Origin of the sequence: Streptomyces tailanensis (assembly GCF_008386495.1) — a bacterium.
GTDB classification, from domain to species: domain Bacteria; phylum Actinomycetota; class Actinomycetes; order Streptomycetales; family Streptomycetaceae; genus Streptomyces; species Streptomyces tailanensis.
Genome location: NZ_VTHJ01000027.1, coordinates 41616 through 97933, shown reverse-complemented (window position 1 = coordinate 97933; position 56318 = coordinate 41616). Strand labels below are relative to the sequence as shown.

At 69.6% G+C, this 56318-nt stretch carries 56 protein-coding genes and 2 pseudogenes (1 of these 58 only partly in view); 16 read left to right on the top strand and 42 right to left on the bottom strand.

Annotation, left to right across the window (positions count from 1 at the left end):
• On the top strand, window positions 1–1973 hold the 3' portion of the coding sequence (locus tag F3T56_RS22525; protein WP_216372992.1) for an NACHT domain-containing protein. The gene continues 262 nt to the left of window position 1, outside the view; the window shows 1973 of its 2235 coding nt (coding positions 263–2235); its start codon lies off the left edge, out of view; the stop codon is at window positions 1971–1973.
• 74 nt (window positions 1974–2047) lie between these two features.
• Here F3T56_RS22525 and F3T56_RS22520 read toward each other — a convergent pair whose 3' ends face one another.
• From F3T56_RS22520 to F3T56_RS22510, 4 genes are all read right to left on the bottom strand, one after another.
• Window positions 2048–3010, bottom strand: coding sequence for a hypothetical protein (locus tag F3T56_RS22520; protein WP_149827172.1), 963 nt, complete (start codon window positions 3008–3010; stop codon window positions 2048–2050).
• Between the two features lie 195 nt (window positions 3011–3205).
• Complete coding sequence (locus F3T56_RS47040; RefSeq protein ID WP_216372991.1) at window positions 3206–3616, bottom strand: DUF6417 family protein; 411 nt, start codon at window positions 3614–3616, stop codon at window positions 3206–3208.
• Complete coding sequence (locus F3T56_RS49350) at window positions 3592–3924, bottom strand: DUF6417 family protein (RefSeq protein ID WP_216372990.1); 333 nt, start codon at window positions 3922–3924, stop codon at window positions 3592–3594. Before F3T56_RS49350 ends, F3T56_RS47040 begins: the two co-directional genes overlap by 25 nt.
• Window positions 3925–4749: 825 nt before the next feature.
• Entirely contained in the window at window positions 4750–5190 is a 441-nt protein-coding gene (locus tag F3T56_RS22510; RefSeq protein WP_149827171.1) for a pyridoxamine 5'-phosphate oxidase family protein, read from the bottom strand.
• 770 nt (window positions 5191–5960) lie between these two features.
• Between F3T56_RS22510 and F3T56_RS22505 the strand changes: the two genes are divergently transcribed.
• Genes F3T56_RS22505 through F3T56_RS22495 form a run of 3 tightly spaced genes read left to right on the top strand, consistent with a single transcriptional unit; the run spans window position 5961 to window position 8777 of the window.
• A complete protein-coding gene (locus tag F3T56_RS22505) occupies window positions 5961–6431 on the top strand; it encodes a hypothetical protein (protein ID WP_246203762.1) in 471 nt (156 codons plus the stop codon).
• 3 nt (window positions 6432–6434) lie between these two features.
• Window positions 6435–7550 carry an MAB_1171c family putative transporter gene (locus F3T56_RS22500; RefSeq protein ID WP_149827170.1) on the top strand — a complete coding sequence of 372 codons (1116 nt, stop codon included), beginning with the start codon at window positions 6435–6437 and terminating at the stop codon, window positions 7548–7550.
• A 30-nt stretch (window positions 7551–7580) separates the two neighbouring features.
• Window positions 7581–8777, top strand: a complete 1197-nt coding sequence (locus F3T56_RS22495; protein WP_149827169.1) for an amidohydrolase family protein — start codon at window positions 7581–7583, stop codon at window positions 8775–8777.
• Window positions 8778–8819: 42 nt separating this feature from the next.
• Here the strand turns inward: F3T56_RS22495 and F3T56_RS22490 are convergent, their stop codons facing one another.
• Window positions 8820–9719, bottom strand: coding sequence for a helix-turn-helix domain-containing protein (locus tag F3T56_RS22490; protein ID WP_149827168.1), 900 nt, complete (start codon window positions 9717–9719; stop codon window positions 8820–8822).
• Between the two features lie 555 nt (window positions 9720–10274).
• On the opposite strand from F3T56_RS22490, the gene F3T56_RS22485 reads away from it, so the two are divergent.
• From F3T56_RS22485 to F3T56_RS22440, 10 genes are all read left to right on the top strand, one after another.
• The gene (locus F3T56_RS22485) at window positions 10275–10604 is read left to right on the top strand and encodes a transcriptional regulator (RefSeq protein ID WP_149827166.1); all 330 of its coding nucleotides are present in this window, start codon (window positions 10275–10277) and stop codon (window positions 10602–10604) included.
• 1 nt (window position 10605) lies between these two features.
• Window positions 10606–11649: a hypothetical protein gene (locus tag F3T56_RS22480; protein ID WP_149827164.1), complete on the top strand. Its 1044-nt coding sequence runs from the start codon at window positions 10606–10608 to the stop codon at window positions 11647–11649.
• Window positions 11649–12350: an ATP-binding protein gene (locus F3T56_RS22475; RefSeq protein ID WP_149827162.1), complete on the top strand. Its 702-nt coding sequence runs from the start codon at window positions 11649–11651 to the stop codon at window positions 12348–12350. Before F3T56_RS22480 ends, F3T56_RS22475 begins: the two co-directional genes overlap by 1 nt.
• A gap of 113 nt (window positions 12351–12463) precedes the next feature.
• Entirely contained in the window at window positions 12464–13030 is a 567-nt protein-coding gene (locus tag F3T56_RS22470) for a WhiB family transcriptional regulator (protein ID WP_149827160.1), read from the top strand.
• On the top strand, window positions 13027–14115 hold the full coding sequence (locus tag F3T56_RS22465) for a DUF2637 domain-containing protein (RefSeq protein ID WP_149827158.1): 1089 nt from the start codon (window positions 13027–13029) through the stop codon (window positions 14113–14115). Before F3T56_RS22470 ends, F3T56_RS22465 begins: the two co-directional genes overlap by 4 nt.
• A 102-nt stretch (window positions 14116–14217) precedes the next feature.
• The gene (locus F3T56_RS22460) at window positions 14218–14442 is read left to right on the top strand and encodes a hypothetical protein (protein ID WP_149827156.1); all 225 of its coding nucleotides are present in this window, start codon (window positions 14218–14220) and stop codon (window positions 14440–14442) included.
• Between the two features lie 317 nt (window positions 14443–14759).
• Complete coding sequence (locus tag F3T56_RS48050) at window positions 14760–15107, top strand: plasmid mobilization protein (protein ID WP_246203761.1); 348 nt, start codon at window positions 14760–14762, stop codon at window positions 15105–15107.
• Window positions 15108–16892, top strand: a complete 1785-nt coding sequence (locus F3T56_RS22450) for a relaxase/mobilization nuclease domain-containing protein (RefSeq protein WP_149827152.1) — start codon at window positions 15108–15110, stop codon at window positions 16890–16892.
• Window positions 16893–16949: 57 nt separating this feature from the next.
• Window positions 16950–17360: a hypothetical protein gene (locus F3T56_RS22445; protein WP_246203760.1), complete on the top strand. Its 411-nt coding sequence runs from the start codon at window positions 16950–16952 to the stop codon at window positions 17358–17360.
• A gap of 260 nt (window positions 17361–17620) precedes the next feature.
• Complete coding sequence (locus tag F3T56_RS22440; protein ID WP_149827148.1) at window positions 17621–20053, top strand: tetratricopeptide repeat protein; 2433 nt, start codon at window positions 17621–17623, stop codon at window positions 20051–20053.
• On the opposite strand, the gene F3T56_RS22435 is transcribed toward F3T56_RS22440, so the two are convergent.
• Window positions 20030–21796, bottom strand: a complete 1767-nt coding sequence (locus F3T56_RS22435; protein WP_172639075.1) for a hypothetical protein — start codon at window positions 21794–21796, stop codon at window positions 20030–20032. The two genes, F3T56_RS22440 and F3T56_RS22435, sit on opposite strands and share 24 nt — an antisense overlap.
• A 554-nt stretch (window positions 21797–22350) precedes the next feature.
• A complete protein-coding gene (locus F3T56_RS22430) occupies window positions 22351–22977 on the bottom strand; it encodes a hypothetical protein (RefSeq protein WP_149827144.1) in 627 nt (208 codons plus the stop codon).
• Between the two features lie 870 nt (window positions 22978–23847).
• On the opposite strand from F3T56_RS22430, the gene F3T56_RS22425 reads away from it, so the two are divergent.
• Window positions 23848–25263: a hypothetical protein gene (locus tag F3T56_RS22425; RefSeq protein ID WP_149827143.1), complete on the top strand. Its 1416-nt coding sequence runs from the start codon at window positions 23848–23850 to the stop codon at window positions 25261–25263.
• A 16-nt stretch (window positions 25264–25279) separates the two neighbouring features.
• Here F3T56_RS22425 and F3T56_RS22420 read toward each other — a convergent pair whose 3' ends face one another.
• From F3T56_RS22420 to F3T56_RS22405, 4 genes are all read right to left on the bottom strand, one after another.
• Window positions 25280–25618 (bottom strand): hypothetical protein, encoded by a 339-nt coding sequence (locus F3T56_RS22420; RefSeq protein ID WP_149827141.1) that lies wholly within the window; start codon window positions 25616–25618, stop codon window positions 25280–25282.
• 150 nt (window positions 25619–25768) lie between these two features.
• On the bottom strand, window positions 25769–26317 hold the full coding sequence (locus F3T56_RS46300; RefSeq protein ID WP_172639074.1) for a DUF317 domain-containing protein: 549 nt from the start codon (window positions 26315–26317) through the stop codon (window positions 25769–25771).
• 53 nt (window positions 26318–26370) lie between these two features.
• Window positions 26371–26649 carry a hypothetical protein gene (locus tag F3T56_RS22410; protein WP_149827139.1) on the bottom strand — a complete coding sequence of 93 codons (279 nt, stop codon included), beginning with the start codon at window positions 26647–26649 and terminating at the stop codon, window positions 26371–26373.
• A gap of 83 nt (window positions 26650–26732) precedes the next feature.
• Window positions 26733–27494 (bottom strand): SPDY domain-containing protein, encoded by a 762-nt coding sequence (locus tag F3T56_RS22405; protein ID WP_149827137.1) that lies wholly within the window; start codon window positions 27492–27494, stop codon window positions 26733–26735.
• Window positions 27495–27805: 311 nt separating this feature from the next.
• Between F3T56_RS22405 and F3T56_RS22400 the strand changes: the two genes are divergently transcribed.
• Window positions 27806–28435, top strand: a complete 630-nt coding sequence (locus F3T56_RS22400; RefSeq protein WP_149827136.1) for a DEAD/DEAH box helicase family protein — start codon at window positions 27806–27808, stop codon at window positions 28433–28435.
• Window positions 28436–28472: 37 nt separating this feature from the next.
• Here F3T56_RS22400 and F3T56_RS22395 read toward each other — a convergent pair whose 3' ends face one another.
• The 31 genes and pseudogenes from F3T56_RS22395 to F3T56_RS22255 all read right to left on the bottom strand — a co-directional run bounded on the left by F3T56_RS22395 (window position 28473) and on the right by F3T56_RS22255 (window position 56290).
• Window positions 28473–29765, bottom strand: coding sequence for an MFS transporter (locus tag F3T56_RS22395; protein WP_149827134.1), 1293 nt, complete (start codon window positions 29763–29765; stop codon window positions 28473–28475).
• Between the two features lie 57 nt (window positions 29766–29822).
• On the bottom strand, window positions 29823–30749 hold the full coding sequence (locus F3T56_RS22390) for an SPDY domain-containing protein (protein WP_149827132.1): 927 nt from the start codon (window positions 30747–30749) through the stop codon (window positions 29823–29825).
• A 33-nt stretch (window positions 30750–30782) separates the two neighbouring features.
• Window positions 30783–31631, bottom strand: a complete 849-nt coding sequence (locus tag F3T56_RS22385) for an SPDY domain-containing protein (protein WP_149827130.1) — start codon at window positions 31629–31631, stop codon at window positions 30783–30785.
• A gap of 109 nt (window positions 31632–31740) precedes the next feature.
• The gene (locus F3T56_RS22380; protein ID WP_149827128.1) at window positions 31741–32514 is read right to left on the bottom strand and encodes a winged helix-turn-helix transcriptional regulator; all 774 of its coding nucleotides are present in this window, start codon (window positions 32512–32514) and stop codon (window positions 31741–31743) included.
• 28 nt (window positions 32515–32542) lie between these two features.
• Window positions 32543–33103, bottom strand: coding sequence for a hypothetical protein (locus F3T56_RS22375; RefSeq protein WP_149827126.1), 561 nt, complete (start codon window positions 33101–33103; stop codon window positions 32543–32545).
• 37 nt (window positions 33104–33140) lie between these two features.
• On the bottom strand, window positions 33141–33962 hold the full coding sequence (locus F3T56_RS22370; protein WP_149827124.1) for a hypothetical protein: 822 nt from the start codon (window positions 33960–33962) through the stop codon (window positions 33141–33143).
• Window positions 33959–34612 (bottom strand): hypothetical protein, encoded by a 654-nt coding sequence (locus F3T56_RS22365; protein WP_149827122.1) that lies wholly within the window; start codon window positions 34610–34612, stop codon window positions 33959–33961. Before F3T56_RS22365 ends, F3T56_RS22370 begins: the two co-directional genes overlap by 4 nt.
• Window positions 34609–35100, bottom strand: a complete 492-nt coding sequence (locus tag F3T56_RS22360; protein ID WP_149827120.1) for a hypothetical protein — start codon at window positions 35098–35100, stop codon at window positions 34609–34611. The genes F3T56_RS22365 and F3T56_RS22360 overlap by 4 nt, the downstream gene beginning before the upstream one ends.
• A complete protein-coding gene (locus F3T56_RS22355) occupies window positions 35097–35876 on the bottom strand; it encodes a glycosyl hydrolase (RefSeq protein WP_149827118.1) in 780 nt (259 codons plus the stop codon). The genes F3T56_RS22360 and F3T56_RS22355 overlap by 4 nt, the downstream gene beginning before the upstream one ends.
• Before the next feature lie 2 nt (window positions 35877–35878).
• Window positions 35879–36514, bottom strand: coding sequence for a DUF4913 domain-containing protein (locus tag F3T56_RS22350; RefSeq protein WP_149827117.1), 636 nt, complete (start codon window positions 36512–36514; stop codon window positions 35879–35881).
• A 383-nt stretch (window positions 36515–36897) separates the two neighbouring features.
• Window positions 36898–37383, bottom strand: coding sequence for a hypothetical protein (locus tag F3T56_RS48045; RefSeq protein ID WP_246203767.1), 486 nt, complete (start codon window positions 37381–37383; stop codon window positions 36898–36900).
• Window positions 37376–37609 (bottom strand): annotated as a pseudogene (locus tag F3T56_RS49345) (DNA cytosine methyltransferase); the annotation flags it as partial. The pseudogene F3T56_RS49345 and the gene F3T56_RS48045, both read right to left, overlap by 8 nt.
• A gap of 121 nt (window positions 37610–37730) precedes the next feature.
• A pseudogene (locus F3T56_RS49340) lies at window positions 37731–37898 on the bottom strand (DNA cytosine methyltransferase); the annotation flags it as partial.
• A 1-nt stretch (window position 37899) separates the two neighbouring features.
• Window positions 37900–38514 (bottom strand): hypothetical protein, encoded by a 615-nt coding sequence (locus tag F3T56_RS22340; RefSeq protein WP_149827115.1) that lies wholly within the window; start codon window positions 38512–38514, stop codon window positions 37900–37902.
• A complete protein-coding gene (locus tag F3T56_RS22335; RefSeq protein ID WP_149827113.1) occupies window positions 38511–39764 on the bottom strand; it encodes a DnaB-like helicase N-terminal domain-containing protein in 1254 nt (417 codons plus the stop codon). The genes F3T56_RS22340 and F3T56_RS22335 overlap by 4 nt, the downstream gene beginning before the upstream one ends.
• Window positions 39761–39997 (bottom strand): hypothetical protein, encoded by a 237-nt coding sequence (locus tag F3T56_RS22330; protein ID WP_149827111.1) that lies wholly within the window; start codon window positions 39995–39997, stop codon window positions 39761–39763. The genes F3T56_RS22335 and F3T56_RS22330 overlap by 4 nt, the downstream gene beginning before the upstream one ends.
• Before the next feature lie 49 nt (window positions 39998–40046).
• On the bottom strand, window positions 40047–40919 hold the full coding sequence (locus tag F3T56_RS22325) for an adenine nucleotide alpha hydrolase family protein (protein ID WP_149827196.1): 873 nt from the start codon (window positions 40917–40919) through the stop codon (window positions 40047–40049).
• A gap of 217 nt (window positions 40920–41136) precedes the next feature.
• Window positions 41137–42219: a hypothetical protein gene (locus F3T56_RS22320; protein WP_149827109.1), complete on the bottom strand. Its 1083-nt coding sequence runs from the start codon at window positions 42217–42219 to the stop codon at window positions 41137–41139.
• On the bottom strand, window positions 42216–44000 hold the full coding sequence (locus tag F3T56_RS22315) for a type IV secretory system conjugative DNA transfer family protein (protein ID WP_149827107.1): 1785 nt from the start codon (window positions 43998–44000) through the stop codon (window positions 42216–42218). The genes F3T56_RS22320 and F3T56_RS22315 overlap by 4 nt, the downstream gene beginning before the upstream one ends.
• 127 nt (window positions 44001–44127) lie before the next feature.
• Window positions 44128–44898: a hypothetical protein gene (locus F3T56_RS22310; protein WP_149827105.1), complete on the bottom strand. Its 771-nt coding sequence runs from the start codon at window positions 44896–44898 to the stop codon at window positions 44128–44130.
• A 109-nt stretch (window positions 44899–45007) separates the two neighbouring features.
• Window positions 45008–45508: a hypothetical protein gene (locus F3T56_RS22305; protein ID WP_149827195.1), complete on the bottom strand. Its 501-nt coding sequence runs from the start codon at window positions 45506–45508 to the stop codon at window positions 45008–45010.
• Between the two features lie 828 nt (window positions 45509–46336).
• Window positions 46337–47026 (bottom strand): hypothetical protein, encoded by a 690-nt coding sequence (locus F3T56_RS22300; protein ID WP_149827103.1) that lies wholly within the window; start codon window positions 47024–47026, stop codon window positions 46337–46339.
• A 37-nt stretch (window positions 47027–47063) separates the two neighbouring features.
• Entirely contained in the window at window positions 47064–47762 is a 699-nt protein-coding gene (locus tag F3T56_RS22295; RefSeq protein ID WP_149827101.1) for a hypothetical protein, read from the bottom strand.
• Between the two features lie 217 nt (window positions 47763–47979).
• Window positions 47980–48702 (bottom strand): hypothetical protein, encoded by a 723-nt coding sequence (locus F3T56_RS22290; RefSeq protein ID WP_149827099.1) that lies wholly within the window; start codon window positions 48700–48702, stop codon window positions 47980–47982.
• 131 nt (window positions 48703–48833) lie between these two features.
• The gene (locus F3T56_RS22285) at window positions 48834–50396 is read right to left on the bottom strand and encodes an ATP-binding protein (RefSeq protein WP_149827096.1); all 1563 of its coding nucleotides are present in this window, start codon (window positions 50394–50396) and stop codon (window positions 48834–48836) included.
• A gap of 26 nt (window positions 50397–50422) precedes the next feature.
• Window positions 50423–50884 carry a DUF6238 family protein gene (locus tag F3T56_RS22280; RefSeq protein WP_141586477.1) on the bottom strand — a complete coding sequence of 154 codons (462 nt, stop codon included), beginning with the start codon at window positions 50882–50884 and terminating at the stop codon, window positions 50423–50425.
• Between the two features lie 41 nt (window positions 50885–50925).
• Window positions 50926–52395: an SCO6880 family protein gene (locus F3T56_RS22275; RefSeq protein WP_149827094.1), complete on the bottom strand. Its 1470-nt coding sequence runs from the start codon at window positions 52393–52395 to the stop codon at window positions 50926–50928.
• A gap of 91 nt (window positions 52396–52486) precedes the next feature.
• Window positions 52487–53869 carry an SCO6881 family protein gene (locus F3T56_RS22270; protein ID WP_246203766.1) on the bottom strand — a complete coding sequence of 461 codons (1383 nt, stop codon included), beginning with the start codon at window positions 53867–53869 and terminating at the stop codon, window positions 52487–52489.
• 37 nt (window positions 53870–53906) lie between these two features.
• A complete protein-coding gene (locus F3T56_RS22265) occupies window positions 53907–54554 on the bottom strand; it encodes a hypothetical protein (RefSeq protein ID WP_149827092.1) in 648 nt (215 codons plus the stop codon).
• Window positions 54555–54604: 50 nt separating this feature from the next.
• Entirely contained in the window at window positions 54605–54913 is a 309-nt protein-coding gene (locus F3T56_RS22260; RefSeq protein ID WP_149827090.1) for a DUF6112 family protein, read from the bottom strand.
• 249 nt (window positions 54914–55162) lie between these two features.
• Window positions 55163–56290, bottom strand: coding sequence for a C40 family peptidase (locus F3T56_RS22255; RefSeq protein ID WP_149827193.1), 1128 nt, complete (start codon window positions 56288–56290; stop codon window positions 55163–55165).
• Window positions 56291–56318 lie beyond the last annotated feature (28 nt).

Below are 56318 nucleotides of genomic sequence, written 5' to 3'. Positions count from 1 at the left end.
TGCGGTGGCACCTCGCCCCCGAGGCCCTGATGGATCACTGGGCCAATATCTGCCGTGGCCCAGCCGGGGTGATCTCCAGTCCGTTGGCCCTGACCGGCCAGTTGGACCGGGTCGTCGACATTTATCAGCGGATACCGTCGGGCCGGCTGGTGGTCCTGGGTCGGGCCGGCTCCGGCAAAACGGTCTTGACCCTGCGGTTCGTCCTCGACCTGCTCGATGCCCGCACCAGCACCGACCTCGTACCGGTGATCTTCGGCCTCGGGTCGTGGAACCCGACCACCACCTCATTGCGGGACTGGCTGACCGACCAACTCCTGCGCGACCACCCCGGTCTCGCCGCGCCCGGCCCGACGGGATCCAGTCTGGCCGCCGCCTTGGTCGAGGCCGGCCGCATCCTGCCCGTGGTTGACGGGTTCGACGAGATCGCCGACGGGCTGCACCGTGCCGCACTGGAAGCACTGAACGCCACCAGGATGCCGCTGCTGCTGACCAGCCGCTCCGACGAGTACGCCACCGCCGTCGCGGCTGCCGACGTCCTGACCGCCGCGGCCGGCATCGAACTGGACGACCTCACCCTGACAGACCTGGCCGACTATCTGCCCCGCACCACCCGCAAAACCGCCACCAGTAGCGGTAGCGGCACCACCACAGTGTGGGACCCGGTCCTGGTCCGCTTGCGCGAACATCCGAGCAGCCCGGCAGAGGCCAACCTCACCGCAGTGCTGTCCACCCCGTTGATGGTTGTCCTTGCCCGCACCGTCTACAGCGACGTCCCGGACCACGATCCCTCCGAGCTGCTCGACACGCATCAGTTCGGCACCGCCCAGAACCTGGAAGACCATCTTTTGGGCGCGTTCGTTCCCGCCGTCTACGAGCACCCGCCCCTCGACCAGCGCTTCAGCCATCGCGACTACCGGAGCTGGGACACCGATCGCGTCCAGCACTGGCTCGGCTACCTCGCCTGGCACCTGAACCGGCTTGGCACCAAAGACCTCGCCTGGTGGCGACTGGGCAACACCATCCCCCGCACGACACGGATGCTCGTGGGCGGGCTCGTGTTCGGCCTCGCCGCCGCGCTGGCGAACGGGCTGGCGAACGGGCTCCTGATCGGATTCGTCGTCGCACGCACACACCTGGGCTGGGGCGGGGCGGTCGGACTCGCGTTTCCGTTCACGGGTGGCCTGCGTGCCTGGCTCGTGTACGGGCTCGTGAGCGGACTCGCGGGAGGACTGGTGGCCGGACTCGCGTTGGGGCTCCGGTTCGGGCTCCGGCCCGGAGGCGAGCCCTCGCGCATACAGCTGCGCATCCGCGGCCGGGCAAGACAAGCCGTGGGGCAGTTCGCGGATGGGGTGTTCTTCGGATGGGCGGCTTGGCTCGTCATCGGTCTCGCGGGCGGACTCGCCGGCGTGCTGGCCAGCCAGGTCATAGCCTGGCGCAGGTTCGGGCTTGTGGACGTGATCCAAGCCGTCTTCTGGACCGTGCCCCGGTTCGGCCTCGTGGCCGGGCTGGTGTTCGGGCTGGCGTTCGCGTTGCAAGCCCCCACCGACATCAGAAGCGCGGTCAGTCCGTCCGAGCTGTTGACGGCCAACCGCAAGAACGCGGTCTTCCAGTCCTTCGTGGGCTGGCTGGCGTTCGGGCTCGCGCTCGGGCTCCTGGGCGGGCTCGCTGGCGCGCTCGTAGGCGGGTTCGTGTGGGGGGCCGTGGTCAGGCTCAGCACGGACGCCTGGGGCCGATGGTTGATCCTTTCCCGCATCTGGCTGCCGATGACCGGGCGGCTGCCCTGGGCACTGATCGCTTTCCTCGACGACGCCCATCAACGGGGGATACTGCGCCAGGCCGGCGCGGTCTACCAGTTCCGCCACGCCCGACTTCAAAACTACTTCGCCCACCGCTACGAGACACGTGGCGATCAACAATCCGCCACCTCCCACCGGCGGTCCGAGGGCCTCGCTCCGGCCGACGAGCCCGGGTAGAGGAGTAAGCGGCGACGCACCGCCCGGCGTACACCCTTCGAAGATGCATCGGCTGCCGGATCCTGCGACTCCGCTCAGGCAGGGTGGTCGCTCCACAGAGGAGAGTCGGCGTACCAGGTGTAACCACGATCGTCGACGTACATGACCCTCTGGCGGTCGACGATCCGGATCCGCCACCATGGGTCGAGCCGGTCTCCGTGCTCCTGGGCCGAGTAGAGGCGGGCCGCCTTGAGGTGGAAGGCCAGCGCGGCGAAGGCGCCGTCGCACCACCGGTCCCACTCCTCGTCGCTGCAGCTTTCGAGCCGGTCGATGTCGGTCAGCCGTAGTGTCCCGCCCTGCATCGGGTCCCCCGAGGTCCGTACGGCACGCAACTGCCGTCGGCGTTCGGCGGCATCTTCCCCGTTGGGGTCGAGCAGGGCCATGGGCTCCGTGAGCGGCAGCAACTTCATCTTCCTCGGCGCGGTGCGAAATGCCGCCTCGTACAAGGCCAACCCCATCGCCACCATGATCATGTGGGCTTCCACGGCGCTGTTGGCGCCGAGGCCGTACACCTGCTGGAAGAGCCGGCCGTGCGAGGGCAAGGCCCAGGTCATCAGCCCGCGTGCCCAGTACATGGCGACAGTCCACGGGCGCCCGTTCTCCTCGGCGGAAAGCCCGAACCCCAACTCCCACTGTTTCCTGGCCTCATCCTCGACGCGGGAATGGAACGGAGCGATCGTCCGGTCCTCCTCAAGCCGCGGAATAAGGTCGCCCCACGGCTGATCGCCCACGCGCGGGACTGCCACCACCTCGGCTGCCGCGAGCGACTCGCTGGTGTAGCTGGCGAACAGCTGCCGGACCGTCATGGCCTTGATCATCAGGTCGCGGAATGCGCGCCCTTCCTCAGGGCAGATCACCAGGGCCTCGTCGTTGCGAGCCTCAATGGTCAGCCCCCTGGTTGCACGGCACTCCGGGCAGGCAATCGTCCGCGTCCATTCCTTGTACGTCAGGTGATCCATGTCGGGGACCTGGATCTCGCACGGCACGGTCAAACCCACACGTCCATATCCATCAGCCTCGAAATCCACCTGCGTCACTGTCCCCTCCGAAACGCTACTCGGGCGCCAGCCTCAGATGGGCGCGCAGCCCACCGTCTCACCGTGATCCTGCCCGGCCTTCACGGTCAGCACAAAGCCCCACTCACGGCGGTCAACGAGCAGCCACCCTCCGCCGCAGACCAGTCACACATCAGGTCACCCTCCGGGTTCCCGCACCAACTCCCCCTCGCTTTCACAGAGTTCGAACGTCATCGGTCGCCGTCGCCGTGCAGCAACCGTGCCCACCGCCCGGGCGGCCCCTGCACCCTGGGCGATCGTGACCGCGGTCGGCACACCCGTGTCCGGACACGGCCGGTAGACGACGCCGTAGTCGCGGGCGAAGCGGTTGGCCTCGGCCTCAGAGCCGGTGAGCCGGTACAGGTAGAGCCCGTAGGCGACGGAGGCGATCTGCGTCTCGGTCAGATGCATGCGCCAGCGGTTGTCCTCACGGTTGAAGGCCGCGGTGCGTACGCGATCGGCGAGCCCGTCGGCCGGCTGCGTGTTCAGCTCCGGGGCGACGCTGACGAAGCGGCGCAGGGCTGTCATCTGGGCAGGGAGTAACTCCACCCGCCGTTCCTCGGGGCTGGTTCGTCCAGGTCCGGCACGGGGCGCGGCAGGTTGTGCGCGTACACCAGCACGTCGCGGCCGTACGAGGTCAGGCGTGCCGCCCACCGTACGGGCCTCGACACTTGAGCGGAGAGCTCGGCACGGGTGTCCCGGTCGGCCAGTTCCACCAGGCCGTCGCGCACTACCGCCTCCGCCATCTTCGGAGAGTCGGCCGTGACCTGGTCGTCCAGGACCCAGCCGAGTCGTGCTGTCCGTTCTTCTTCGCGGAGAGTCTGCAGCACGGCAAGTTGCTGGTCCCTGTTCCTCATCCACAGCCTCGTTCCGATTCGGCGCGGTGTTCCATGGCCATTGTCGGGATGGACGGGCCAGTCTGTCTCGGCGTTCAACGCTGTTCGCGCGGCTGCCTGGAAGCCCTGGTCCGGCTTCCGTTTGGCCCAGGCCGCTCTGCCTGGGATTGGCTGTTGAACTCTTCCAAGCGGCCGTGTCCGGCCTCCTGGGCGGCGCCCAGCCACTTCATGACTGCGTTCTGGATGCTGGACATCGCCGTATGTAGGACGTCCGCGGCGTCGGCCACGGGGCGCGGTCCAGGCACGGTGACGGCTGCGGCGGCGGCACTGAACTCGGTCCAGGCGCCGTGCGCCTCAACGAAGCCGGCCTGCCACTCCTCGGGGTGCTGCCTGACGCCCAAAGGCAGTCGGCCGCCCTCCATTGCGCGGTCGAGAGCCGCTTCGTCGTCGAGATGAACACCGCGTACACATCGCGCCGCACCTCATCCCGCCAGCGGTTGTGCCCGGCCCTGCGCTGGCTGCGCTGCCCGAGAACAGCCAGCCAGCCTCCGCCGAGCCCGCCGACCGCACCTATCGCTGCGCCGATGACCGCCACCATGCCTCCATCCATGACACAGCGCTACAACGTGGCACAACGCATTACCGCGTTGGAGCAACTACCCGCGCCAGTGGCTGCGTTGTCTCCAACCAGGAGGGATCCACGCGCTGCCTGGGCTTGACCGGGGCTGATGACGTCACGGTCAGGTGTGGTATCCCTCCGGCCGCACGGCCGAGCGGATTTCGAGGACGACGAGGGGGCGACCCCTGACGGGCTCGAGGCCGCTGTCGAGGCGGCGGGCGATTGCCTCAGGAGGCGCTTCCGCCTGGCGAGGTGCGAGGGAGGGCGGTGAGCCCCATGACCCGCTGGATCGCGATCTCGATGACCACGCGCTCGGGGTCTGGAGCCGGTGTCCGTCCGTACCGGTCTGCGTAGCGGGCCACGGCGTCGTCGACTGCGGCAGCGTCGGTGAGGACGGCGGCCGTGCCCTCCAGAGTGGCCCAACGACCTCCGTCGACCTGGCAGATGGCGACACGGGCTTCGCCGGGACGGGATGCCTGAATGTTGGCGACCTTCTTGCTCGATTTGCGCGTGATAACCCGAGCGACGCCTGCGTCAGCGTCGACGGTCACACCGACAGGGACCACATGCGGGCTGCCATCGGAACGCAGCGTCGTAAGCGTGCACAAGTGGTACTCGCTCCAGAACGCAGAGTGCTCAGATATTTGGCTGGATACATCGCTAGGCATGGCGGGGAGCCTAACGCGGAGCAAGGTTCGGATTCACACCGAAGTGACCGTTTCCACACGCCCTTGTGGCGCCATGAAGGCGCCGCAATATGTCGATCTAAGTACGGTTTAGGTGCATTAGAGGCTAGCTAAAAATCTCAAATACGTAACGACGCCTTGCGTCGATCAAGTCAGTTGCGACCCGTATGAACAGAAGATGAAGCGCAAGCTCAGAGTCATGATCAAAACGACAACCGGTAGATTTAGTCGGTTTTGACGGGTGGTCTCTCGTCTTCCGCTCGGCGTCGAAGTGTCACTTTCCGGCCTTGATTTCAGATGGGCCTCGCGTAAGGTCCGAGAGGTCCCCGAGGGCCTCATCGGCAGGCTTCGGACGGGTCGATTTATCGTTCGCTCTAGCGATCACATGGATCCAGAAGGCATCTCCGCCTCCTTGCGGCTCCACGCACAGGTTGGCGTGCATCCTTCGGTCGTTGTGGTCTCGGCGTCCGTTGTCACCCTCATGAGCTGTCCGGGGATCCGAACATCGTTTGGCCCGTGGTGGCCGTCGCCCGGCTCCGAGCATGAACCTCGATCAGCCGGTACGAAGGGATTGCTCATGTCGGGAGAGAGCCATCGCAGCGCTCCGGAACCCACAGTGCTTGCGCGGGACCACGCGCTGCGTCGGCTGTTGAGCCGATGGCGCAGAGCTGAGAAGCGGACCGTGGAGCGCGACCTCCACCGGCGGCTGCGGAAGGAACTGCGCAACCTCGGTATCCACCCCCCCGCTGGACGTGGAGGAACTGGCCCGCGCCCTCAGCGAGAGACGCGGGCGCCCGATCGTCCTGCGCGCCTTCCCGCTGGAGAAGCCGGGGCCGTCGGGGCTGTGGGTCGATACGCCGCAGATGGACGTGGTCCTCTACCAGCAGGAGACGACCCGGCTGCACCAGCTGCAGATCATCCTCCACGAGATCCTCCACATCCTCGTCGCCGAGTGGGAGGGGGACCAGGCGGCCGGGGCCTCTGAGTCACCGGACGACTTCGTCGAGGGCTGGGCAAGCCTCATCCCTGTACTGGACCCCAAGCTGATCCGCCGGGTTGCTCGCCGCTGCTCGTACGAGGACGCGGAGGAGTGCTCGGTGGAGCTGGCGGCCACGATCATCCTGGAGTGGTCCTCGGTGCTCGACGAGCTCCCGCCGCTGTCGGAGGACCCGGAAGTACGGCGGGTGCAGTCCGCCCTGGGCGACCGGCGAGGGTGGCTGTAGTCCATGACCGAGACACTCCTGCTGATCATTGCAGCTGCTGTCGTGTGGAGGCTCTACCTGTGGTCGCGTGCCCCGCACGATGCACCGACCCGGTCAGTGGCCCTCGCCCTTGTGAGCGCCGGGCTGTCGTATCCGGTGGCCATGCCGGGAGGTGCCACCGGCATCGACACCGTGGCCGGGCACGGCGCGGCGAAGGTGCTCCAGAACGTCTTGCTGCTGGGGACGGTCTACTTCCTGATGTGCTTCTACCTGTACTCGGCAGACGGGCGAGCAGCGCGGCGCCGTGCCCGGTGGGAAGCCGTCATCGCGATCCTTGTCGCGGTGGCGATCATCCTGGCGGCCGTGAGCGTGCCGCACGAGGCGCTCGCCGGATCGTTCAGCACCGCGGACATGACGATCAACCAGGTCGCCTTCTTCTACGCGTGCGCCGGCCTGTACCTGATGTACGCGCTCGCTGCTGCCGGATGGTGGTCCGCCCGCTATGCCCGCATGTCGCGCCGCCCTCACGCCACGGGTCTGTGGATGACCGCGATCGGCCTCGGTGTGATGGCGGTGGCCTGCGCCGTACGCGCGGGGTTCGTCGCCGTTCGCTGGAGCGGGGGTTCCGTACCGGACGGGCTCACCGCCGGTGTGGCCCGCTGGATCGTGGTATCGAGCCTGCTCTTTGTCGTAGGCATCACCTACTCGGGGGCCCGTGCCAGGATCACGGCCACCCGGCTGTGGCTGCGCCGCCGCCGCGATCACCGTCGGCTCGGCCCGCTGTGGCAGCTGCTGACCGAGATCTACCCGGAGAGCAAGCTGCGTCCGGCTTCCTCAGGGCTCTGGGACCGCTGGCGGGCACGTGGCGTGCACCGCCGTCATACCCGGCGGATAGTGGAATGCCGGGACGGGCTGGTCAATATCAGCCCCTACCTGCTGGACAAGGACGACGGCACCGACCTGCTCCGCCTGGAGCCGGCTGAACTGGCGAACCGGCTCCGGCGCGCTGCCACCGTGATCCAGCAGGGTGAAGCGGCGCCGGGACAGGCAGTACCCCTGGCCATGCCCAGCGAGGATACCCGCGACGAGGACGTCCGTCAGCTGATCGCGGTGTCCGAAGCGCTCCGGCTGACCACCTGATCCGTGGAAGACAAAGGGAGACAAGACGAGATGCTCATTACCGCCGGCCGGGTCCTGACCGACTCCAGGACGTACCTGGAGGACGGCGCCGTCCTCGTCGAAGGTGACTTGATCACCGCCGTCGGGCCACGCACGCAATTCGCCGACCGCATCGGCGCAGACGAGACGCACCTGGCGTTCCCGCACTCGACGGTGGTGCCCGGACTCATCGACGCCCACGTGCACTTGGCGTTCGACGGCGGCGGCGACCCTGTGGCCACCCTCCACGAGTCGAGCGACGAGCAGCTGCTTCAGGACATGCGCCGCCGCGCGGAGCAGCTCCTGTACAGCGGCGTGACGACGGTCCGAGACCTGGGCGACCGCAACGGCCTCGCCCTCCGCCTGGATGAGGAGATCCGTCAGGGCAGTGCTCTCGGCCCCCGCATCGTCTCCGCGGGCACACCGGCGACCCCGCCCGGCGGTCACTGCCACTTCCTGGGCGGAGAGGTCTCCGGCGAGGTCGAAGTCCGTGATCTCGTACGACGCAACATCGCGGCAGGCGCTGGCGTGATCAAAGCCATGGTGACCGGCGGCGGCCTGACCAAGGAGGGGCCGAAGAGCTGGCAGAGCCAGTTCACCCCGGATGAGCTGCACGCCCTGGTGGACGAGGCACACCAGGCCGGCGTGCCGGTGGCCGCGCACGCTCACGGAGCGGACGGCATCACCGCGGCCGTGGAAGCCGGCGTGGACACGATCGAGCACTGCACCTGGATGACCAGCGACGGCTTCGATCTCCGGCAGGATGTCCTGAAGCGGATCATCGACCAGGGCGTCGCCGTCTGCCCGGCCGTCAGCCCCCACTGGCAGATGCTCCCCCGGTTCTTCGGTGAGGAGCGGGCCGCGGTCATGTTCGATCTTGTACGACAGATGGCCGAGGCTGGCGCCAAGCTCATCGCCGGAACCGATGCCGGAGTCCAGCGCGCGGGGTTCGACGGTCTCGCGTCGGCCCTGTCGTTCTACGCGCACCTGGGCCTGCCGAACAGCAAGATCCTCGATATGGCGACCGCCGACGCGGCTGGCGCGCTGGGGCTGGGCGAGGCGACGGGACGAATCGCTCCCGGGTTCCGGGCGGATCTGCTGGTGATCGACGGAGACCCCCTTGAGGACCTCACCGTGTTGCAGGCGGTCCGGACGGTGGTGGCCGCCGGGCGGCGGTACGAGCCGCGCGAGACGGCAGCACAGCAGTAGGGGCCAGCATGTCCGGGGCCTTTCGGAGTCCCGGACAGAGTGCTACTCGTTCGCCTCCGGTTCTCTCTGCTCCAGCTCCGTGACCAGGTCGTTGACGAATTCCATGACGTTCGCCGGCAAACCCTGGGAGCCCATGCCTCGCCCCTTGACCCGGCCCACGGACCCGCGCCTCGACGCTGACAGGAGTCGGAGGCCCTCGTAGACCTGCCGGGCCACGGCATCGTCCGGCTGGAAGTACAGCGGGGACACACCGAGGGAGGCGGCCAGGCCCTCAAGGACGACGGGCGAAGCCGTTTCCGCGACGCCGGTTCGGAGATCCCGGACACCCTCCCAGGTGATGACCTTCGACCCGGCATGAGCGTTGACGGCGTCGGCGATCTCCGAGTCCGTCGGCGGTCCCTGCTGCCCGGGGTACGAGCGCTCCAAGACCAAAGTGATCTTCTCGGCCAGCGTGTCGGGCGGCCCCGCGGAAACCGGGACGGTCCCCACATCCTCTGCGGCTTGGCCTTCTTGTGGCTCCTGGGCCTTGGCGATCGACCGATCCTCTGCCCGCCGCAGCTCCTCCTCGCTCACCCGGTACGCCGCCGCCAGGTCCGGGACGTACTTGTCCTTGAGTCGCCGCTCCCCGCGTTCGGCTCCCGCCACTGGGCCGGCGCTCTTGGTTCCGATCAGCGCTGCTGTCTCGTACTGGTAGTAGCCGGCATCGCAACGCAGGTCTGTCAGATCGGGCAGCCCGGTGCGCGGGAACAGGTCGTCCAGCCCTCGCTTGAGGGCGCGGGCCAGCGCGGGCAGCTTCTCTGCGTCAGGGACCGTGTCTCCCGATTCCCAGCCAGCGATCGTCGAGTCGGCCACGCCGACGGCCGCGGCCACCTCGGCCTGCGAGATCTCGGCAGCTCGCCGCACCGTGCGGACACGGTGTCGGTCGAAGTGACGAGCAGACATCTCACCCCTGTTTTTCGTCAAACCGAAGGAACATCGGTGCGTTGACTTTTTCGTTGAGCCGGAATAGCTTCAGCCTAGCGAAAGACGGGGGGTTGCGCACGCTTACTCGATCTTCGCCTTCGGCCTCTCTGTGACACCTCCGGGGTGGGTGGGAGGTCGAGGGGGAGCCTGCGCTGTCTCAGGTGCGGAGTGTTCCTGGAGCAATCGGCGCCCGAGAATTCACACCCCTCGGGCGCCGGCCTCCTGCTGCGGACAACGGTTCGGCCGCCCCTCGCCGAGATAGGTCTGGATCTTGGCGAGACCTGTGCATATGTTCGTCGTCGCTCGCCGGGTAGCCCGCCCAGGGAGCGACAGCAAGAAGGAGGCGCGTATACGAGACGGGCAGACCGACCGGGCCGGGTAAGTCCGGAAAACTGCACCGGCGCCCAGGAGCGGGAACTCCCAGGCGCCGACAGGCCGCCCCCAAGCGGGGTGCGGATTCACTACCAAGCGGTTCAGCTGGACCTTTTCCACGAGAGACAGCCGGGCCGCTCACTACCAGCGAAGGATACTCGCATGCCCGAGCACCGGAGCGGAAGCCGGAACGGCACGGAGCCTGACGACCGCCACCGTCGCCTGGCTGACCTACTGGCCGACATGATCCCCGGGGCCGCCACCCTCCGGGTGACCCTGCACGACCCCACCCAGGCGTGGCCGCACCCCCACGCCCGCGCCTACAACACGGCGGGGAAGCCGATCCCCCTGAATCGCACCCAGGTGGTCATCATCGCCCGCTGGATCATCCGGACGTACCCGGATGTCCCCTGGGGCGACGTGTACGACTTCGACGTCGCCACCGCCCGCCTGACCCGGGCGGTCGTGGCTGCCACAGGCCGGGGGCGCTGACGTGGCGAGGATCCGCACCATCAAGCCGGAGGCATTCGTCTCCGAGTCGCTCGCCGAGGTGAGCGTGAACGCCGAGCGGACGTTCTTCGGCCTGCTGACCCAGGCCGACGACCAGGGGCGCTTCCGCGACAACGCGGCGATCATCAACGGTCTGCTGTGGCCGCTGCGCGCCGAGCACACCGCTGTCCACGCCGAGGACGACCTCCAGCAGCTCGCCGACGCCGGGCTGATCTGCCGGTACACCGGCTGCGACGGCCGCCGGTATCTGCACGTGGCCACGTGGGGTGAGCACCAGAAGATCGACAAGCCCTCACAGTCCCGGCTGCCCTCTTGCTCGGTCCATCACACCGCCGACCGTTGCGGGGCATGCAAGGGAGTCTGCACCGCTGCCTCGGCCAAGCCCGGTGAGGTGCCGCCGAGCCCTACCCGAACCCTCCCCGAAGTCTCGCCGAACTCTCCCCGAACCCTCGATCGGCCCGCCCACACCGCCGCACCGTCCGCTCCAGCGCGTCCCGACCACGGTCCCAAGGGCGGCGATGGCCAGCCGGACACCCAGGACGAAGCCGTCGACAACCCTGCCCACGGCAATCGTGAAACGGCAGGTCAAGCGGCATTCGCGGAGGCTTCCCCGAACCTTCCCCGAAGCCTCGGGAAGCCCTCGGCGCCTGGATCTAGGATCTTGGATCCTGGATCTTCTAATCCTTCGGGGCGCACAGCGCCCGCACCATCACCATCGGCGCGAGCCCTGATCAGCGAGTACGCCGCCGCCTGTGCTGAACGCCCGCCGAACGACGTGCTCGGACACCTCGGGCGGAAGGTCCGCGAACTGCTCGACGAGGGCATCGACCCGCAGCACGTCCGGGCGGGGCTGGAGCGCTTCCGGGCCAAGCCGATGCATCCCTCGACCCTGCCGAGCCTGGTGAACGAGGCGATGAACGCAGGGGGCGGTCGTTTGGTGCGGCCGGAAAACCGGCCTACCGTGCCCGGTCACACGGCGTGGACCAACCCGGTCGACGCTGCCGCCGCCTACGCCGAGGAGCTGTGATGCGCGACCGCAACCGCGAACCTCAGCGGCTCGGCGGCGAGGGCACCATGGCCCGCATCGCCCGGATCCTGGCAGCCCGGGGCGTCGACCCCGCCACCGCCGTGGTGCACGACACCCCCGAGCCCATCGCCGCGCTGGAGGCGGCCGAGGCCCGGATCCCGCTGCGCTACCGCAGCGCGATTGGCGACCACCCACAGATCGAGGCGTGGGTCCGCAACGTCGCCTCGGAGGCGGTCGCTCCCAGCAAGGGCGCTCGCCGCCAGGTACGCACCGGCCCGTCGCTCCTGCTCGTCGGCACCACCGGCACCGGCAAGACACACCTGGCGTACGGCGCCATCCGCAGCCTCGTGGGGGCCGAGATCGGAGTGCGCTGGCACGCCACCACCGCCGCTGACATGTACGCGAGCCTGCGCCCCCGGGCCGGCGTCGACACGGAGCGGGAGCTGCTCGCTCTGTTCCGCTGCCCGCTGCTGCTCTTGGACGACCTCGGCGCGTCCAAGACCTCGGAGTGGACCGAGGAGATCACGTACCGGCTGGTCAACCACCGCTACAACCAGATGCTGCCGACTCTGATCACCACCAACCTGGCCATCCGTGACCTGCGCCAGGCCGTCGGCGACCGGGTCGCCTCCCGGCTGGCGGAGATGACCGAGCGCATCGTGCTGACCGGCGCCGACCGCAGACGAGGCCCTGCCGCCTGATCGCCACCAGGCCATCCCACCGGCTCCTCGCTCCCCATCACCTCCCCGACCACGCACCATCCCCCGCCGACGCCCCACCGGGCGCGCGGAGGGCGATCGGAGACACCCCGCGCATGCCCAAGACCTCGACGACCCCTGCCCACTTCCGCACGCTGGGCGACCACACGTGGCAGAACCGCGCCGCCTGCCGATCCACCGAGCACCACCCAGTCGACCCCGAGTTGTTCTTCCCCGAGCCGGACGACCTCGACAAGATCGCTGATGCCAAGGCGCTGTGCGCCCAGTGCCCGGTCCGCCGCACCTGCCTGGACGTAGCCCTGGAGAACCGGGACCGCGAGGGCATCCGGGGCGGCCTGACCGAAGAGGAACGCGAGCCCCTGCACAAGAAGCTGCCGCACCGCCTGGACTACGCCCGCGTCAACGCCGTACTCGCCGGACGCGACATCCACCTCACCACCCGGGAACGCGAGGCCGCCGCCCTGGCCGCCTTCCGTAACGGCATCCCCGCCAGCCGCCTCGCCTGGATGCTGAAGATCACCGAGGAACACGCCGACAAGCTCTATCGACGCACCCGCCGCCGTCTCGAAAACCGCAACGCCGCCACGGGGAAGCCCAAGAAGCGTGGGCGGCCGAAGAAGAAGACCACGGTGTCACGCGACGACCTCCGGGCGGCGGCATGACCACCGCCGTGCCGATGCCGGCGCGCATGACCGGGTGGGACCGCGCCGCCATCGTGGCCCTGGGCGCGGCAGGCAGCGCGCTGTCGTACGACGCCCTCCAGCAGATGGCCGTCGCCATCCACGTCCGCGGTCTCCTCACCTACCTCTTCCCGCTCGTGATCGACGGGTTCATCGCCTACGGGGTACGCGCCCTGGTGGTCCTGCGCGCCGCACCGCTCGGAGCCCGCGCATACGTATGGACGCTCTTCGGCACCGCGACCGCCGCCAGCATCTGGGCCAACGCCCTGCACGCCGTCCGCCTCAACGAAGAACGCATCACCTCCGGCAGGCTGAAGCTCGGCGACACCACGGTCGGCATCCTGTCCACCCTCGCCCCGCTCGCCCTGGCAGGAGCGGTCCACCTGTACATCCTCATCGCCCGCCGGGTCACCGAGGAGACTGCCTCCGCTCCCCTCGGACACCCGGCCGCCGACGGCCACTCCGCCGACCGGAGGATCGGGGTCGAGCGACCGGCAACCACCGGACACCCGCAGCCTTCAACCGCCGGTCAGGTCACCGCCGGTCACCAGCATGTTGCACTGACCGGGACATCCGGACACGTCACCGACCGCGAGCCGGTCACCTCGGACAAGCCCGGCCAGGACACCCGGACACCAACCGGTCAGGACATCCCGGGTCAGCCGACCAACCCCGCGACCGAGTCGGTCACCGAGCCAGTGTCTGGGGCAGTCTCCCGGGCCACCCGGACACCCCTCCAGGTCGGTGACCAGGGCGGACATGCCGGAACCAGAGCGGCCGGGGACGCTCGCCCGACGGGTGACCGACCGGTGACCCCGAGCACGGACGCCAAGCCGGTCACTCGTCCGCAGCCTCCGTCCGGCTGTGACCCGGTGACCGATCCGGTCACCGATCAACTGCTCCCCATCGCTCGGAGGGCGGTCACCGAGACCGGCCGAACCACCCGCGCGGTGGTCGCCGAGGCCATCCGCGGACAGGGGCTGCCGCTGTCCAACGACCGGCTGACCGAGCTGATGCGCACTCTCCGGGACGACCCCGGACAGCCCACCGGCGACCGCGCTGCCTGACCGGCCCCCCTGCGCGGGGCGCGTGGTCCCACCGACTCCACGGTCAGGTCACCCGCCCCGCGCCCACACCCAGACTTCCTTCCGCACCCGGAGATGCCGCTCATGCGCACCACGCCCGCCACTGCCGCCGAAGCCGACGCCTGGCTGACCGTTCTGCACCGCCGAGGGCACCTGCACCGCGTCGAAGCCGGGCCCGACGGGGACTGGATCGTGCACCGTACGCCTGATTCGCAGCCGCGGACCCTGCACCATCCGGTCCTGGCGTTGGACTACGTCGCCGACATCCTGCGCGATGTCCGCCGCCACAGCCCGCAGTCGAGCCGATGACGACCGCCGACTCGGCGGACACCACCTCCTCAGCGGAGCCGGAGGCTCCGACGGCCACCGGCCGAGCAAGCTGTTGCCGTGGATATCCCAATGGGATATCCACGGCGCATGCCCTCGCCCAGGAGGGCGAGGGAGGTCCGGTTGGTTCCCGAGCGGGGGCGCACGGGAACCAACCGGACCTGCGGCACCAGGGGGCGCCGCAGGGAGAAGGGGAAGCCGAAGAACGCGTTGCCGACCCTGTCCCGAGCGCAAGCGATGTCGCGCTTCCCGAGCGCCGTCCACGCCGCCGCGCCTACCAGCCCACGCACCGCGAAGACGTGATCGCCGTCCGTTTCACCGCCGAAGAGAAAGCCGAAATCACTGCCGCCGCTGCCCGCAGGCGCGTCTACCCCTCCGGCTTCCTCGCCACCGCCGGGCTGACCGCCGCCCGCGGTTCCGCCACCCCGCTCGACTCCAACGACCAGCTCGACGCCGCCATCGACGAGCTGGCCACGCTCCGCGCCCAGATCTCCCGTGTCGGCAACAACATCAACCAGATCGCCTACATCTTCAACGCCGGCGGTCAACCCCGCCCCGGCCAACTCGACCACGCCCTCAAGACATTGGTCCGCACCCTCGCCCTGGTCGACGCCGCCGCGCACGAACTCGTACGAAAGCTCGTGTAGATGGTCCCGGACATCAGTCGGGGCTCACGCACGTACGGACTGCTCGCCTACCTCTACGGCCCCGGTAAACGCGACGAACACATCGACCCGCACCAGGTCGCCTCCTTCGACGGCTTCGCCCCCGACCCCGGCCGCGACCCCGACGCCACCCTCACCGACCTGACCCGCGTCCTGGACCTGCGTGTCAATCAACTCGGCGACCGTGCCCCCAAGCAACACGTATGGCACTGCTCAGTACGCACCGACCCGGGTGACCGTTACCTCACCGACGCCGAATGGGGCGAGGTCGCCCGCCGCGTCGTCCACGCCACCGGCATCGCGGAAGAGGGAGATCCGGACGGGTGCCGGTGGGTGGCCGTACGCCACGCCGACGACCACATCCACATACTCGCCACCATCGTGCGGGGCGACCTGCGCCAGCCCCGCAACGCGTACGACTACAAGCGCTCGCAGGCCGAGTGCCGCCGCATCGAGAAGGAATGGGGCCTGCGCGAACTCAACGCCGGTGACGGCACCGCCGCCCAGAACCCCACCAGCGCCGAACGCTTCAAGGCCGAGCGCACCGGCCACGACCGCACCCCGCGCGAGATCCTGCGCGAGACGGTCCGTCAGGCGGTCGCCGGGGCCGCCGACGAAGCGGAGTTCTTCACCCGCCTGACCGAAGCCGGACTGCGCGTCAACAAGCGAATCGCCCCGTCCGGCGACATCCTCGGCTACACCGTCGCCCTGCCCGGTGACCGCAACCGCGATGGCCAACCCGTCTGGTTCCCCGGCTCCAAGCTCGCCCCGGACCTCTCCCTCCCCAAGATCCGCAAGCGTCTTGCCGCTGGACCCGTCGACCAGGACCACGAGTCCGACGACGAAGCGCGCTCCGCCCACCTGGACACGCCGTCCTTCAGCCGGTCGCAGCCCTCGCAGGCTCGTCGCCGAGCCGCACTTATCGCCGAACGCGCCACCACCGCCCTCGGCCAGGACGACGACGAAGAAGCTGCCGTCCAGCTCGTCGGCGCCGGCGAACTCCTCGACGCCCTCGCCCAGACCTCACCTGCCGCCACCCGCGGTGAACTCCGTGAGGCCGTCCGTGCCTTCGAACGCGCTACCCGTTCCCACATCCGCGCCGAACGCGCCGACAACCGCGCCGTACGCGCCGCCGCCCGGGGCATCGTCCGCGCCGGAGACGCCCTCGGCCGAGGCGAAGACGGCGGCGCCACCGCCATGGTCCTGTCTACCCTCGTCCTGCTCGCCATCGCCGCCGCCCGCTGGCACTCCGCCCGAGGCCACGCCCAACAGGCCGCCGCCTCCGCCCAGGCCGCCCACCACCTGCGCGCCGCCTACCGCGCCGCCGCCCGCACCCCGATACGCGCGATGCGCGAGCAGGGCCGCCGTCTCTCGCAGCCCATCCGCCAGCGCCACGCCGACACCATCAACGCCGCCCTGCCCAATCACCACCTCGGCGGCGAGCCCGGCTGGGACGCCCTGGCCGCCACACTCGACCAGGCCGAACGCGCCGGACACGACCCGGCCGCACTGCTGAAGGAAGCCATCGAGTGGCGAGAGCTGAACACCGCCGACAGCGTCATCGACGTACTCGTCTGGCGAATGCGACGCCTGGGCAAACTCCCCGCCACCGCCGACACCCCGCGCCGGCGCACCGCGGGCACTGCCAAGCACAACAAGAGCAGTATGGCCAGCCGCACCGGGGCACGTACTGCCCCTGCGCCTACCGACACGCGCCCTGATCACGTTGCGTCGGCGGAACCTCGCTCGCGCAGGCCGAGGCGCTGAGCCGCAGCTCAACATGCTGGACACGGGCAGCCTGCCCTGTTATGGCTGGAGAGGATGATGAGGGAGCTGATGCTGGTGCTGCACGACGACGCCGTACGTACGAGAACCAACGCGCTGACGCCGACGCTGGCATCCGCCGACGACCCGATCCTGCGGCTCCAGCAGGAGACGCAACCGCACGACGGCGAATTCCGGGTGCAGTGCACCACCCACCCCGGAGAGCTGACGATCACCGGCATCATCCAAATGTGCCCGGCCTGCGGAGCTCGCCGAGACTGGCTGCTCATCTGCGACCGCAACCAGGTCAGCATCCGCTGCCGCTGCGCCCACCAGTGGGTCGAGCGCGAGCTGGGCCGCGCTGACTTCGAGGCAATGGCCGGCCCCGGCGGCGAGGTGTACGACAGCCCGCAGACAGCCATTCAGGCTGCGGGGTTCGGAGGGGAGCTGCGCGGCGCCTACTGGGTCTGAACCGCGCCGTGAACGCCTTGAGCGATTGTGCCGTGGGTAGTCGGCGCAGGTCCTCGGGCTGCTCGTTCGCTAAAGCGGTGTGCGGTTGACCGGGCAACCTCTGCTGCACGCTGATCGGAAGCCGATAGTGTGGAGCGAGCCGGGTTCGGGCCGTTCAAGGGGGTTGCGTGGAAGCGGAGTTGGCGTGGCTGGCTACGTCCTTTGTGTCGGCAGCGGTAGGGGCGATCGGTACCGACGCATATGCCACGTTCAAGGCTCGGGTGGGGGCATTTTTCAGGCGGGGCGGGCAGGAAAGGGAGGACTCCTTCCTCAGTGAACTGGAGGAGCAGCGTAGCGATCTGATCCTGGCCCGTGACCGGGGCGACGAGGCCCGTGTGGCGGAACTGGTGCCGAAGATCGAGGCGCTGCTGCGCAGCGAACTGCGCCAGCTGCTGGAGGAGCAGCCGTCTCTGGCGGGCGAGTTGAGGGACCTGCACACCGAGGTGAGGAACGTTGTCACCAACGGCACCGTGGTGGTGGGCGGTCATACGCACGTGTCGAATGTGTACAACCACTACTACGACGGGGGCCCGGCGGCCCCACGACAGGCCCTTCCGAGCGACTCGGCGCCGTTGCCCCGAATCGCTCTGTGGCCGATGGACCACTACGAGAACAACACTAGCCTGCTACGGCGAATGGACGCCGTGTGGGCAAAAGGCCAGGCCGCCGGGGTTGCCGCCACGATGTATATGCAGGGCGTGCCGGGTAGTGGGACGTCTGCCGTCGCGCGTGAGTGGCTGCGCATACACCGGGACGAACTGACGGGACCTCAACTCGAAGCGTCGCTGGGCAGAGATCCCTGGGGAAACCTGCCGGAGCCCTCGGCGATCCTGGAGCGCTGGTTCCGTGAGCTGGGGATCCCGGCGGGAGACGTGCCTGCTGACCCTGGAGAACGGTCGCGGTACTTCCGCAGGATTGCTGCGCGTGGTCCGATCGTCGTGCTGCTCGAGGATGTCGCGGTCGCTTCTCAGGTCGAACCGCTGTTGCCAGGCACTCCAGGCAGCGTGGCTCTCATTACCAGCCACTCCCGCCTGCCCCAACTGGTCCGCAGAGTCGGCGCGGAGCCCTTCGAGATGAAGCCGCTGGGCCGGGTGCACAGCCGGAAGCTGCTCGTCAACGTCGGCAGGATCAGAGGCGACGCGACGGCGTACGAGAAGGAACTGGACCTGATCGCCGACGGGTGTGGGGATCTTCCCCTCGCTCTGTGTATCGCCGGAGCGCAGCTGGCGCTCGGCCATGCCGGCAGGATGCGTGAGCTGGCGGCAGAACTGTCCGACCGCACGACCAGACTGGAAGCGCTCAACATGGATGACGAGATCTCCGCCGCTCTGGACCCTGGTTATCGCGGTCTCGCCCCGGATGCCGCGCGTCTCTACCGTTGTATCGGCCTCCACCCCGCAGGAACCTTCGAGGCGGACGTCGTACGGGCCATGCTCCCGGACATGGACACCGCAGCCCGGAACAAGGCCCTTCGACAGCTCATCGCCGCGAACCTGATAGAGCCGGCCGAGGACGGCGGCTACCGGGTGCGTCACCACCTCATCCACGACCACGCGCTCGCGTGCGCTCTCGCCGACGAACCGGCCGAGGCCCGTGAAGCGGTACTGGACCGGATCATCGCGCACTACCTGGAGTTCGTCGAACGCGCGGAGGCGGCTCTGTCCTCCCGCTACCGGCATGATCCGGCGGGCACGTACGCGGCGTACGTACCCACGGGGAGCGTTGACGCACCAGGGGTGATCGCGAGTCTGGAGCGACGCCGCGAGAGCCTGGAGAACGTGGTACGCCGGGCTCACGAGAAGGGCCGGCATGACCAGACCTGGCGGCTGGTCCAGGGGCTGCACACGTTCTACCTCAAATGCGGCCTGCACAGTCCCTGGATCACCACGCACGAACTGGCACTCAAATCGGCCTACGAATGCCGTGACCAGATGGCCATCGCCCGCATGCACTTCGAACTCGGCTTCGCTCATCTCGAGCGGTGGAGCACGCGCCAGGGTGACCCGCAGACCGCCCGCGAGCACTTCGAGCGCGCGCTTGAACTCGTACGCCCGGCCGACGGCAACGCCACCGAAGGACAGCGGCGAACGGAGTCCAGCGCGCTGGAGGGCCTCGGCCTGCTGGAACGCAAGCTGGGCAATCCTGCCGTCGCCCTGGAGTACTACGAGTTGGGGCTGGACGCCTTGAATGGCATCGACCACAAGCGTGGCCGAGCCCTGTTCGCCCTCCACCGGGGAGTGGCCTGCACCGACCTGCGACGTCATGACGAAGCGGCCCGGGAACTGCGCTCCGCCCAAGAACAGTTCGCGGACCTGCCGGTGCCTGACCCCTACAACGAGGCTCGTGCCCTGACCCGGTACGCGGAGGACCGGCGCGCTGCCGGGCAGCCGGGCGAGGCGGTGCGGGCGCTCGACGAGGCGATCGAGATCATGACCGTGAACGGCCCACCCTACCAGCGGGCCGGCATCCTCCTGCTCAGGGGGGATCTGCTGAGTGCGCAGGGCGACCACGCACGGGCGACGCTGGACTGGGTCACAGCGGGCAATCTGTTCCGCAAGGCGAACAGCCTTCGGGCCCAGGAGGCGGACCAGCGCCTCGCGGATTCCTCGGGGGCCAGTGACGAGGACGGCTCACAGGGCGGAGATGATGAGTAGGCCGGTCTCGGCCTCTGCCCCGATCGCCACCTGAACGGACAACGGGCCGGGGCCGCCTACGGCGGACATCGCGTGGTCGTGGACCACCGAGGCCGCGATGGCGGCCGACGCCCACGAGGGGCGCCTGCCATCCCAGCGGGCGCGCAGGCGCACGCCGTCCCGCGGCAACGCCAGGCAGCCGCCCTCGGGTTCTTCGAGGGCGAGCAGGGCACACCCGGGGTAGAGGGCGGCGATGTCCTCCCAGCTCACCATCCCGGCGACGTGACGCGGTCGGCCGAGCGGCAGAAGCAGTACGTCCGCCGAGCGGGGCCAGCCGGCGTCCGGATCGTCGATGTCAGCCACCAGATGGGCTCCCGACAGATGCCGTTCCATGGTGCGGCGCTGCAGGGGCGCGGGATAGCGCCGCACCGTGGCCCAGCCCTCTTCGGAGGCGACGGACACGTACACCGGCCGCTGGACGGGGGAGGAGTACCCCACCGGCACGGTGGAGGGAACCGGCACCAATCGCGACCTGGCGGGTGTCACGGGCTCGGGAAGTTCAAGCCATTCATAGAACAGGCGCCGCAGCAGGACGGCCGATTCCCCAGGCCGTGACGTCACAGTCGCACGCAACTGGCGCAGTTCGGCGCTGTCCTGCTGGACTGCGGCTGCTTCCTCGATCTGCGGCAGGAAAGGCCGGTGAGCAGAAAACCGGGGAAGTATCTTGCCGAGACGAGCCATGGGGGACTGAGGGGCCACCTTCGATTCCGCGAAAGAACCCAAAATGGCGGGGATTCCCAATGCGATTCCGTACATCGTCAAAGAGCCATGGTCGCCGAGAATCCCATCCGCTGCCAGAAGGGCGGCTTTCCAGATTTCCGTGTCCGGCACCGGAAGCAGTAGCCCATGTTCCGTAAGCGGTGCCAACCAGTTCTGCAACTGCCAGGCGCCATGGCCGTACCAGGCATTACAATGGACGGCCGCCAGAGCACGGTATTCATCGGCCGGTAGCTCCGCCAGGACACGGCGAAGCACATCCGTATCACTTTCGTCCGATGCCAGAATCGACCCGCGCCCCCACGTCGACGAGACCACAATGAGCTTCTGGTCCGGACGGATACCCAGAGCCCGCCGGTAGTTCTCTCGGAATGGAGCGCTCACCTGCAGCTGATCGAAGCAGGGGTCTCCCGCCACCACGCTCACGGGGACAGCTTCGGGGCAACTAACAGCGAGACGCTCGCGTTGCTCATCATGAGAGAGAATGATCGCCGACGGAACAACCCGCCCTTCATGCGTCAACCATTCCGGCGACAAGCCAAAGGCTTCCCGCTTCCCGCTTCCCGCTTCCCGCTTCCCGCTTCCCGCTTCCCGCTTCCCGCTTCCCGCTTCCCGCTTCAATAGTTTATTATAACCGGCGCCATGCGGTGCGCCGATCAATGGAGTTCGCAAGTTGTGAAGGTCGCCGCCACGGCTTGTAGCAATCGCCATATCGAATTTGTGAACAGTTGCTTCTTCCCACGGTATGTGCAGCATTCCCCGGGAAGTGAAGAATTCAAGGGTCCCCTCGTCCAGAGCTGACGATTCAGTACAGGTGAACACCGTCTGGACACGCCGGTCGCCCTCGAACACGGTGAGCAGGTCGAGCAGCCGTGTCGCGGATGTGATGTTGTGGACCACGCCGAGAACGGTCCGCTCCGCCGCCACACTCACCCAGCGCCCGCTGTCCGCCGCTATCGGCAACGGCAGCCGCCCTGCACCGCGCACGTTTCGCTCCCTACTACCCCTTGCGTGACCTCGCCAGACGATAACGTGCCGCCGGACCTGCGGGACCTCGCTTCTGGGCCACGGGTACTCATACCTGATCACTGGATACCCCCCAGCGCCCCAAACGATCACCCGAGCCTGATGCTTTCGCGCACTCGCGAAAGCCGCGCCAGGAAACACGGAGCCCTGCTCGAAGAGATGGATCGCGAGCCTGAGTCGCCAGGCTGACGAGCCGCGGTCGACTCAAACCCAGCGGACGGCGCGGACTCCGGCGGGCAGGCTGCGCTCGCACCGGCGGGCTGCGAACTGGCGGACGTAGCGGGGATGCCGCGTCCATTCCTCCGGCGAGCCGGAGGCTCTCTCCGGGCCTGCAGCCGAAGGAGGCCGTCCCCGCGGCGGTGACCTCGGACTCCCCTCGATTCGATGCACTCCTCGCCGAGCCCAGGTTATGTGTCGGACACGGGGCTGGACCTTTCTCGAGCCGCGCCTTCAGTGGGGCACGATCCCCTGGAACGCCGCTGTGTCGCGGATGGGGCTGAGCGGCGGGCGCTCGATCAGGCGTCGTCTGCGGGGCGGGCGGGCCAGATGCGTGGCCGCCGGATGGAGGGAACCGGACGGCTGGGGCGGATGTTCACTTTCGGCTCGCCCTGGAGAGCATGCCGCTGCCGACCGAGGCAGAACAGGCACTGAGGCCCTCCGGGCGCGTCGCTGTCGATGGGCGCGCCCGTATGCCGCGGACAGCCGGAGCGGCTGCGCGGCCGGGAGAGCTCACGGGCGATGAAAAAAGCGGAGTGAGCGAGATCGGCAACGTGCTCGAAGTCCCGGTCGGGAGACCGGAGACCAAGCTCCATCACGGCCTCGTTGAGCTTCTTCATGGTTCCTGTCAACGCACGGTGGCTGTAAGGGGGTTCGGGGATAGCCCACATGCTTCGCTGGATCTCCGGAGCGGCCTTGACGCCGGGGTGACCGATGCGTCGGTTGCTGTTGCAGAACAGGCAGCGTCCCCAGCCCTCGGGGGCCTCGGTGTCGATCGGACCGTTGGGGTGACGCGTGCATCCCGTGGCGTTGCGGTCAGGAGCCAGGTTCCGCGCCGTGACGAACAAGGAGTGAAGGCTGTCAGCGACCTGTTCGTACTCGGTCGGGTCCGCGGGTACGGAAAGCCAATTGATCCGGTCGTCCACGCTGGGCAGTTTCCGGTGCAGCTCGGCCACCAGCGGGGGACGACGCGGGGGAATCCGGTACGAAGAGTCTTGTTCCGCATCCACCCGGCAACCATGACGCAAGGGGTGGTGCTCCGCGCGCCCGCGTAACCATGGCTGGCGCTCGTCCGGAGAGCGACAGTGACGGGGCGGTGCCGCGCAGCCTGCGGCGCTCGGTCCTGCGTGCTCCCGGGGGGAACGGTTCCGGCCGCTCGCGAAGATCACCGGAAAGAGTGCACTGGGCCAACGTGCCCGCGGCAACACACCAGCCCTCGCCGCTGCGGGGAGCCAACGTCCTTCAACGACACTCTTATCAGTCCAGCGCGGAACTACCGCAGGTCAACAAGGTATGGCGAATGCATCATCAAGCAGGGCCGACATCTGGATCGGCACCACCGAGAAGTTCGAGGCCCCTCCCCCTCGAAATGACGGCGGCCAGGCGGCCGGATCACCGCTCCACCGCCTGCGCCCGGTGCCTACGAGCGGCTGACCGTGCTCGCGAAGTCATTCCCATGCCCTGCAAACGCCTGTAGTCCCCACCGTTCCGGCGCGCAGCCCACCAATCCGGCACCTGCTGGCCGGACCTCCGCCTCCACCCAGGGCTGTCCGCCGGAGAAAACCGGCGGCCAAGTCAACGCGTCAAACCCGGGCCTTGCCGCGGAATCATCCGATCGGAGGAGGATGAAGATACCTTTCTGCTCAACCACTCCCGCCCTTTCTGTCCATATGGTGCAGATCGTCCGACTCTTGCCCCGGCGCACTATCGGGGCCAGTCGAGTCTCAAGTCTGGAGATCACCACCATGGGCAAACGCGGGCGCCGCCGGGAGCGAGAAGCAGCTGGCGGAAAACGCGTGAAGACGCCGCAACTCGTTTTCGCAGACCTCCCCGACAGCTCCCGCCCCCGGTTGCGTCTCGCGCTGAAGCAAGCGTCGTCGACGAAGGCCCGTGAGCTGTGCCAGCGGTACTGGGCACTGAACGAGGAAGGGGGCTGGGCGCACCATATCGGCGAACTCGGTGATGCCACCCGGGTCGAGGCCGCAGTCGCTAAGGTCTCGCACGTCCTCCTGCTCGCCCACGTTTGCTCGGTGTGCGGGGAGCCTACCCAGGTAACTACGCGGCGGGAGGCGCGCCTCCTCACGGGGCCGCAACTCGACCGCAAACCGGCTGGCTTCCGCTGCCCGCCGTGCCGGAAAGTCCAGGCCGAGGAACTCAAGCGACAGAACGAGGCTCTCCGCGTCGAGCAGGAGGAAGCCCAGCAGCGGGCAGAGCACGAGCAGCGGCTGCTGGCACAGCAGATTGCCGACTTTCGGCGAGAGGAGGACGAACGGGAGCCCGACCCCGACCCGCAGGTGAAGGACATCGGCGCCGCAGCCGTTGTCGTGCTCACCGCGATGCTCCAGCACACCTACGCCAACCCCATGGGGCCGATTCCCAGTTTCGAGCAACTTAGCCCGGGCACTTGGACGGGCTTCCCCGAGGAGGACCTGACTGCAGTCACGGAGCTGTACGCCCGTGGTCTCCTCGCCGTACACCCCAGCGCCCCGGCCGGCGGTGCCAGGCGGGACCGGGACGGTGGGGTTTATTACGCGCTGTGGCTGGCGAGCTGGCGGCTGGTGGGCGGGACCACGCACGCACAGGACGTCGTCGATAAGGTCAGGAAGTACCTGCAACTGGCGCCCGGAGAGGCTGCTGCAACGGCCCGGCGGGCCCTGGGCGCGCTGGTCAGGCGCATGGAGGTGGCCGACATGGTGGCCTATTTCAACGAGCAGTTGGTGGCGGAGTATCGCTACCCCGAGGTTCCCCCAGCGCGCATGCATGACCTCGCGACGTTCGTCGAACGGGGCTTCGAGCAAGGGTTCACGACCGGCCAGATGGTCTGCCTTGCTTGGCGTGCCGCCGACTCTGCGTCTTCCTGGAAGGAGCGCAAGGGCCTCGGTCCGGGCGAGGCGTCCTCCGCTGCCGTCACCACCCTGGAGGGGAAGATCTTCGACGCGATCGAGCGCCGGCAGCCCGTACCGGAGTACGACAACCGCCCTTGGCACCTGCCGCTGCCTGCTCTCGCGCCAGGCCGTGACCTGCACGCCATCGTCGCCCGAGTCCGGGACCGCCGCCGGATCGCCCAGTGCGGGCAATGCGACGAGTTGGGGTTCATCGACGCGGAGGAGGGCGACGGGCGGAAGGTCCTGAGCCGCTGTCTACACCCAACCGGAGATTCTCCCGCCCCCGAATCGTCGCTTGACCTAGCCGCAGAATCAGACTTCAAGTGATCAGAGCCGACCCACTTCATTGTGTTAGCCGTGGCCAGTCAGTGAAGAGTTCCAGGACGGTGGTTGCGAGGGTGAGCGCGGAGTGCAGGCCCATGACCTCGACGACGGTGGGATGGACTGTAGGGCTCCAGTCGCAGGCCAGCTGGGGCCAGGTGGCCAGCAGGACCTCGGCGCCGGGCAGGCCGAGGTGGGCCGTGACGTCCATCCCGTTGTCGGGCGCGGGGTTCCAGCTCAGCAGGATCCTGCCGGGCGGTACGCGGCTGGGGTGATCAGCGGCCATCCAGCAGGTCTGGAAAGAGCCGTCGGGGGTGGCGGATACGTGGTGGACGAGGGCGCCGCGTACGCCGTCGGGCATCGGGCGAGTGGTCAGTGACGACAGAGCGGCGAGGGGCGGTCGGGCGGAAACGTACCTGGAAATGGGTTCCTCCAGCAGCAGATCGGTCCGGAAGGCGACCCCGTTCCGGGCGGACTGAGAAGCCCGCCCGGAACGAGGGATGAGATGGCATCAGACAGTGGGCTCCGGGCCGAGGAGCGCCGTGGCGAACGCCTTGATGGCGGTGGGCGGAACGGCGGCGTCGAAGTCGGCGTGCCAGACCTCCTCGCCGCCGGGGGTACGGCGGGCTTCGAAGGACCAGCCGCTGTCGGCGCAGCGGACCGTCAGATGGCTGCCGGGGGCGGTGTATACGCCCTCGACATCAGTGTCGTACGCGGTCCAGCCCGGGCGGTGGTGGAAGAGCTCGGTCACGACGTACGCGGCGTCCTGCCCGTCGAGGTACCACGGCTCCTGGTCGTCGCCACCGGCGGCGGGATGGAGGCCGGCGTCCCAGTTCTCCTCGTGCCACCCCAATGCATCGGCGACGGAGCGCGGCAGGTAGCCGTGCTGTCCGTCCTCGGCGATGTACACGGCCGGGCCACTGTCGCCCTCACCTTCGAGGATTCGGCCGATGATATGGGCGAACGGCCAGTCGGGATTGATCGCGAGGAGTGCCGGGCGGTCGGGGTCGAGAGTCTGGAGCTGGTGGATGAGCTGGCCGACGGTCGGCAGCCGGGACATGGAAAGCCTCCTACAGGAAACGGACATGGACGAGAGAGAGAACGGCGCGAGGCTCAGCCAGCGTCGAGGCGCAGGAGCCCGCACCGCACGGCCGGGCCCTCGGCGGGCTCGGCGGCGCGGTGGGTGGCGAGATGTCGCTTGCGCTCGTCGTTGACGTAGGTCTTGACGCCCCCGGAGAGCTTCCAGGTACCGCACGTGCAGACCGACTCGAAGTGGTGGCGGCCGGAGCAGTCGGAGTGGAGGGGCTTGCCGGACGTCGTGTGCTTGTGGGACGGCGGGCACTCCGACCCGTCCTTGTGATGGGCTATCAGGGGCGCGCGGTGGTGGGCCAAGACAGCTCCTCCTTGTGCAGGGGCATGGGGGAAGGAGCGGTCGGCCCGGAGACGTCCGGGCCGACCGGATGGCGTGGTGTGGATCAGGCGGGGGTGAGGGTGAGATACGCCTCGGCCCCTCGGGGCAGTTCGCAGCGGTCGACGGGGTTCGGGTCGGCGAGCGCGGTGGTGAAGGCGGCGAGGATGCCAGTCGGGGTGGTGTCGTCGAAGGAAGCCGCCCACTGCGCCGGGGCGTCGTAGTCGAGACGGGCGGTGGCCAGCCAGCGGGCGGGCGCGTGGTCCGAATGACCGTCACAGCCGGGTACTTGGTGTGTGAAGCGGGCCTGAAGTCGCGGCGCGTGATACGTGCGGGGCTGCTCGGTCGGATCAGGAGACCATCCGGCAGCGGCAAGAGGGGCCACGACCGCTGAGTCATCGGCCTCGCTCCGAGCGGGGTACCGCAGCGACTTCTCCAGGCCCGCGTCCGGGTCGGCAGCCAGCGCGCCGATCACGGGCAGGAGAACCTCCTCGGGCGTTTCGTCGGTGAACAGCGCGGTCCAGGCCAGAGGGCTCAGGGCGTCGCGACGGGCCCACAGCCGCCACAGAACGCGCTGGCCTTCGAGGCGGGGAACGGGCTCGGCCTCGGGGAGAAATTCGAGGGCCAGACGCTGGCTGGGATCGAACACGCGCGTGTTGTCCATCCACGTCGCGTCGGTCCAACCGGCGTCGGTCAGGGCCTGGATTACGGTGCCCGCGCCGCCCTCGCCGGGGCCGGCGAGGTAGCGCGGGGCGACGCGGTACATCGGCCATTCGGCGGGGTCGAGGATGGTGGGCGCGGGCGCGGGCGCGGTCGGTGTGTGAAGCACGGCGTGAATCCCTTCGTTGACCTGGGGCTTTTCCAAGCCGTCGTACGTTCCCTTGGACCGCGCCGTGGTCTCAAGCGGGTTGCACGTGGTTCGCGTCTGCCGTGGGCGAACTGGATGCCAATCCGCAGGGCGAAAGGCCTGTCGTGGCGGATCCGGTGTGGCGCGGGACGGGAACCTGACCGGGCTGTGGCGGTGTGCGGCGCCCATAGCGGAGCCGTCTCGCCGAGCACCTGGCACCTAGCAGCACACGGTGGGACGTAGCTCGAAGAAATCGGTCGAGGAAGGTGTCGTGGCGCTGCCACCCTGGCGCGATGTTGTTCAAGCTCACCGGGTCCAGTTGCTCGGGGAAGACGACGCTCGCCTACGCCGTGGCCGACAGGCTCCGGAAGATCGCTGTGCATGACTTCGACGAACTGGGTGTACCAGAGGGTGCCGACCGGCACTGGCGCCATCGCATGACCGAGATGTTCGTGCGCCGCGCGTTGGAGTACCAGGACCGTGGCATCGACCTGCTGCTCACCGGACAGTCCCCCTTGGGCGAAGTCCTGGCCGCGCCGTCCGCCCCACGGCTGGATGGCATCGCTGTGTGCCTGGTCGATGTAGCCGACGAGGTCCGGCGCGCTCGCCTCGCCGAGCGTGACCCCGGGCGGTGGGACACCCAGGCGATCGACGCCTTCCTCGGCTGGGCCGCGTGGCACCGCCAGCACGCACTCGACCCCCGTCACAGGCCCCACGTCATTGTCCAAGACGGCTGGCCTGAGATGGTCTGGCACCGCTGGACCGGATGGAATGCCGATGATCCCCGATGGCGCACGCAGCTGCTCGACACCACGCATCGACCGGTCGCGGAATCCGTGGACCAGGTTGAGCGGTGGATCACCGAGCAGCGCCGAGCACACGGAGCCGGCCGACTCGCCCTGAGCCACGGCTGGGCCTCATGATCCGTCATAGGCGGCGCGCTCGGCGGCGTGGGCCGACTCAGGCCGCGTCTCGGAGCGGTGATTCCCGGGACGGGGCACAACTCGGAGAGATGTCGGAGTGGGTGTACGCGGAGCGGTGGTGCCACAGTCCGCGGAATCCGACGGCGGTCACTGCGATCTGCAGTAGTGCGCACGTCAGCACCAACGCCGGTATCCGGCTCGGGGGCAGGACCGCGACGATAGCTCCGGCAAGCGGAAACGGGGCGAGGATCGCCAGCAGGGTGACGGCCAGGGTGGAGGCGAACACCGTTGGGGGAATGAGGCGTGCACGGGCGGTGCGTAGCACCACGCTCAGCACGCCCTCGCCCGACAGCAGTACCGCGAGCGCGACGCCATAGAGCAGCGCGGAGGTGGCCAGGGCGGCGGTCAGTGCTGCGATCGACAGTGCAGCGGCTCCAGCAAGGCCGGTGGCCCACAGGCCGAGTCGGTCGATCACCCGGCGGGTGGCGGCGATCGCGAGTAGCGACGGGACTGTGGCGATGCTCCACACGGTGCCCGCGGTCGCCGTAGAGAACTCGAAGCTGGCGGTGAGTGTGATCGGCGCGCTGACATGGAGGACGCCGGAGATCAGACCGCAGGTGGTCATGGACGCTACCAGCCAACCCAGAGCGGGCTGGGCCGCGATCACCCGGCAGCCGACAAGCAGACCGGCCCATGGTGTGGACGACCCCTGCGGCAGGCTGTCCGCTGCCCGAAGAGTGGGCGGTAGGCCGCGGACTCCTACGCCGGCGAACAGGGACAGAGCGGCGAGCGCAGCCAGCAGCACCGTGGGTCCGGCGAGCAACAGAACACCGCCGAGCAGCGGTCCGGCCAGCAGAGCGGACTGGTCGATGCCAACCAGCACTGCCTGGATCCGGTGCGCACGGTCGGTGGCGTGCCGACTGGCCCGCGCACCGAGCGACTCCACCGCAAGGAAGGAGACCTCGGTGAGCATCCCGGACAGCACGCCGAAGCCCATCACCACCGCGCTTGCCGCGCCGCCGTCCCCCAGGAGCAGGACTGCGCCAGTGGCCACGGCAGCCAGGGTGCGCAGCACGCAGACGTGCGCCAATACCCGCTCCGGGCGGTGCCGGTCGACGAGTGGTCCCGCGCTGACCATGGTCAGCAACCGGGGCAGCCACTCCAGAAGGAACGCCAGACCCGTCAGGGCTACCGAGCCGGTGGTGGTGAGGATGATCAGAGGCACGGCGTACATCACGGTGGTGCCGGCCACGCCGTCGGCGGCCCGCAACAGGTAACAGCGGGTCAGCCAGCCCGAGGGCAGGCCGGGCGTGGCGGTGGAGCGGGGCATGGAAGGACTCCAGGGCGAGGCGAGGGTGGATGGGAAGGGCAAGGCGCCGACACGGCGTCAGCGGCGGACCGTGGGGTGAGGCGGTGTCGGCCGGTGAGGGAGCTCTCGGCGGACAAGGGCTGCTGTACGACTCGGCTCGGCGCCGGGGTGGGGTCGGGTGGTGCGGGCGCGGGCGGCCACGGCCCGGGGGTTGGTTGACGAGCTGTGGAAGGCGCGTTCGACGGCGAGGGAGACGGCGGTGCGGCGAACGTCGAGTGGCGTTGGCTTTGCGGGAGGCGGTGGTTCGACCGGGGTGAGCTGGACAAGGTCGCGGAGCCCTCGGGGGATGCTGCGCTCATAGCGGACGAGGGGTGCGGGATCGGCCATGGCGGCGGCGGTGGCGGCGATCAGGTGCCCGGGGGTGCGGGTGGTGAAGGTGGCCTCCGCGCGGGTTCCCCAGCCCGGAGGCCCGGACCACAGCTGGCATTGCTCGTCCTCGGGGTCCTGGCAGCGGACGTCGATGAGAATGCCGGCCTGCTTGTCCGGGGCGATGATCTCCACGGTGCCGATCTCGGCGCCCCAGTCGCGGGTCCAGCCCGCCGCGGTCAGGGGCTGGGTCTGCTCGCCCCAGCGCACCGGGGGCCGTGCCAGGAAGCGGTTGTTGCCTTCTTCGTAGTCGCGGGCCAGGGCCGTCGTGAAGGCAGCGACGATCTCCGGCGGTGTGTTCTGGTTGAAGGTCGCGGCCCAGCGACGGGGGCCGAAGGGGTCTTCGTAAGCGGCGATGTTCCACAGGATGTAGTCGTCGCCGAAGAACCCGATCCGCAGACGCCCGTCAGGGGAGACGAAGACGTCCTTGCCCAGGTCGTCGTCGATGTGGTGGCGCGGCCAGTCCAGGTCGACGAACGGCTGCAGGCTGGGATCGTCGTCGGCGCCGAGCGATCCGGCGAGGTACCGAGGCGTGACGTGGTACTTCCGCCAGTAGGCGTCGTCCTCGGGGGTCAGCATGGGCGGCTCCGTGAGGTGCGAGGGCTGGTGAGGTCAGCGCCGAGATCGCCGGGGATTGGCGACACCCGGATGGGTCACTGGCGTTGCGGCTGGTGCCGCCGATGGGGCTGTGACCAGGGGCTGAGTAGCTGTGCGGGCACGTGCGGCTGTGACACGCGGGGGCGTTGCGGGCCGAGTGGTGAGGTACGGGAGATTGCGCTCGGGCAGGTCGCGCCGGTTGCGCTGGACCGGTGCCGGGCTGGAGAGGACGTCGGCGGCGGCGATGATCAAGTGCAGCGGGGTGGCGGAGGTGAAGTCTGCGTGCCAGCGGGGCCCGTTGGCGGTCTCGACGCAGGCGTACATGGTTCGTTCGGCGGAGACGGCGCCTTCCAACTCGTCGTGGAAGTCCGCGTCGTACTGGCGCAGGCTGAGGTAGGCGTGTCGGTCGGGGGAGTGCTGGTACTGGTAGAGGGCGTTGGCCTCGTGCTTCCAGCCGCGGGCGATGAGGACATCGCCGGGGGCGATGGGGGTGTAGTGGGGGCCGCCGGGGAGGAAGTCCTCGTGGTCGTTGTCCACTCCGCGCATGAGGGTGGTGGTGAAAGCGGAGACGATCTCAGCGGGGGTGTTGCGGGTGAAGGTCGCCATCCAGGCCGGGATGGCGAGGGGTTCGCGGGACCAGGAGATCTTCCAGCCGCCGTAGCGGGACGAGGGCAAGTCGGCGATCTGGGCGCGCAGGCAGGGGCTGGAGAATACGCGGCCGTAGGGGGTCTGGGTTTCGGCCCACCCGGGCGCGGCGCGTAGGGGTTCGGTGATCAGGGCCGAGTTGCCGGGGCCGGCGAGGTAGACAGGTCCGACGAGGAGGTCGTCGTCCTGGGCGGGTGGATGGTGGGGCGCGGAGGTCATGGGCGAGCGTCTTTCGGAGGCGGTCGAGGAGGGGCCTCTGCCCTGGCAGGGGCGCGATTGCCGTGGATGGGCGGTGCCGACAGGACTCTGTGCGGCGGCATGGAGCGGTTCACCGCGTGTGAAGGGGACGGGAGGCGGCGGTCCATGCAGCGGGTACGGCCGATTCGGATGCCGGAGCGTGCGAGAACAGCCCCTGGACGGCCGTCGTCGTACGACGAAGCGCTGCTGTGGCGCGGGCGCTGACCGTCTCCTGAACGACCGGGGCGGCGATATGCACCGGAGCCGGGGCGGCGGTGCGGCCGGGAGACCAGGTGTTCAGTGCCTCGTAGACGGGTCCGAGGGCGGCACCGGTCTCGGTCAGCTCGTACCGGCCGCGGCCCGTACGGGCCAGGAGCGCGTCGGTCTGCATCCGCTGAAGGCGGGCGTAGGCCGACCCGGGGTGCCCGATGCGTTGCTGCAACTCGGTGAACGATGCCCTCGGGTGCTGGGCCAGGAAGTGGAGCACGGTGGTGGTGTCCCGCGGGCGGAGCCGGGCGAGGGCGGTCTCTATCCGCTCGGCTTCGGCGGTCGGCTGGTCCGCAGGGAAGCGAGTGCGCTCCCAGGAGCTGAGGGCTTCGTAGACCGGTCCCAACCGCCGGGCAGCGTCGGTGAGCTGGTACTGGCCGCGCCCCGTCCGGTCGACGAGGCCGTGATCCTGCAGGCGGGGCATCTGCTGACTGAGTGCCGTGCCCGATATCCACGGCAGAGCGTGTCCCAGTTCGGATATGCGCAGGTGATCGTGGCGCTGGAGAGTGAGCAGCGTCCAGGTGGTCCAGCGCGGGGAGAGACGGGTGAGGGTCTGCTCCAGGTGGCCGGGGTCGGCGTCGGTCGGCCAGAACTTCATGTCGTGACTCCGTGATCAGGGCGGGGGACTAGGCAGCGGCGCCGAGGAAGGTCTCGGTGCGCAGGCGGTTCAGGAGTGCGCCGAGGCGCTGGTTGCTGACGCGGATGCCGTGGGCGCGCAGAGCGGGGCCGAGCGTGGCGCGCGTCAGGTGCGGGGAGCTGGCTGCGATCCGCCGGGCGAGCGGCAGTAGTTCGTCGAGGTCGTCAGCCGCACAGATGCCGGTGGACGCTGCGCAGGGCAGGGGCGGCGGGGGCTGGTTGGCGCCGAGGAGGTCACCGAGGGCCCGGGCCTCGGTGACGTGCCGGGTGGTGAGGGCGTGGATGTCCTGGGCGACGTTGAGCAGGCGGGTGGTGCCGTCGACGGTGCTGTCGTGGCCTTCGTCGAGGAGCTGACGTACCCTCTGCCGGGCCTCGGTGAGCCGGGCCGACGTCTCCCGCAATCCGCCGTAGAGGTTCACGGCGGCGGAGAGCACGGGGTCGTGGTCCTGGCCGGGCTGAGGGATGGTGTCGTACGTCAGCTGCTGGAGCGGCCGTCCGTATTGCCGCTCGATGAGGCGGCGTGAAGAGTCCAGGGTGGTGGGGTCCGTCATTGAACGGGGCCTTTCGGTCGGGGCGGGACACGGGTGATCAGCGGGAGCGGCGATGCGCGGGCTCAGCGGCGGGCTGGGCTTCCGGGTCCGTAGCGGCGAGAGCGGTGGGGATGGCCGGCGCGGTGGTACGGGCGCGTGCGGCCTCGGCACGCGGGGAGGCGCGGCGGTGCCATTCGGCCAGAAACGTTTCTCCCTGAGCGGTCAGGCTCAGCCGCTGCCCCTGGTACAGGGATGTGCCGGTGTCCCGGTCCGCCAGCTTCTTGGAGAGCAGCGCGTCCACGGTGGCGCGGGAGATCCGGGCACCGTTCGGAGCGGTGACGAACGTCCCGCGGGCCAGGCTGCTTTCACGGAGCATGACGCCGCCTCGGGCAACCGCCTCCAACGCCTTGACCTGTGCGGGTGACACGCGGATCGGCCCGGAGACGGAGCAGGCCGTCTGCTGGTGTGTCAGCGCGTCGGCATGCTGGGGAGCGTGGGTATGTCCGTCGGAATGGTTCAGGTGGCGTTGGTAGACCTTGAGAAGCCGTTCCAGGTGCCCGATTTCCTGCCGGCGCCTTGCGGCGAGGACAGCGATCGTTGAGCCGGTGGCGTTGAGGGTCCCGTTGTCGACGGCGGCGTGGGGGTCCTGGCCGGCCGCGACGTGGCGTAGGTCTTCGAGGGCGGTCGCGGTGGATTCAACGAGCCGTTGGTCAAGCTGATCGACCAGCAGGGCGGCATGGGCCACCAGGGGAGCGAGTACGCCCGGGATGGTGTCTTGAGGGTGGCGGTCGATCAGAGCAATGGGGCTGTCGATGCCGAGTGCATCGGCAAGCAGGCGGGTACCCAGGGTGACTTCGGCGCTGGTGGGGTGGCTGGTCATGCGGCAGCGCCGGGGGCATCGAGCAGATGCTGGACGATCGTGGGCAGGTTCTCGACATCGGTACCGAGCGGGGCGTCGGTGTCAGGGCCGGTACGGACGTACTCGGCATCGGCAAGCAGCCCCTCGAAGATTTCGCGACACAGGTCCGTGAACAGCAGCGAGGCGGCGACCGCCGACGCGGACACTGCCACGAACTCGCCCACGTCCAGGCCGCCGATGCGTGCAGCCTTCTGGATGGCCTCCCATTCGATGGTGGTGAACGCGTTCCCGGTGCCGACGGCGTTGTCCGTGCCCGTGGTCGCGGGAGGCTGTGCGCTGGGACCGGGGCTGATTCCGGCGCGGTCGCAGACCGACTCGATGGCGCTGATGAACTCCGCCGTCGCTTCGTTGAGCTGGCCGTTGGCGGCGGCCAGGCAGGCGAGGGTGAACAGCCCGGCCGGAGTCTTCGGCAGCGGGTCGCTGAAGTAGGCGTCGAGCTGCTCGGACAGGGAGTGCAGGACCGGAGTGGCGGCGGCCAGCGGGCCGAGGAACGGAGCCAGGTAGGGGCGGGCGGACGTGCCGACGGCTGGGCCCTGCGCGGTGAGCACGGAGCCCACCTGCTGCGCGACCTCGGTGAGCAGATCGGCTAGATCATCGCGGGTGGCAGTCATGCGCGGGCCTTTCGTACGGCGGGGGATTCCGCGGTAGTGCGCGGGCGGGGTGCGTCGCTCGGGGACGCAGAGGTGCCGATGGCGGGCACGCTGCGGAGATGCGGGGAGCGAGCGCGGGCGGCCTCGGCCTGGCGGCGGAGCGGAGCGGCTTCGGGCGTGGTCTCGGCGTCTCGGTTCAGGCGCTGCGTGGCGGCCCGGTAGACGGCTCCCGCCTCGCGCTGCCCGGCCGCGATGAGGTAGATCTCCCGGTCGTGGCGGCTGCCCGCAGGGGCGTTGCGGAATTGGATCACTAGTCGCCATTCGGCCTTCGGGTCGACATAGACCTTGTGACAACCGGCGAGGCGGCCGACCAGAGGTGCGCCGCGCTCGTTGCCGTGGACGAGGTGCTGGAGTTCCAGCAGCGCCAGATCCCGGATGTGGTCAGGTACTTCGCGCAGATCGGCGAGGGCTTCGGGGTGCGCGGCGAATCCGAACCTGGCCCGGCTCACGAGCGGCCTCCTCGGCGGTGCGACGGAGCACCGGGCGACGGCGCGGGACCAGCGGGAGGCGCGGACACGGAAGCGGCTGTTGCCGGGCGGCCGGTGGTGGAGCGGGCAAGGGCGGCCCGGGTGCGCCGGTCGGCCGAGACGGGGTGCTCGGGCGGCTCGGGCAGCGCGGTGTCGCGGTCGAACAACCACTGGTTGGCACTGGTGCCGTCACGGAAGGCGCCTTCGCGCAGGGTGTAGGTGAAGGCGTCGAGGTCCGTCTCTTCCAGGAAGATCCTCACCGGCAGGGTGGCGGCGCTGGGGTCGCTGTCGCGGACCATGACCCAGGTCTCGTACGGGACGGCGTCGTGGGTGTAGTGGTCTTTGGTCTCGTACCGGGTGCCGGAGTGGCGGATCTGTCGCTCGATGCGAGTGGTGAGGGCGTCGGCGGGCTCGATGTGCTGGTCTTCCGGGAGTTGGATGGCGTCCGGCGGGCAGCCGCGGCCTGCCAGCCACAGCTGGGCGAACGGCACGGTGGGGTGGTCGGCTTGCTCGATCCGGAAGGTGCGGGCGGTGAGGTCGCGGTTGATGTGCAGGGCTATGAACTGGGGCGCCCCGGGGATGCCCCAGGTGGCTGAGCCGTCATGGATGACGAGGAAGCTCTGCTTCCCGTCGGGCGTGTGGTGCTCCGCCAATGGGCTGAAGAGGTCGTCCCACAGCTCGACATCGCCTTCGGCTTCGGCGGAGGAGTCGTCGGCCGGAGTGAGGCCGTCGAGGCGGAAGTTGGGAGTATTGGACACGCTCAGGCCGCCAGTTCCATCTCGGTCGCTTCGGGCGCGGGGGTGGGCAGGAGCCGGTGGTGAGGCCGGCTGGGGTTGGTGGTGCAGGCGGCGAACGGCCCGTCCGGAGCGCGCAGCTGCAGCCAGGCTGGGTCGAGGTGGTCGCGGTGCCAGATGGAGGGGCCGGCGAGTCCGGCCTCGGCGTCCGTGAACTGCTGCCAGGCGAGCCACAGGGCGTGCAGCCGAGCGACAGCCTCGGGGTGGTCGTGCCACTGGTGGCACCACGGGCGGCTGGTAGTGATCTCCCGTCCGTAGACAGGCAGCAGGAGGTGGTTGACCCAGGCCGCAAGGGCGTCGAGTTCGATGCCGTACGCGTTGTTGTCCAGGGCCAGGATGAACACCGAAGCGGATTTCCCCGAGTCCGCCTCTGCTCCCTGCGCCGAGTCCGGCTCGCTCTGGAGCTCACAGTCCCCCTGCTCGGGACTGTCCTCATCGGAAGCGGGGTGGGTGTAGGAGCCCTCGCTCTTGAGTCGCTCCAGCACCCAGCCCTGGGCTTCCGTTTTCTTGATTAGCCGTTCGAGCGTTGCGGCGAGGTCGTCGAGATCGTGGTCAGGTACGCGTATGGGCTCATCGGCGCTGTCGGCTGCGGGGTCACTCATGGAGGGCGTCCCTTCCGTGGTGGGTTGGATGTGGAGGCGAGAGCGGCAGGGCAGGCCGATGGCGGGCCGTACCCGTGGCGAGGGATGGAGGGAGGTCTGCGTGAGCGCATGCGGCTCCTTTCGGGCGCGGTGTGGCTGCCGGGATTGAGAATCCGCAGGAAGACGGATTTGGCACGGCCGGGAAGCTGCGATAGAGCCCGGTCACCGGGCGGAGCAGCGTGAGCAGGCAGGAAATGGAGGTGCGAGCAACTCCAGGGCGCGGGCTGCCTGTTGCGGGACGACACCGTTGCCGAGTGCGGTGAGCTGGGCGGGGCGTCCCAGGCCAGGAGTGGCGGTCACCCAGCCGGTGGGGAGTCCTTGCATCCACTCCACGAACGTCGGGTTCAGGCGGCCCAGGTCATCGGTCGGGCGGGGCGCCGGGCGGGTGAGCGTCTCCCAGCGGGCGATGGCGGCGGCGTACGGTCCCCACCAGACGCTGGCCGCTCCGTCTCCGGATCGCTCCACAACGGCAGCACCTCCGCCGACGAGGGACGCCGGAAGCCCTGGTCGGACGCCCTGGTGCGGTTGGGCCTCCGAGCCGACAGCAAGGAGGCCGCCGCCGAGGGGAGGGTGAGGTCGCCGTTGCCGTGCCGCTGGTTCGGCGAGCCCTTGATCCCGTCCGACGCCTTCGGCGTCGGCAGGAGCAGATGCTCCACCTCGTCGGCCAGGTTCGGGCCGTGCCCGCCCTGTTTGCGCTTGTCCGGGTGTTGGGAGCCGCCGTTGGTACCGAGATTGCTCGTCGGGGTCTTCAGCAGTGGGCGTTCGCCGGGCCGGCCAGGAGGTGAGGAAGACCCGTTCGCGGCGGTGAGGTGCGCCGACGTCGGAGGCACGCAGCACGCGCCAGCGTGCATCGAACCCGAGGTCGGCCAAGGATCCGAGTACGGCACCGAGTGCCCGCACAACAAGCTGACCTGGGGTGTCTCCCAGACACCACGGGCAGGGTTCCAGGTCGCCAGGGGGACCGCCGGAGGAGGAGAGGAGTCCGCGGACGTTTTCGATCACCACCAAGCAGGGGTTGAGGATGGATATGGCGTGGACGATGTGGTGCCACAGGCCAGAGCGGGTGCCTTCGGCGAGTCCGGCGCGGCGACCGGCGACCGAGACGTCTTTGACAGGGGAAGCCCGCCGTCAGCACGCACACCCGGGGCACGGCGGCCCAGTCGACGGCGGTGATGTCGCCGAGGTTCGGCACGCCGGGCCAGTGCCGGGCGAGGACGCGGGCGGCATCGGCGTTGATCTCGGCGTGCCAGGCCAGGGTGCCGCCGAGGGCAGCTTGGACACCGAGATCCAGGCCGCCGTAGCCGGAACACAGGCTGCCGATCAGTGGAGCTGTGGGAACGGGCACTTCAGCGTCCGTTCGCGTGCGCAGACCCGGTGCCCGGAGGGGGTGGCGCAGCTTCCGGGGGTACGGAGCTGGCGGTGGGAGCGTTGCGCACGGTGGTCCGGCCACGGGCGGCAGCTGCCCGGGACACCAGGGCGCCGGATCGGTCGGCCTCCAAGTTCAGCGCGTCAGAGGCATCTTGAAGTGAGGCCCTGGCTTCCTCGAGGCGATCGTGGATCACCTCGACGGCCGAGTTCCGCATGTCGGCCAGGTCGGGCGTGGTCGGCCCGTACACGTACTGATGGAGGAACCCCAACTGGCCGTGTGCCCCGGCGAGATACTCCACGGCACGCGCGGCCGAGGCCGTGACGGTCGCCAGAATGCCCACAGTCCGTCGCTGCTGAGGCGTGCGATGGCCCGGTTCGGCGACGCGGAACAACACCTCATCGGTGAGGTAGTTGATGAGCAGGCCGAGAGACTGCAGCTGGTTGGCGGTGGCCGTGAGACTGGGCAGGCCGTCACCCGTCTGCCGTGACTGGTCGAGGCGCCGACGGGCGGCGGTGAACTCCTTGGCCAGGGCGGACATTGCGCGGGCGTCGGCCGCAGTCGGAATGGGCGGGGTCGGGACGATCGGGGTCACGAGGGGCTCCGGCGGGACGAACGGACGGGGGAAACAGGCGTGGGAGCACTGGTGTGCGTGTTGGGTGACGGGGGTGGGTGCGGCCGACTGCGAGCGCGGGCGGCATCGGTACGCGATGAGGGAACGCGGCCCGTCGGCTGCGGCGCAGGGGGCGGGGCGGAGGCTGCTTCGGGTGCACCGGAGGCGGCCCGCCAGCGGCGGCGGATGTCCTCCAGAGGGCTGAGCGCGTGGAGGGCGTAGCCGATGAGACGGCCGGGAGCGAGGGACTCGTCGTCGGCGAGCGCCCGCACCTGCCGGGCCGCGCAGGCGGCGGTACGGACGAGGGCGGCTCGTACGACCTGCTCACCGAGGTAGTCGGCGATACCGGCGGCTGACTTGGAGTCGCACAGGCGCAGGACGTCCTCGGCGGTGAGCGTGCCGTCAGCCAGGGCGCCGCGTCGCTGGGCCTCCCATAGGACGGTGACCTCGTCGACCGGCTCGCCCCGGTGGTGCAGGGCGCCCAGACAGCGGTAGATCCGGCCGTGTCCCGGGCTGGCGAAGTCCTCAGGCCGCAGCCAGCCCACCAGTTCGCCGAGCGCGTCCGGGTTCGCGGTGAGTACGGCCAGCAGGTACTCCTCGTCGGCGAGCAACTCTTCGGAGACCGGCGGCTGGTTCGCGGCAGCAGGCTGGGGCAGCGGCGTGGGCGGCGCCATGGGGCGGGGGTCGGTGCCCCAGCGCCGGGCGAGATCGCCCAGAACGTCGGTGAGGACCTGGGCGTAGTGCAGGGTGTCCTCGGCGCTGCCGCGTACGGCGTCGGCGCGGGCCATCTGGTGCAGACGGGTGGCGTGTGCGGCGACCGTACGGTGGATGGCGCCCTCCAGCACCATCCGCCCGTAGACCGGTGCGTGTTCCGGGCGCGGGCAGGCGGAGATGAGCGTATGCAGGTAGACCGCAGTCAGGCCCCGGACCTGGGAGGAGTTCGCTTCGGCGATGGCGGCATCCATCCACGCCAGCCGTTGGTCACTGCCCGCCGTGGGGGCGGTGGTGGGCCACGTCCCTGGCTTCCTGTCCCCTGCGACGGGTGCGGCCGGTTGTGGGTCGGCACTGGGGTGTCCGTCGGCGTGGAGTTTGAGCAGTGCGGTGTACAGCGCGGCATGGTGTGGCCGGTAGAAGTGGCCGGGGCGCAGCCACTCCGACACCCGGGACAGCTGACCGGGGTCGAGGAGTACGGCGCCGAGGACCGCCTGCTCGGCTTGGAGCAGCGGCCTCATCGCCGAGCCTCGTGCTGGGCAATGCGTGCGGCAAGGAGCTCGGCGACAGCCCGGTCGGCGGCGGCCAAATCAGCGGCGAACCGGTCCAGTTCGTCCGTGAAGGCCGGGTCGCTGGCGAGCAGCGAGCCGGTGGGGGCGACCAGCCACCAGTGACCGCCGCGCCGAACGGCTGGCGTGTCAGCCAGGCGTTCGGTGGTGCGGAGGGAGGAAAACACTGGGGTATGCGGGGACATGATGCTCCTGACGGAGAAGAACGAAAGATCAGAGGGAAGAGGCGGTGCGCTACGCGGCGACGTCGAAGTCGTCGGCGACCGGCGCGCCGGAACGGCAGGACCAGGGCGAGCAGCCCTCCGCAGCGCCCTGTTCGAGCGCAAGCTCCACATCGGCCGTCGCTTCGTCGAGGTCGGCCTGGCGCTGGGCCCACTCGCGGGCGGTGACGTGATCGATCGGGGCCTGGTCCAGTGGCACCCGAGAGCGGTGCAGAAATGCCTGGCCGAGTAGCCGCTGTCCGTCGGCATTCGCGCGGGCGTTGCCCGCCCGGATCGCGGCGTCGAACTCCACCACGTCCTGCCACTCCTCCGGCGAGCCGTCGCGCAGGGCCCGCCACTGCGCGTTGCCGTGGTAGGGACAGCCCAGGCAGCTCGACTTCGGCGTTGATCCAAAACCCCGAGCGCGCAGCAACCGCAGGCAATCGGTCCTGGTCAGACCGAGATCGAGCAAGGGGAAGACATTGCGCATGTACGCGACGTCGGCATCCTTGGCCCTGTGGAATTCATCGACGCTGATGCCGATCCACTGCTCGACGAACACGTCCTTGGGGATGCGCTTGGGGTAGGGGTAGCCAAGCAGCGCTCGGATCTGTTTCTTGATCGGCTTGATCTTGTACTCACCCGTGCACTGCCTACGGGTCATGCCCGCAGTGCCGTCGCGATTGAGGACGTGGAGGGGCATGCTGGCGAACCGGTGGCTCGGGTTGAGCGCGTCGTTCCTGATGTTGCCGGAGGACACCCGCAGGATCGGGATCCCGGCGGGCTGTGCGATCTCCCTCTCGATTCGGTCGAGGTGTTCGTAGACGGCGCGCGGCTCCCAGCCGGTGTCGGCGAATACGGCGAAGTCGATCTTGGGTAGGCGGCCCTCGGCGGCCAGAATCAACAGGCTGCTCGATTGAACCCCGGCGCCGAGCGAGAGAACCCGCAGCGCCGGCGAACCGGAGGGGCCGGAACCGCTCGACCTGGACGTGCCGTTGGGCTGGGAGGCGGTGCCCGTGGAGTGCTGGGCCAGCTTGTTGCGTCGAGCGGTGTCAGGAATGGAAGGAGACATGCGGAAGTCCTTCTGAGCGCAGGGCGGGTGGGTGAGACAGCGCGGCAGGCGGTTACCGGCTACGGCGGGGCGCAACGGCCGACGCCGGGTGTGCGCCGGTCGACGCGAGGTCGGGGCTGGTCGCGATGGCGCTGGGCGGACGAGCGGGAGAGGTCGCGGTGGCCGCACGGACTCGGGGGTCGCTGGGCTGCGGTGCTCGCTCTGGCGCTGGAGCGGGCAGCTCGGAACGGTCGGGCCGAGGGCTGGTGGTGCGGGTGGCGTCGGCGGTGTCGGCGAAGCGGCGCCAGGCGTACCCGGACCGGTCGCGGGCCCAGTCGTCGGCGCGGGCGACGAGGGCCGGGGCGAGGGCGGCGACCTCGGTGTCGGGGACTGTGCCGAAGGCGAGCATCTGGCCGCGGTCCGACCACAGGTCCAGGTACCAGTCCTCGCCGACCGGGTACGCCTTCACATGGGCGCCGGAGACGTCGGGCTGGTAGGCCCAGAAGCCGCCGAGGTCGGCCCAGTCCGGTCCGGCGAAGGGCGGGGCCGGCGGGGGTGGAGTCGGCTTGGCGGTGCCTCGGTCGGCGACCGCGAACAGATCGGTCGGGGCTTCGTCGCTGAGCGCGTTCTTGACCAGCCGGAGCACGTCGTCGCCGTTCAGTCCCTCCCGCTCGTCGAGGACACCGACGACGTGGCGCAGGGTGCGCAGCGTGTGGTGGGCACCTTCGGGATCCAGGAGTTCTTCGGGACGTTCCGGGGCGTATTTCAGCTCGTGCCGTACCATCTCGGCGGCCTGGCGGAGGCCCTCCATCTGCCGAGCGCCGGGGCGATCGGGAAGGCTTTCGATGCGGTTCAGCAGACCGTGGTACGGGCTCATGTATCGCGAGACGGCGGCGCGGGTGTAGCGCTCGGCCTGGCCCTTGAGGCCGCGGGCTGCAGCGTCCCGTACGGCGTCGTCGTGCTTGCGCCGCCCGGTGAGCAGGCCCATGTAGCGGTCTCGGGTGTCGATCTGCTCACGCAGTACCGACTCGTAGGCCGCGTTGAGCAACTCCAGGTCCGACAGGTCGGCGTCCGGTTCCCCGGCGGCGGCGTACTGCTCGCGCAGAGCGGCCACCCGTTCGGCGGCGGGCGTGTTCCACACGCTCCTGCCACTCATGCGGCAGTCCCGAAGTCGTCACGGTCCATGGACTTCGCGAGGGCGCGCTCGGTGATCGCCTTGGTCGCACGGGCAGACGCGGCGCCGAGGGGACCGGCGTTCGGCTCCTTGTACCAGGGCTTGAGGTTCAGCAGCGCCGGCCGGATGCCGGTGGCCAGCAGCAGTGCGGTGCCCTTGGGCAGGGCCCGGATCGCGTCGGCCGGAAGGATCCTCTCCTGCCGCATCGACACCGACCTGGACTTGCCCGACTCGCTGTGTGAGACGGAGACGGTCTGCACGTCATGGTCACCCACCAGGCGCGAGAGCTTGTCCGCGAAGTCGGCGTCGTCGATACCGGAGCCGATCAGCTTCACGGTGGCCGCAGACCAAAGGGCATCCATCCCGGCCTCGCCCCATACCCGTACGCCCTGCCGGTAGGACTGCAGGATGGTGACGGGGATGACGCCCCGGGAGCCGAGGTGGGAGTACAGGTCGGGCAGGTCCTGGATCTTGCATACGTTCGCCGCCTCGTCGAGGATCGCGAGAAGCGGCGGGTCGAGGCGTCCGCCGTCGCGTTCGGCCTGGATGACAGCCGCGCGCATCACGGCGTCGGCGGCTGCGGCGATGATCGCCGAGGCGGAACCGCCGCCGTCCTTGGACAGCAGGAACAGAGTGTCGCGGCTGGTCGCGAACGCCTCCGGCTTGAACTCGGGCAGGTCCGGGGCTCGGGTGACCCATGCGGCGATGCCCGGGTCGAGGAGACAGGCGGCGTACTGGCGGGCCGTTTCGAAGATGCCGTCGCGGGTCTCCACCGCGCCGGCGACGGTGCCCTGCAACTGGGCGGCGACCGCGTCGAGACCCGCGTCGACCAGGACGTCGATGGGCGTGCGGTCGGCCGGTGAGGCGAGCCAGGCGAGTACGTCGGTAATCGGCCGCCGGTCGCGGGCTGCGGCCAGGAACAGCGCTGTGAGGGTGTTGGCGGCGGCCGTCGACCAGAAGTCGCCCTGGGAGGACTCGTCCACGCTCGCGGTGACGAAGTGTCCGGCCAGACGCCGGGCGCCAGCAAGGTCATGGGCGTCGGCGAGGATGTCCCACCACATTTCGCGCGGGGCGTGCGCGATCTGCTGCGGATCCAGCGTCCACACGGTGCCGACTTCGGCGCGGGCATCGAGGGTGGCGGTATAGGCGTCGCGGGCGGCCTTGTTCGAGGTGAGCAGCACGGGGCCGGGGGCGCGGAGGATGGCCGGGATGGCGAGTCCGGACGTTTTGCCGGAGCGGGGAGCCATGATCGCCAGGAGGACGTCCTCCCAGGAGGAACGTATCTCCTTGTTGCCGGGATTCAGGGTGCCGAGCAGGATGCCCCGGTCGTCGGGCGCGATCTGCTTGGCGTTCGTGCCTTCGAGGCTGGGCCGGAGGTCCTTGGCTTTCGCGCTGATCTCCTTGGGCAGCAGCCCGGAGAGATCACGCTGGTCAGCCAGACCCTTGGGGTTGCCGCGCAGTCGCAACCAGAGTTTCGCGCCGACGGCGGCGGTGAGCAGGAGCACCAGTGCGGGCAGCACGTAACAAGCGGTGATGACTGCCGGGCGGGGAAGGCGAGGCCAGAGCTGCTCGGGATGGAACAGCGCGGTCGCGGGATCGTAGACGGACCATCGGCCCGAACTCGTAACGAGAGCAGCGAGATTGCCGCACAGCCAGGCTAGTGAACCGCCGACGAGGCCGAGTCCGGCGATGACGAGCAGGAGATAGAGGAGGGCGTCGGTTCCGGTGGTGGTCGAGGGCGTGCGTGAACGCGCGGATTGCACAGGAGACTCCGGGAAGGACGACAACGAGGGGGAGGCGGCAGGAGGGGAGTTCTTCTGGCGGTCATCGAGGGCTCCTCAACGGATCGGGGCACGGTCGGCTGGCTGGGCTGGAGGCGCCGCGCGGAGGTCAGCGGGCGCGACGGGTGGGCTGGGCGGCCGGCTGGGCAGCGGTGTTGTCTGGGGCGACCCCTTGCCTACCGCTGCCGGGTGTATTGCGGGTGGCCGGTGAGGTGGCGCGAGCGGCGCTGGTGACAGCGGTCTCGTCGTAGGCGGCGACCTGGGCCTGGGCCTGCCAGCTCCGTTCCTGGGGTTGCTGGGCCGGTGAGGCCGGCTCCAAGGCGCGGAAGCCGAAGGCGGCGCTGTCGAGATCGTGGCCTATCTGGGTGAGCTGCTCGGCTGCGGCGGTGAAACGGTCGCTCAGTTCGAAGCTGTTGCCGTCTCCGTCGAAGTCGTTGCACTTCTCGGCCGCTGCTTCCAGGACTTCCTGACAGCGGATCAGAACGCCGTCGGCAGGATCGAGGATCTGGTCCAGGACATCGGCTGCCTGTCCGGCGGTGGTGGCGGCGTTGACCTGGTCGGTCAGGTCGAGCACCGCACGGCCAACGGCGTAGCGCCCCAGGGGATCGGTGGGGGTGGGCGCCTGGGGCGGGTCGGGGTCCAGCCGTGGGTCGATGTCGACCCGGTAGCGGGCTGCCCGAAGCATCTGCGCTGCGTACCGCGCGACGGCCGCTCGCTCGTCGGTCGAGCTAGTCAACGGCATCCGGTGGCGCAGACCGTGCCAGTCGTTGATCTCAGTGAATCCGGCCCGGCGCAGCAGGGTGGCAGCCAGGGCGTCGGCGCCGCGGGCGCTGACCCGACCGCTGGGCTCGATAGCGATGGTGATCAGGGGTTCAGGCATAGCGGTTGCTTTCGGTCGAAGGGAGTAGCGCGGCTATGGAGTGGAGGATCCGGAGAAACGGGTGCTTGGCTCGGCCGGATTGGGGTGATAGAAGGTCCGGCGCTGAGCGCTACGCGTACGGGTTCTCGGTGAGCCGGTCGTCGTTGGTGGCGGACTGCAGAAGCTCGGGCAGGTCAGCGGGGGCGGCCTCCCTCTGATCGATCCACCACCCGGCCCTCGTCACGGTGCGGGCAGCGTCTTCGATGGCCTCCCACTCGGTTTCCGTGGTGTCGTCTTCCAGTACGAGGGCGGTGTAAGCGGCGGACATCAGCTGGTGACGGCAGCGGTTGCCCCAGGCCACCGCGCGATCGGTCCCGTCGAGCGGTGGCATCCGGTACTGCTTGGTCCACGCTTCGGCCTCGGCCTGTTCCTCGGCGCGCTTGTTCTCCAGCCACGTCGCCTTCTCCTCGGCGTCGTTGTCGCGGCTGGCCTTCCAGCAGTCGGTGCAGTCCCGGCCGGCCAGCCAGCGCGCGTAGCCGGCGCGGCGGTCGGCGGGACGGTCGGACAGATCGACAGTGGTGGTGTGACCGCACGGGTGGTGCTCGACGGTCCACTTCGTCTTGACGGCCATGGCGGTGGTACTCCTTCGCGAGGTGGTGAACGGGTGGGGATGGTCAGCGCGTACGAGATGGACCGGACGGCGGAGAGGCTGCTGCCGGAGACGGTGTGGCAGCGGTAGGCGAGTGGTCCGGTCGGTGTGGGGAGGCGGCCACGGCAGCCTGGGCACGAGCCCCGTACGTGGGCAGGAGGTCTTCGTGCGTGCGGGAGTGGCGGCCAGCGGTGGGGCGTCGGCGGGGATCAGGCCCGGCATGACCGCCAGATCGACTTCGACGTCGGCGATCCGGTCGCCAAGGAAGGCCACATGGTTGGCGATGGTGCGCAGCCGGGAGCCGAGTTCGCGTCCCTCGTCGGTGTCCAGGCGCTCGCACCAGGTGGCCGTCGTCTCGATGAGCCGTTCCAGCTCGCCCATGGCGCCGAAGTCCTCGTCCAGCAGCTCTTGCAGGATTTCAGCGGCATCCATCGCGCGGTTGACGGTGTGCAACTCGGCGGTCAGCGCGGACAGAGACTGCGCCGGGAGGGTGTCCCGCGCGGGTGTGCCGGGAGACTGCGGGACGGGCGGGGGCACCATGAGGCGCGGGTCGGCTGCCACCGACAGACCCACGTCCTGCAGAACGCGGGCGGCGCTGGTCACCGCACGCAGGACCCGGTTGTACGGGGCGTCGCTCGGCAGGAAGTACAGCCCCGGTTCCGGGTGCTGGCGGAAGTGGTGCTTGCGTAAGACCTGCTCGGTATGGGGGTTGCCGGCGGCGACTTCGGCGACGACACCGAGGTCGGGATGAGGGCCGAAGGAAATATGGCGTTCGAGGCGCACGGAACGCGCTCCTTATATATGAGGCCGTTATCGGCTGGGGGCGGGCGCGGTAGAGGGAGCCTGGGGCGAGTGGTACGGCGTGGGGCTGTTGGCTGTCGCAGGCCGGGAAGTGGCGGAGTGCGCGGGCGAGGCGGTGGTGGCGGCGCGAGCCCGGCTGTTCTGCTGGGACAGGGCCGTGGTCGTCGGCCGCGGTCGTAGCGGGCTGTCGAGGTCGAGGAAGTCGGCACCGGTGAAGCCGAGGTCTACGCTCAGCTCGGTGATTTTGTGGCCAAGGCGTCGGCAGATACGGGCGAGGTCGGTGCCCTCATCGCCGAGGCGCCGCTCGCACCACTCGGCAGTGGCCTCCAGCAGCTGGTGCAACTCCGGGATGGCGCCGCCCCGATCGTCCAGGAGGTCGTCGAAAACGTCGGCGACATCGGTCGGACGCTGCGCCTGAATGACCCGGGATGTCAGCGCGCGGATGCCGGAAACCTGCGGCGGCTCCTCCAGATGGGGGTCGGCGGCAACGGTGTACCCGACGGCTTGCAGGTCACGGATGAGCTGAACCATCGCGCGGCGGTCGGCACCCTGGGGGAGGACGAAGATGTCCAGCTCCTTGTGGTGGTCGAATCCTGCGGCGTGCAGCGCGGCTTCGGCCTGCGGCAGTCCGTCGGAGACGGCCGCCACGATTCCGAGCTTGGGGTGAAGACCGAAGGCGATGTCGGGTTCGTTTGCCATCGCGGTGTGCTCCTGGGGTTCGGGGAACGGGGGCTGATCAACGGGAGCGGTGCCCTGGCGCCCGCAGTCCGGCAGCCGGTGGTGCGGTCAGTGGGCGGCTGCCCGGGGTGTCGGTCGCCGCACGGACCGGGTGGCGCAGGGTCGAGCGGGCGGGAGAGACAGCGGTGGCTGCCCGCGCTCGCGGCTCCGGTGGTGGCACAGGGCGGCCGTTGCCGCGGACGTAGGCGAAGGCTGTGAGCGCACGGTCGGTATCCGCGAGCCGGGTCTCGACGTACCGCAGGTCGCCCTCGCCGTAGAGCAGGACGCCCTCGCCCGTCGCGGGGTAGGTACCGACGGCGCGCAGGGTGCCTTCCGGATCCCGCAGTTGATCGAGGAGGACCAGCCGACCGGCAGCGATGTCAGAGGCGAGGGCGCGAGCGTGTGCGTTCGGCCCGGACAGACTCTCGGCGGGGTCGCGATGGCGGTTCTGGGAGGGCTGGGACGGCAGCGAGTCGGGCTCGAGATCAGCGTCGACAGCCACTTGGTAGCGCACGATGCGCAAGCTCTGCACGGCCTGGCGGGTACGGCGGATCCCGTCGCGGTCGGGCTCGGCCAGAGCGTACAGCTGGCGGCGGCTAGGAACGGGCTCGAAGCCCACGCGCCGTAGAACGTGGTCGATGACAGGGGTGTTGTGCCGGTTGGCGGCCACAATCCCCAGGTCAGGGTGGCTGCCGATGACTATGTGCGGGTCGTCCATGAGGGTGTCTCTTCTGGCGTCGGGAAGGTCAGCGGCGGCGCGGCTGGCCCGGTGCGGAGGTCGGCGGGGCAAAGACCGCCAGGACGGTGGCGGGTGGCGGCCCGGCCACGTGTTGCCGTCCAGGTGACGGCGTGCTGGCCGGTCGCAGGCGATGGTGATGTCCAAGGCGGAGCTGGTGTCCGCACAAGAGGGCCCCGCCCGATCAGAGGGGAGGAGATCAGCGCGTACGGCGCGGCGACTGCGGGGCGGCCGGACGCGACGACTCGGCCTCGTCGGAACCGGGGCTGGCTGGGGCATGGCCTGTGGTGGCGGCCGTCCGTGCCTGGGCGGCCTGGGTTCGCAACAGCCACTGGGGTACGGGACGGCGCTGGCTGTCGTCGGGGAGGGCGAGCAGGTTGTCGGCGGTCTGATGGATACCGACGGTGGCGTCGAGCAGTGCGCGATTGGCCTTGCGCAACCGCTCCGTCAGCGGCGTGGTGCCGAGTCCTTCGACCCAGAAGCCGGCCTTCTCCACCACTTCGCGGAGCGCGGGCAGCATGCCGATCTTTTCGTCGGTGAGGACGTAGAGGAGGGCGGCGACCTCGACGGCTTCGTCGCTGTGGACGATCTCGTCGATCAGCGTGCTCAGGGTCTGGTTGTAGGCGTCGTGCGTGGCGGCGAGGGGAGGCGTGCCGGTGCGGCCATTGCGCAGGAGCAGCGACGGGTCGATGACCACCGGGTAGCGGGCGGCGGTGACCATCTCGTAGGCGTAGGTGGCCTTTTCGTTCTCGTAGTCCTCGCCCATGTCGTAGTGGAGCCGGTACCAGGACTGGCGGATCGAGGACTGGGGGATGAATCCGGCCCGTTCCAGGAGCGTGGCGGCGAATGCGTCAGCGCCTTCTGCGGTGACGCCGCTGGTGGGACGGCGGGCGATACGAATGGCGGGGAGGGGCTCGGGCATGGGGTGGCCTTCTGTGGCGTGGAGGACGGTTCGACGCAGATGTGTGGCGTGAGTGGTGTCGCTGAGGATCCGGGCCTGGAGACGTTTGGCGAGGCCGGGAAATTGGGATAGGAAGCCGACTGGGGCGCCGTTCAGCGGGCGCGCGGCGCAGACGTGGCTGAGAAGCCTTCAGTTGCCGTGAACTCACGGGGGATTGCCTGCATCCGGGAGTCCGTGTCGAAGAGTTCGAGCTCGCGCGGATGGAGGAGGTGTTGAGTGATGAATGACCGGCCTGCCACCTTCCACAGGCCGCGTCCCTTGGTGAGGGCGGAGACGGCTTGGGTCTCGACGCCGGTCAGGCCCAGGAGGGTGGCGGCGGTGGCGAGTTGGTCTGCTTCCTGGCGGTAGATGATCCGTGTGGAGCAGTCGGTCAGCAGGCCCTCGGCGAGTGCACGGCCCCGCGATCCGGCGTCGCCCGCGGTCAGCAGGTCGGACAGCCGGTGGATCACCATCAGGTTGGCGATGCCGAGTCCTCGGGAGAGCTTCCACTGCGACTGCATGCGCTCCAGCAGGGCAACGTGCCGCATGACGCGCCAGGCTTCGTCGTAGATCACCCAGCGCCTGCCACCGGTGGGGTCGGCGAGGGCGGCCTCCATCCACGCTGAGGCACAGGTCATAGCGAGGACGAGGGCCGTGTCGTCGCCGGCGCCGCCGAGCCGGGACAGGTCGATGGACAGCATCGGCGCGGCCGGGTCGAAGACGACGGTGGAGGGGGCGTCGAACATCCCGGCCAAGTCACCGTGGACGAGACGGCGCAGGGCGTGCGCTAGATCCTCGGCGGCCTGGCCCAGCCGCCCGGACAGCTCACCGGTGGCCGCGTCGAGCCGCGCCGGTGTGCCCAGGACATGGGCGACATCGCCGAGCAGCGGCGTGGCGCCGGTGGCCTCGGCCGCAGCGACGACCTGGTCGAGGGCGACGTCGAGCGCGGTGTGCTCCATCGGGTGCAGATCGCGGCGCAGGACGGTACGGGCGAGGGAACCGAGCAGCAGCAGGCGTCGCTTGCGGACCTCACCCTTCCAGTCCTGCTCGCTGACGCCGTACGGCTTCGCAGGGGCGTCGAGCGGGTTCAACCGTCCCGGGAGGCCGGGGCCGAGGGCGATGGTGCTGCCGCCGAGGGCCTGGGCGACGGCTGTCCACTCGCCCTTGGGATCGCAGGGGACGTAGATGCGGTAGCCGAAGGCGACGGCGCGTACCGCAAGGGACTTGGCGAGGGCGGACTTGCCCATGCCGATGATCCCGGCCAGCAGGATGTTCGGGTTGGTGAAGCCCTCCAGACGCCCGTACAAAGCGAACGGGTCGTAGGTGAACGCGGCTTCGGCGTGGACATCGCGGCCGATGTAGATGCCCTGTGCGCCGAGCCCGCCCTCGGCGAGGAAGGGATACGCGCCGCTCGCGGTGGCCGTCGTCATCCGGTGCGCGGGCAGTTTGAGGAGGCCGCCTCGGGCGGAGGCGGGGCCGGGCCTTCCCGAGGTGGGGTAGGTGGCCCGCAGATCCGGGTCGGCACTGGGAGCGGTGGGGCGGGTCTCGGGCCGGGCGGTGTGGCGGGCGGTGTGGCGGGCGGCGGCGAACTCTTCTCGCGCGGCGCGAGCTGTGGCGCGGCTGGCCTTGCGCGGGGTGAACAGGGGGCTGGCGCTGGCGCGCGTACGGATCGCCATGGGTGCAGGAACTCCTTGGGCGGTGGTCAGTGGCGGATGAGGCCGGTGAATGGGTCGTGCAGCTCGGCCGGGGTGGTCTGGCGACGGACCCGTGCGGCGGTAGCGAGATGGCGCTGACAGATCGACAGCTCCGGGGCACCCTCAGGAAGACCGGCGCGACACGCCTCCGGGCTGCGCGGTTGGCCGGTGGCAGGGTGGGGTGCTGCGTGGTACGCGGCGTGGAGGTGCTCGGCGGCCTGCCACAGCCGGGTCCGTACGGCTCGCAGGTGGTCGCCCTCGGCCTCGGCGACGACAGCCGTGCGGGTGGTGTGGGCGTCGAACAGGCCGTGCAGGGAGATCAGATGGGCGTGCAGGGAGTCCAGCTCGGCGCGGCTGGCCGCGACCGTTCCGGCGGGGATGTTGATGCTGCGGTGGAAGTCGAGCGCAGCGGTGGCGAACGGCACGAAATCCGGGGCGAGGTCGGGCAGCGGCGGCTGCGGGGTCAGCATGGCGATGCCCTTCGGCAAGGTGCGGGTGAGAGGACGGAGCGTTACGGGCGGGCGAGGGGCAGGGCCGCATTGGTAAACGCTTCGGCCTGCTGCCAGGTCAAGCGGCGCAGATCGACCAGCGCGGCGACAGCGGCGGTCTCGACGGCGGCGCAGGCTGCGTTGAGCTGTTCATCGCTCTCGGCGGAGACCGTGAGCAGTCCGGTCAGCGCGACATCGGCGTGGCCGGCGATCAGCTGCCGCTCACGCGCCTTGATGTCCGCGTACTCGACCGAGTCCTCTTCCGAGTCGACCTGGCCCTTGCGCTGCCGCTCCGCTGCATCCGCGATCACGGTGGCCTTCTTCCGCTGGACGTCCTTCAACGCAGCATCGAGACCCTTGGGGGCGTAGGTGAGTGAAAGGGCGCGGCGCACGCCGGACACGAACAGCAGCTGGTGCAGGAACCCCGGGCTGGTCTCGATCCGGGGCCAGTTCTCGATCCAGAACACCGCGTGGTGCGCGGTGTCGGTCTGGATCCGGTCGGCCTTCTCCACCAAGACTACGGGGCCGGCAGCAGCCGGATCGGCCTGCGGGCGCCCGGAGGCCGACCAGCGGTCCAGAGCCGCGGATGCCGCAGGGTCGTATGCGGTGCGCACCACGGCGGCGATCTCGCTGCCGGTGAGCCAGCCGGCGGGGGTGAGTCCGGCGTTGCGGGCCGCCTGATCGAAGGTTGCCGTCAGCTGGGAGAGGACCGCGAAGGCACCGGTGAGCCCTCCTCCGGCCTGGTTGATCAGCCGTCGCGCGGCCTTGAGGTCCAGGGCCAGGGCGACGTACGCCTCGTGCGGCGCAGCGGCGGGACCGGCGGCGGCCAGCAGATCGGCGTAGACAGGGCCCGCCAGGTGGGTGTCGGGGCGGCCTTGGTCCTCCCAGTAGCGGTTGAGCGCGTCGCCGGAGTCAGGGACGGTGCGCTCCAGGACCTGGATTCGGGCGATGTGCCCGGTGCGGGCCAGCGCGGCGAGGGCCCGGCCCCATCCGGCGACGTTGGCGTTCTGGGTGGCCGGATCGAGGAGGGCGAAGGCCCGGCTGGAGATCTTCACGACCGCGGTCAATGTCTGCTGATGCGGGTCGTGGACGGCGCCGAAGCGGCGGTCGGGCGAGGCGACCACGCGCAGGGAGGCGGCGGTGCCGGGCAGATGCAGCAGGCCCTCGCGGCGCGGCCGGGTGGAGGGCCGGACGAGCCAGAGCAGCTGGCCACGGGCACGACGCAGGACATAGCGCAGCACGATGGGGGACCAGTCGGCGAGAGAGCGGCCGTGGTGCCGGGCGAAGACCGCGACCGCGATCACCGCCCACAGCGGTAGCAGCTTGAGGGCTCCGGTGACGCCGGCGGTGAGCAGAACCGCGAGCAGCAGCAGGCCGGTGGCGGCCACGACGACGAGCTGGGCGGCAGTCAGGCCGAGCAGCACGCCGCGCCGGGAGCGGTGCGGGAATTTGACCGTGGCCGTGGCCTCGGCCGATGAAGTGTCGGAAAGCATGGCGAAGCCGTCCTTGAAACGAGATGCAGAGACAGGAGGAAGGGGGGGCGGGCCGCCGCCATCGGGGCGGCCCGCCCGGGTCAGCCAGGGGCTAGGAGCGAGATCCGCCCGGCGGGTTGGGGTAGACCCATTGCTGCGGCGTCGCCGAGCCCTGCGGAGAGGGACCGGTGCCGGACGAGGCCGCCCCTCCGGATGCGGCCGGAGGCCGGAGCGGAGTCGGAGAACCCTGGGGTTGCGGGCCCGCGGGTGCCTCGGCTGCTGCGGAGCCCGACGACGCCGTGGCGTTCGCCGCGGTCTGCTGGCCGGGGCGCCGGATCAGCGGCTGGCCCCGGTCGCCGTCGGTCGGCGGGCGCTTGATGAGCGGAGTGCCCTTGTCGCCGGACGCGTTGGGGTCCTCGCCGTAGCGGAACCGGACCTGCTTCGGCGTACCGCTGCCGCTGCCGCCGGTGGGATCGATTCCGGAGGCGACCCCGCCCGAACCCATGCCCGGTACGCTCGCCGGACCCTGCGGAGCAGGAGTGCCGGTGCCGGCCTGGACCGCGAGTTGCCCGGCGGTCTTTGCTCCGCGGGCGGCGGTGACGACGCCGGAGGACCCCGAGCGGTGCAGGTCCTCGCCGCCTGCGCCATCGGCGGCCCAATGCACGAACTTGTACGTGGCGTACGGGGTGAGCATCACCAGGGCGAGCACGACGATGCCGGCCATCGCATCCGACAGGGCGGACAGCCCGTCCTTCGCATCCGCCTTGCCCATGGCCGAGACACCGGTCAGGAACACGATCGTCATCAGCAACTTCGACACGACGAGCGTGGCGGTGGCCTCGATCCAGCCGCGCCGCCAGCGCTTGGCCACCTCCCAGCCGCCTCCGGCCCCGGCGAAGACCGCCAGGGTGACCAGGATCAGGATGCCGACCTTGCGGAAGACCATCACGCCCCAGTACATGAACGCTCCGATGGCGGCGCCGAGAGCGACCATTGCCTGGACCAGCCAGCCCAGTCCGCCCAGTTGCCCGAACTGGCTGACCAGGACGACGCGGCGGACCGCGTCGGAGATGCTGCTCTTGGCGAGGGTGAACAACCCCTCGGACAGGGCATCGACGACGGTCAGGGCAACGGTGGTGAAGGCGATCGCAGTGAAGGCGAAGAAGACGCCCACGATCGTGCCCTTCAGCGCGTCGAACAGCGACTCGCTGTCGCGGCGCCAGGCGGCCCGGATCAGGGCCAGGCAGAAGGTGCCGATGGTGAGGATCAGCCCGATCGGCAGCAGCAGCTCGTAGTTGTCGCGGAACCAGGACGCGTTCAGGTTCACCGCGGTGGTGGCGTTGATGCCCTCGGCGGCGAGGTCGGCCGCCGAAGCAGCGAGCTCGCCGGTCGACTTGGCGATCCAGGCGCCGATACCGTCGGTGATGGCGTCGCCGACCCCGCTGGTGACGCTGTCGCAGACGCTGGACATCAGCGGCAGTTCACAGACGTTCACGGCCATGGCAGACGCCTCCTTTCTTTCTCGTACGGGGTCAGGGACTGACGCTCGGGGCGATGCCGGACAGCGCGCAGCGCTCGTGGGGGCGGCACTGGACGGCGAGCGTGATCGAGCGGGACTCGGCACCAGCTCCGCCGCCGTCCCAGGCGATGGACTGGGTGCCGGTGACGGTGACCGCGTACACGTACGCGGTCGTGATCGCGCCCGGGTTCTCGTTGAGCGCGGCCGTGAACGCGGTCGGGATGTGGCCCTCGCTGATGCGGGCGGTGGCGTACTGGCCGTTCGTCCGCAGCTGCTTCCACAGATCCTTCGTGGGCAGCTGGGCGCTGACCGACGACCAGTCGGCGTACTTCTTCTCGCTGGTCATCCACGCCTTCAACCCGGCCAGCTGCTGCGGCTGCGACAGCGTGCGGGTGTCGTAGGACCACAGGGCCTTGGCGAATGCCTTGCCGAAGACCACCGGGTCCGTTGTCTTCGGCGGCTCGGCCACCGAGCCCTTGCCAGCGGGCTCAGAGGCTGACGGGGATGGGACAGCGCTGGCCGTTGCGGTCGCCGAGCCGGTCGCGCTCGGGGCGGAGGGCTGGGCCACCCTGTGGCCATCGCGAGTGAGATACGCGATCAGCCCGGCGACCGCCGTGAAGACGGCCAGGACCGCGAGCCCGGCCAGGACTCGGCGGCGCACTTCTGATGCGCTACTCGGGCGTGCGTGCGTGGCGGATCGATTCGCCGGCATCAGTGGACCTGCGAGCCGAGCGCGGAGAAGAAGGCGACGATCCCGTTCGCGGCACCGAGCAGCAACGCGCAGCCGGCGGCGACCGTGGCACCCTTCTTGCCGTTGGCCTCGGCCTGGTGCGAGCCGGAGTGGTGGCCCCAGGCCCACACCACGGCGGAGACGGCCAAGGCACCAACGACGGCGATGATGCCGAACAGGTTGATCGAGGAGATAACCTCCTTCAGGACCGACAGGCCCGGCAGCCCGCCCTCCTTCGGCGTCACACCCGGGTCGTAAGCCAGATAACGGACGTGCTCGGCAAGTTTCATGTGAACTCCAGTTCGAAAATGGGTGTGCGGAGATGCCCTGGCAGGGCGGAGATGTGGGAGGGGAGGCTGAGGCGACGGCCTCGGAACCGGGGAGCTACGGCCCCGGAGTCACGGCGGAGAGCCGGGGGAGCAGTCGAGGACCATGCGGGCCGTAGCAGTGCGGCGTTCGCTTCACAGAGGGGTCCTTCGAATGGGGCAATGACAGCCAGCGCAGAGCCGGAGAGAATGGGACGGCCGGGGTCCGCGCGCTCAGGCGACGATGCGACGCACGGCCAGTACCTGGGACTTCCAGGCCGCGAGCGTGGTGATCCGGACCACGTCACCGGTATGGGGTGCGTGCACGATCAGCCCGGAGCCGATGTACATCCCCACGTGATCGGGGTCTGCGGCGGTGCCCTCGGTGAACAGCAGATCTCCTGGCTTCACCGCGCCCAGGGAGATGGCCTTGCCCTCCTTGACCTGGGTGTAGGTCGTACGGGAAAGCGTCACGCCGGCGGCACCGTACGAGCGCTGCATCAGCGACGAGCAGTCACAGCGTCCCATCGGGTTCAGTCCGTGCGAGTCCGTGCATGAGCCACCCCACTGGTACGGAGTGCCGAGCTGGCCGAGCGCCCACCGGATCGCCGTCCGCACCTCGGCGGGCGCGTCGGCGGGAACCTCGTACCCGTCCGGCAGCGCCCCGGCGGGAATCGTGCCGAAGCCGACACCGTCCACGCCGCCCTCGGTCCCGCAGGCGGAGGAACCGACGGCAGCGGTCGCCGTTTCGGTCGATTCACCAGCATCATCCGCGGAGCCCAGGGCCTTCGCGATCGCCGACTGCAGAGCGGTGGCCAGGTCCTCCCACTTGGCGTACGCGTCCGGGTAGCCGGAGCGCTGGACCTCCTGCGCGGCCTGCGTGACGGTCAGCTGCTGCCACCCGTCGACCTTCAAGAGGTGGGTGTAGAACTGCGTCGCCGCGTACACGGGATCCTGGATCTGCTCGGCCGTGCCCCAGCCCTGCGACGGACGCTGCTGGAACAGCCCGAGTGAATCCCGGTCCCCGTACGACAGGTTCCGCAGGCCGGACTCCTGCAGTGCGGTCGCCAGGGCGACCACCTGCCCGCGCGTTGGCACCTTGAGTGCGACGCCCGTGGCGACGATGGTCTTCGCGTTCGGTATCTGCTCCGCGGGATTGCTCAGACCCGCGATCGAGACCGAATCGCCCTTGCCGCCGTTCAGAATCGACTCCACTTGCCGCGCGACGGCCGCGCTGTCCACAGCCTGTGTACTGCTGGCCGTACAGGCCGCCGCATCCTTGGCGGCTACGACGACGAGCGGGGCGGCCAGTAGCAGGGGACCGGTGGCAACCAGGCCCACCACAGCGCCGGTCGTCTTCACGGCCACCGCCGGAATAGGAGTTTCTGGG

Coding starts and splice junctions, on each gene's coding strand:
- F3T56_RS49350 (WP_216372990.1), bottom strand. CDS start 3,924: ATGAGGAACAGGGACCAGCAACTTGCCGTGCTGCAGACTCTCCGCGAA.
- F3T56_RS22510 (WP_149827171.1), bottom strand. CDS start 5,190: ATGCCTAGCGATGTATCCAGCCAAATATCTGAGCACTCTGCGTTCTGG.
- F3T56_RS22500 (WP_149827170.1), top strand. CDS start 6,435: ATGACCGAGACACTCCTGCTGATCATTGCAGCTGCTGTCGTGTGGAGG.
- F3T56_RS22495 (WP_149827169.1), top strand. CDS start 7,581: ATGCTCATTACCGCCGGCCGGGTCCTGACCGACTCCAGGACGTACCTG.
- F3T56_RS22490 (WP_149827168.1), bottom strand. CDS start 9,719: ATGTCTGCTCGTCACTTCGACCGACACCGTGTCCGCACGGTGCGGCGA.
- F3T56_RS22485 (WP_149827166.1), top strand. CDS start 10,275: ATGCCCGAGCACCGGAGCGGAAGCCGGAACGGCACGGAGCCTGACGAC.
- F3T56_RS22475 (WP_149827162.1), top strand. CDS start 11,649: ATGCGCGACCGCAACCGCGAACCTCAGCGGCTCGGCGGCGAGGGCACC.
- F3T56_RS22470 (WP_149827160.1), top strand. CDS start 12,464: ATGCCCAAGACCTCGACGACCCCTGCCCACTTCCGCACGCTGGGCGAC.
- F3T56_RS22465 (WP_149827158.1), top strand. CDS start 13,027: ATGACCACCGCCGTGCCGATGCCGGCGCGCATGACCGGGTGGGACCGC.
- F3T56_RS22460 (WP_149827156.1), top strand. CDS start 14,218: ATGCGCACCACGCCCGCCACTGCCGCCGAAGCCGACGCCTGGCTGACC.
- F3T56_RS22450 (WP_149827152.1), top strand. CDS start 15,108: ATGGTCCCGGACATCAGTCGGGGCTCACGCACGTACGGACTGCTCGCC.
- F3T56_RS22445 (WP_246203760.1), top strand. CDS start 16,950: ATGAGGGAGCTGATGCTGGTGCTGCACGACGACGCCGTACGTACGAGA.
- F3T56_RS22420 (WP_149827141.1), bottom strand. CDS start 25,618: ATGCCCGACGGCGTACGCGGCGCCCTCGTCCACCACGTATCCGCCACC.
- F3T56_RS46300 (WP_172639074.1), bottom strand. CDS start 26,317: ATGTCCCGGCTGCCGACCGTCGGCCAGCTCATCCACCAGCTCCAGACT.
- F3T56_RS22400 (WP_149827136.1), top strand. CDS start 27,806: ATGTTGTTCAAGCTCACCGGGTCCAGTTGCTCGGGGAAGACGACGCTC.
- F3T56_RS22395 (WP_149827134.1), bottom strand. CDS start 29,765: ATGCCCCGCTCCACCGCCACGCCCGGCCTGCCCTCGGGCTGGCTGACC.
- F3T56_RS22390 (WP_149827132.1), bottom strand. CDS start 30,749: ATGCTGACCCCCGAGGACGACGCCTACTGGCGGAAGTACCACGTCACG.
- F3T56_RS22385 (WP_149827130.1), bottom strand. CDS start 31,631: ATGACCTCCGCGCCCCACCATCCACCCGCCCAGGACGACGACCTCCTC.
- F3T56_RS22380 (WP_149827128.1), bottom strand. CDS start 32,514: ATGAAGTTCTGGCCGACCGACGCCGACCCCGGCCACCTGGAGCAGACC.
- F3T56_RS22375 (WP_149827126.1), bottom strand. CDS start 33,103: ATGACGGACCCCACCACCCTGGACTCTTCACGCCGCCTCATCGAGCGG.
- F3T56_RS22370 (WP_149827124.1), bottom strand. CDS start 33,962: ATGACCAGCCACCCCACCAGCGCCGAAGTCACCCTGGGTACCCGCCTG.
- F3T56_RS22365 (WP_149827122.1), bottom strand. CDS start 34,612: ATGACTGCCACCCGCGATGATCTAGCCGATCTGCTCACCGAGGTCGCG.
- F3T56_RS22350 (WP_149827117.1), bottom strand. CDS start 36,514: ATGAGTGACCCCGCAGCCGACAGCGCCGATGAGCCCATACGCGTACCT.
- F3T56_RS22335 (WP_149827113.1), bottom strand. CDS start 39,764: ATGAGGCCGCTGCTCCAAGCCGAGCAGGCGGTCCTCGGCGCCGTACTC.
- F3T56_RS22330 (WP_149827111.1), bottom strand. CDS start 39,997: ATGTCCCCGCATACCCCAGTGTTTTCCTCCCTCCGCACCACCGAACGC.
- F3T56_RS22320 (WP_149827109.1), bottom strand. CDS start 42,219: ATGAGTGGCAGGAGCGTGTGGAACACGCCCGCCGCCGAACGGGTGGCC.
- F3T56_RS22310 (WP_149827105.1), bottom strand. CDS start 44,898: ATGCCTGAACCCCTGATCACCATCGCTATCGAGCCCAGCGGTCGGGTC.
- F3T56_RS22305 (WP_149827195.1), bottom strand. CDS start 45,508: ATGGCCGTCAAGACGAAGTGGACCGTCGAGCACCACCCGTGCGGTCAC.
- F3T56_RS22300 (WP_149827103.1), bottom strand. CDS start 47,026: ATGGCAAACGAACCCGACATCGCCTTCGGTCTTCACCCCAAGCTCGGA.
- F3T56_RS22295 (WP_149827101.1), bottom strand. CDS start 47,762: ATGGACGACCCGCACATAGTCATCGGCAGCCACCCTGACCTGGGGATT.
- F3T56_RS22290 (WP_149827099.1), bottom strand. CDS start 48,702: ATGCCCGAGCCCCTCCCCGCCATTCGTATCGCCCGCCGTCCCACCAGC.
- F3T56_RS22285 (WP_149827096.1), bottom strand. CDS start 50,396: ATGGCGATCCGTACGCGCGCCAGCGCCAGCCCCCTGTTCACCCCGCGC.
- F3T56_RS22280 (WP_141586477.1), bottom strand. CDS start 50,884: ATGCTGACCCCGCAGCCGCCGCTGCCCGACCTCGCCCCGGATTTCGTG.
- F3T56_RS22275 (WP_149827094.1), bottom strand. CDS start 52,395: ATGCTTTCCGACACTTCATCGGCCGAGGCCACGGCCACGGTCAAATTC.
- F3T56_RS22260 (WP_149827090.1), bottom strand. CDS start 54,913: ATGAAACTTGCCGAGCACGTCCGTTATCTGGCTTACGACCCGGGTGTG.